The sequence below is a fragment of the Hominimerdicola alba genome (assembly GCF_900109655.1).
Lineage (GTDB): Bacteria > Bacillota > Clostridia > Oscillospirales > Ruminococcaceae > Hominimerdicola > Hominimerdicola alba_B.
This window is the reverse complement of record NZ_FOAT01000008.1, coordinates 1-57,671: the sequence shown is the minus strand read 5'-3', so window position 1 is coordinate 57,671 and position 57,671 is coordinate 1. Positions and strand designations below refer to the sequence as shown.

The following is a 57,671-nucleotide window of genomic DNA, read 5'->3' as shown; positions in this document are numbered from 1 at the left end:
GATGCCGATCTCTCCCCCGAAAGACGTTTGCAGGGCACAAAGGGTCAGGGGCTTGCAACATACAAGGAACTTATACGTAATATGTCCACCAAGACCCGCCCCGACGGCGGTGCGCTGACCCTTATCCTTGACAGATGGATAAGCGGTGTCCAGTCCGAAGCCGCCGCAGAAAGCGGACTTGATATAACCTCACCCGAATTTTCGGCTGTGGTGGAAAAGAAGATATTCGAGGTAATAAACGCCCTCAACGAGATGGTACACGGATTTGATTTTGCAAAGCTGCTGACCATATACTACCGCGCATCTGTATCTGGTGACGATGAACAGAAAGCAAAGGTAGTGAAGTGGTTCCGCGGTGAGTACGTCAACAAGACGGAAGCAAAAAGTGAACTTGGAGTAAACATCGTTATCACCGATGATGACTGGTACGAATACATCAAGCTTTTTGCCATGTTCCTGAAAAAGGCGGGTTACAGCGGTCTGCTTGTGCTGGTGGACGAGCTTGTAAACATCTACAAGATACCCAATGCCATCACCCGTCAGTACAATTACGAAAAAATACTCACCATGTACAACGATACTTTGCAGGGCAAGGCTAAGTATCTTGGTATAATAATGGGCGGTACGCCCCAGTGCATCGAGGATACCCGCCGCGGTGTTTACAGCTATGAAGCTTTGAGGTCAAGACTTGCCGAGGGACGTTTCGGGCGCGAGGGCATTCGGGATATGCTTGCACCGGTTATACATCTTGTTCCGCTGACATATGAGGAAATGCTTGTGCTGACTGAAAAACTTGCCGACATACACGCTCAGCTTTTCGGATATGAACAGAGGATAACTCAGGCGGATATGATAACTTTCATAAAAACGGAGTTCGGCAGGATAGGTGCTGACAGCCATATCACCCCCCGTGAGGTCATACGCGATTTTATCGAGTTGCTTGATATAGTATTCCAGAATCCTGCCCTTGATATACCGGATTTCATATCATCGGGCGGAATGGAATATTCAAGAACCGCAGCCGAAGATGAGACCGCTGAGACTGACTTTGCAGAGTTCGAGATATGATATCGCAAAGGTCGATAGTCATAGGCTGTCCGTGGTCGGTAAAAAGCGCGACGATATGCCGTGGACAGAAGAAAAACCGGATACCGAATTTGAAAGCTTCATAAAGGGACTTCGGGAAAATCAGCTCCCGGGAGGAAACTGACAGCTATCTGAATGATTTGAGAGGTACGAGATGACCAAGGGAAATATCCACAAGCACATGACCGAAGAAGACAGTTTCGACACAAAATACGCCTGCTGGTGCAATAATCACAACAAAGTCTGGTACAGGGAAAAAGTGCGCCAGCGCAGAAACTTCAGAAGAAAAATGAAAATACTTCTTTTGAAGGAAAGGACAGAGAATGAACGTTTTTGACCGCTATGCACCATTCGTGCAGGACTTTATTTACCGCAATAACTGGGAAAGCCTGAGAGCGATACAGGCTGCGGCGGGAGATATAATCTTCAATACCGATGATAATCTTCTGCTTACGGCTTCTACGGCTTCGGGCAAGACTGAGGCTGCCTTTTTCCCTATACTTACCCTGTTTTCCGAGGATATGCCAAGGTCTGTGGGAGCCATATATATCGGTCCGCTGAAAGCCCTGATAAACGATCAGTTTTCACGCCTTAATGACCTTTGCGAGGACGCAGGCATACCGGTCTGGCACTGGCACGGCGATGTTGCGCAGTCCCACAAGTCGCGCATGATGAAGAACCCTTCGGGAATATTACAGATAACTCCCGAATCTCTCGAAGCCATGTTGATACGCCGTCATTCGGCGATTACAAAGCTTTTCGGTGACCTTAGATTCATCGTTATAGATGAGCTTCACTCCTTAATGCGGGGTGACAGGGGCGGGCAGACCCTATGTCTTATCGAGCGTCTTTGCAGACAGGCTGGAGTAAATCCCCGCAGGATCGGACTTTCCGCCACCATAGGCGATCCGCAGGCAGCAGGGGAGTTCCTTTCCTATGGCACAGGCAGGCGCACAGCTGTTCCGAAGATAGAAGCAAAAGGCTCAAAATGGCGGCTTTCCATGGAGCATTTCTACATAAGCAACGATCAGGCTGCCGACGGAAAACCTGACCGGAAGGCGTTGCCGGTTCTTGAACAGGCGACGGACAAAGCTCCCGAAAATGCCGACCCCGGCATGGGTTATGTATTTGAACACACCCGCGGAAAGAAGTGCCTTGTTTTCGTAAATTCCCGCGAGGAATGCGAAGCAGTGACCACAACTCTCAGGTCATACTGCGAGGCAAATCACGAGCGCGACCGCTTTCTTATCCATCACGGAAACCTTTCCACAAGCTATCGCGAGACTGCCGAAACTGCCATGAAAGACGATGACGTTCAGATGACCACAGTCACCACCGCCACCCTTGAACTTGGCATAGATATCGGCAGACTTGAACGCGCATTCCAGATAGATGCGCCGTTTACGGTATCCTCTTTTTTGCAGAGAATGGGTCGCACAGGCAGACGCGATCTGCCACCTGAAATGTGGTTCGTTATCCGCGAGGATATGCCCGAACCAAGGACTATGCTGCCTTCCACAGTTCCGTGGAAGCTTCTGCAGGGCATAGCGCTGGTGCAGGTCTATCTCGAAGAGCGCTGGGTGGAGCCGCCTCGGCTTGACCGACTGCCTTTCAGCCTGCTTTATCACCAGACTATGAGCACTCTTGCATCGTGCGGTGAACTTACTCCCGCACAGCTGGCACAGCGGGTACTCACGCTGAAATATTTCCACCGTATATCCACCGAGGATTACAAGATACTTCTTCGCCACCTCATCGAGACCGATCATATCCAGCGTACTGATGAGGGCGGATTGATAGTTGGTCTGGCAGGGGAGCGGATAGTGAATAACTTCCGATTCTTCGCCGTATTTCAGGAGAACGAGGAGTACACTGTCAGGTGTGAATCACAGGAGCTTGGCACTCTTGTTATGCCTCCTCCTGTGGGTGAAAAGATAGCCATTGCAGGTCAGGTGTGGATAGTCACCGAACTTGACCGAAAGCGTCATCTGGTCTTCTGCGAACCTGTCAAAGGCAAAGTTCCTGCCTATTTCGGTGACTGTCCCGGTGATATAAACACAAAGATACTCGCGCGTATGAAGCAAGTACTATGCGAGGACAAGACCTATCCTTATCTTATGAAAAATGCCGCGGCACGGCTTTCGCAGGCAAGATTTTCAGCCAGAAATTCAGGTATCGTCTGCGAAAACCTCATCAATCTCGGCGGAGATATGTGGGCGCTTTTCCCGTGGCTTGGAACCTACTCATTCTTTGCGCTGGAGCGTTTTCTCAACGTAAGGTGCAGGGAAAAACTGCGTATGCGCGGGCTGGACAGCTGCCGCCCGTACTTTATACAGTTCACAATGGCGGCGGACGAATATACATTTTTCAGCACACTGCGCGAAGAAATCGCACGCCCCATCGACCCCATGGAACTTGTCTATCCCAAGGAAGTTCCTCTCTTTGAGAAGTATGATGAATATCTGCCTGCTGAACTTGTTCGCAAGGGATTTGCCTATGGCGTTCTTGATATCGACGGTATGCTTAGCGCAGTCAACAGCTGGTGCGACAGATTTTTCGGCGATAGCAAAAAGGAGTTGCCATGCTTATAGATTTTCAGACAAAGGACGGAAAACCTCTGTACGACTACATCTGGGACAGAGTTTATTCCGAACTGGGTTTCAAGCCCTCATACGATTATCATGGACATTCCATGAATGTGCCTCTGCCCTTTGCCATTAAGCAGAGGTATTCGGTTTATGCTATAGATGATATGACAGATGCGCAGATAGACATTCTTAACAAGAAAATTCCATCTGTACTGGAAGATATAACATCGGTCGGAGAATGCATCTACGCTCTTGACTGGCATCATTCCGCATTTCTTTTCGACCCGCGTGATGAGGATGATATGAAGTCAGTACCCTCTGTCGATGAAAAGACCGGGGAATGTCTGGGCATGAATTATTTTCCTGCATTTTGTCCTGACGGCGATTACTATTTCTTCATAGCCGAGGATTTTTCATTCGGCTATCTTGGTCATCCCTGGCGTCAGGAGATATGGGTGTTCGGAGATAAACTCATCGACCGTATCGAAAATGAATACAACAGCTTCGGCTGGAAAAAGATATATGATAAGGAGTAGTGAAAATGAAAACAGCAATAGTATATTATTCTCTGAACGGCAACACCGAGTTTGCAGCTAATAAGATAGCTGAAAATATCGGTGCTGACCTTATCCCTGTACGTCCTGTAAAGGCATACCCCGATAAGGGTTTTGCTAAATTGTTCTGGGGTGGAAAAAGCGTAGTTATGGGTGAAAAGCCAAAGCTCCAGCCCTATTCCTTCAACGCTGAAAATTATGATCTCATAATCTTTGGTTCGCCTGTCTGGGCTAACACTATCGCACCCCCTCTGCGTACTTTCATACAGGAAAATCTCATCTCTCTCAAAGGTAAGACCTTTGCTTTTATCAGCTGCTTTACAGCGGCGGGCGGCGACAAGGCACTCATCAAGCTGAAAGGTTATCTGGGTGTTGATGCTGTGGCGGCTGAACTTTACCTTGTTGACCCCAAGGATAAGCCCGACCCCGCTAACGAACAGAAAATATCCGAATTCTGTGAAAAGCTGAAAAGCTTAGGCTGACAAGTACGATCATGATATATAGAAAAGCAGTTCGCGAAGACATTGATGCTATATGCAAGATCATCACTTCAGCCATAGCCGAGATGGAGTTGCATAATATTTTCCAGTGGGACTCTGTCTATCCTGCAAAAGAAGATTTTCTCTCCGACATTGAGAATAATACTCTCTTCGTTGGAACCGCAGATGATGATATCGCCGTTGTCTACGCTGTAAGCAAGGAGTATGACGAACAGTATTCTAACGGAAACTGGCAATACCCTGACAGCGATTTTCGAGTGATACATCGTCTGTGCGTAGCACCGAAATATCAGCACAAAGGCATAGCGGGGCAAACCCTTGCCCACATAGAGAACGAACTCCGCAAGAGCAGGATAGATTCGGTAAGACTTGATGTCTTCACCGAAAACCCCTTTGCTCTCTCACTCTATCGAACCCATGGATACACCGAAGTCGGCAATGCCAATTGGCGCAAAGGCAGATTTTTACTTATGGAAAAACACTTATAGCAAAAAAACGCACACGCTTGAAAACGTGTGCGTTTTTCATATTCATTATTTAAGGAATCCGTTGATAATCTGTTCCTCAGCCTCAGCCTCGGTAAGACCAAGTGTCATCAGCTTGATAAGCTGTTCGCCTGCTATCTTTCCGATGGCAGCCTCGTGAACCAGCGCCGCATCTATGCAGTTAGCTTCAAGTGAGGGAACAGCAAGTATCCTGCCGTTATCCATTATGATGGAATCACATTCGGTGTGACCTGTGCAGACAGCGTTGCCGTTCACACAAAGGTCAAGCTTCTGATAAGAGCTGTCTCTTGCGACAGACCTTGATACCACATCGGCAGCCGAACCGTCACCGTTAAGGGATACCTGATAAGTGCTGAACGCCTGCTGCTCGCCGTGGGTCATAAGTCTTTCACGGACATTCAGCTTTGCACCTGCTTTCAGCTCGGCGATTGTCTTTCTGTCGGTGGAATCAACGCCCTTTATCTGCACCATTTCCATATCAACAGTGCTGTTCTCTTCCATATATACTTCGGTCACGGGATTGAGCACTCTCTTGCCTGTGCCGTCGCCCGAACCGTAGTGCTTTTCAACGTATCTTACCTTTGAATTCTTGCCAACAAAGAATCTGTGAACACCGTCATGCTCGGAATCCTGAGTTCCGCAGTTGTCGATACCGCAGCCTGCAACTATCAGAACATCGCAGTCCTCGCCAACATAGAAATCATTGTATACAGTCTCTTTCAGACCGCTCTCGCTGAGCACAACAGGTATGTGTACGCTCTCATTCTTTGTGCCTGATTTTATCTTGATATCGATACCGCTTACATCTGTCTTGCTCACGATCTCGATATTAGCAGTTGAATTTCTTCCCACAGATTCACCGTTGGCGCGGAGATTGTAAGCACCCTCTGGTATGTCGTGAAGTTCTGCGACTTCTTCTAAAAGCTGTTTCTGTACAGCATCCATTTTCAGCATCTCCATCGCCTCCTTATTCTTCTATCTTAGGACAGATAGTCTGTGCATAATTGCTCTGCATGATCTCAGGAAGTACCTCATCAGCAGAACCTCTTCTTACAAGCTTGCCGTCTGCAAGAACGATTATCTCGTCTGCTATTTTCAAAAGTCTCTCCTGATGTGAGATAACAACAACAGTTCTGTTCTTGTCGGACTTGCGCATATTTTCAAATATCCTGATAAGATTATTGAAGCTCCAAAGGTCGATACCTGCCTCGGGCTCATCGAAAACAGCAAGCTTTACATCTCTTGCCATAACAGTGGCTATCTCAATTCTTTTGAGCTCACCGCCCGAAAGAGAGGCGTTTACTTCACGCTTGATATAATCCTTTGCGCAAAGACCAACTTCTGAAAGGTAAGAACAGGCATCTGATACCGAAAGATTCTTTCCCGCAGAGATACGCAGCAGGTCAAGTACAGTCAGACCCTTGAAGCGTACAGGCTGCTGAAAAGCAAAGCCTATGCCTGCCTTTGCCCTGTCGGTTATGCTCATATCAGTGATATCGGTATCATTGAATACAAGTCTGCCGTCCGAGGGCTGAACTATGCCCGCGATTATCTTGGCTAGAGTGGATTTTCCTCCGCCGTTGGGGCCTGTTATAACAACGAATTTATTATCGGGGATCTCAAGATCTATCCCGCGTATGATGTCGGAAGTTTTTCCGCCGTCAACGGCGCTGAAAGAGATATTATTAAGCTTCAGCATTATTATGTGTCCTTTCATCATTGATTTTCGATTTATGTTTCATAAAACTCACTTTGCCATTATATCACATTTTTCTTCATTTTACAATAGATTTTTTATTAATGACCTTAATTTCACTTTGTGTTAATTTATTAATATATTTTAGCGGATTTTTTGTAATAATTTTTTATGAAATCCTCTGAAAACTCTTGAAATCATTTGCAAAATATGGTATAATGTTATATATTTATTGCGAATATCGGAAATTGTCAAACAATATCCGGACCATTATGATAATTTATGAAAGGGTGTGGTCTCAATGCTGACTGACATAGTAGAGGCTTTTCAGTATTTCATAAAGCGAATGTCTGAGCTCAAAAACCCTCTTGAGACTGAATCCATAGCTGATGCGATAAAGGATATATGCAGATTATCCAATGTAGGCTTAATGAAAGTTGATGTCTATTCAAGCGTCACACTGGTAGGTACTGATGACAAAAAGACCCATATCCTGTGTAACAGCGGCGAGACCGATGACGATTTCATCAGAATAAAGAAGATAACCGGCGGCTACGGGGCGCTGATATATACGATCCACCATAAAAAAGGCACTGAGCCCTGGACTGACAGGGTACATAACAGACTTGATCTGATGGTATCCATACTGTATATGTTTACCAGCAGTTTCGTCGTAAATCAGGTGGCAAAGAAATATGCTTTCAATGATGAAGACGGTTACCATAACCTCAGGTATTTCGGTACACAGCTTATAAAGCTCGCTGTCGAGAACCAGCTGAAAGGTCTTGCTGCCGCTCAGTTCAACCTGAAACATTTTCAGGGTGTAAATCATCAGGTTGGAAGAGAAAACGGCGATGCTGTCATGCGCGGTTTCATTGACGGGCTTGAAAAGATAAAGGATCACCCCTTACCTGTCTGCAGAATGGGCGGAGATAATTTCATCATGCTTATGTCTGCCAAAAAGGTGGATGATGTTATCGGATATCTCAAAGGTACGATAATATCTTTCGGCAATGGTTTCAGCGAGCGTATCAATGTCAGTGCCACCGCAGGCATCTTCGTTTTTGATGATGATTTTGACCTGAGATCACTCGATGATGTTATGGACAAGGTCATGCCTGCATCAAGTCTGGCAAAGACCGCAGGCCGTGACGATGTTATTTTCTACGATTCCGAGCTTATGAAGATCAGACAGCGGATAGCTTCAATACAGCATCTTCTGCCCATCTCCATCGAAAAGGAAGAATTCAAGGTCTACTACCAGCCAAAGGTCTCCATAACCGACGGCACTATCGTAGGTGCGGAAGCACTTTGCCGCTGGGCAAGGGATGACGGACTTATACATCCGATTGAATTTATACCTATACTTGAACAGTCCATGGATATATGCAAGCTGGACTTCTATATGATCGAGCACGTATGCCGTGATATCAGGCGCTGGTTAGACGAGGGCAAAAACGTTGTGCGCATCTCCGTGAACCTTTCCCGAAAGCATATGCTGGATGTTGACCTTGTACAGCATCTGCTGGATTTCGTAGATAAGTACGATGTTCCCCACGACCTTTTCGAGATAGAACTGACCGAGACCACTACAGACGTTGAGTTCAAAGACCTTAAACGAGTTGTAAGCGGTCTTCAGAAGCAGGGTATATCGACTTCCGTTGACGATTTCGGCATCGGATATTCGTCACTGAAACTCATTAAAGAGATACCATGGAACGTGCTGAAGATCGACAAGAGTATAGTTCCTGCGGATGAAGATGACGAACACAGCCCCACAAGCGTCATGTTCAAGTACGTTGTTGCTATGGCGCGTGAGATGGGTCTGGCAATAATCGCTGAGGGCGTTGAGACCGTAAATCAGGTCGAAGTACTGAGAAAGAACGGCTGTGACATCGCCCAAGGCTTCTACTACGATAAACCTCTTCCGGTGGAAGTATTTGAAAAACGACTTGAAACAGGCGTGATAATCAAATAAAGATATTTGCAGCATCTCTGTAAAGGGGTGCTGTTTTTTACTCTCAAAAGATCTAAAAAAATCTTTGTGGGGACAGCAGGTCATTATCCCGGACAAACTGCCATATAATCAAACAAAGAAGGAGGACTTGCTATGGGAAATATCAAAAAAATCTTTATACTGTTCGTGTGCCTGACAATGCTTTGTTTACTTGTGCCGAAAAATACATCCGCCGAGACAGTTTCCATTGAAGATATGCTAGAAGCCATGCCTGCAGAGGAGATAATCGCAGTTGAGTGTTCAACAGGTCAGATGCTGATGGAGAAAAACTCTGCTGAGGTTCGTGAGGTATCTCACCTTGCAAAGCTGATGCTCGCTCTGCTTGCGGCAGAAAAGATAGAAAAAGGTGAGCTTTCTCTGACAGATACGGTGACTGTATCTGCGAAAGCCAACTCAATGCCAGCACCTCAGATATGGCTTGATAAAAATGAAAAAATAACTGCAGAGGAACTTATCAAAGCAATCACAATTAGCAACGCAAACGATGCGGCTGTCGCACTTGCGGAGTATATTTTTGGCTCGACAGATGAAGCTGTGGATGATATGAACACTAAAGCAAAATCACTTGACATGATATCTACGACCTACGCCGATGTATGCGGACTTGACGAAAGAACTCTCTCAAATGCCGCAGATACGGCGATCTTAGCATCGGAATTTGTCAAGCATGATATACTTACACCGTATTTTACATCATGGATAGACCATGTACGAGACGGAAAAGCAGAGCTTGTGAACCTCAACCGACTTGTCAGGACATATAAAGGTATAACAGGATTAAAAGCCTGTTCATCATCTTCGGCAGGGGAGTGTACTGTTGTCACGGCAAAGCGTGGAAAAATGGAGATAGCGGTGGTTGTCCTCGGCTGTACCGACCGTACCCTCTGCGATGATATCGCAAAGAAACTGTTGGATATGTGCTTTGATATGTATTCGCTGTATATCCCCGAAATCACGGAAGATATGCTTGAAAATATACCTGTACTTCTTGGCGAGAAAAGCAAAGTTTCCGTTGGCTTTGACAAATTACCTGCGGTGGTCGTTCCGAAAGGATCGTCAGCAAGCTTTGATATCAGTTTTGATAAAGTAGAAGAACTTTCAGCCCCCGTTAAGAAAGGTCAGGTATGCGGAAAACTGGAATGCAGGTACGGAGATCAGGTCATTTATTCTGCTGATCTGGTAGCTGAATGGGGTGTAAAGCAGAAGACCTTTGCACATTGTATGAAAATATTGCTGAATTATCTTCTAAAAATTTAAAACATATTTTGTCTGAATTACACAAAAGTGACAAGTCTATCTGAAATGGCTTGCAAAGTCATAAAAAATATTGTATAATAAATTAAAGCAATTTATTTAGAAAGGCTGATTAAAATGTCACTTACATTAAGAACAAAATATCTTGAGGGTTTTGTTGCAGATCACGAGTTCGATGCTATCGCTCCTGCTGTAACTGCTGCTCACAACACGCTGGCTGCCAAGAACGGTCCCGGCAACGATTTCCTGGGCTGGGTGGAACTGCCTACCGATTATGACAAGGAGGAGTTCGCAAGGATCAAGGCTGCTGCTGAAAAGATAAAGGATACTGCTGATGTGCTTATCGTTATCGGTATCGGTGGTTCTTATCTCGGCGCGAGAGCTGCTATCGAACTGCTCAAGTCGCCGTTCTACAACAATCTCAAGAAGGATACTCCCGACATCTACTTTGTCGGCAACAATATAAGCGCTACATACCTCAACGAAGTACTGAGCATCTGCGAGGGCAAGGACGTAGCTGTTAACGTAATCTCCAAGTCTGGTACTACTACCGAGCCTGCACTTGCTTTCAGAGTATTCAAGAAGCTGCTGGAAGACAAGTACGGCAAGGACGGTGCTAAGGAGCGTATCTTCGCTACTACAGATAAGGCTAAGGGCACACTGAAGGAGCTCTCCGACGAGATGGGCTATGAGACTTTTGTAGTTCCCGATGATGTCGGAGGAAGATTCTCCGTTCTGACTGCTGTTGGTCTGCTGCCCATCGCTGTTGCAGGCTGCGATATCGACGCTCTGATGAAGGGCGCACAGAACGCTCAGAAGAAGTATGCTAATGATGACGGCAACGACTGCTACAAGTACGCTGCTGCAAGAAATATCCTTTACAGAAAGGGCAAGAGCGTTGAGATGCTGGTTTCCTACGATCCCGCTTTCACACTGATGGGTGAGTGGTACAAGCAGCTCTTCGGCGAGAGCGAAGGCAAGGACGGCAAGGGCATATTCCCCTCAGCTGCTACTTTCTCCACCGATCTGCACTCACTGGGTCAGTTCATCCAGGACGGTTCCAACCTCATGTTCGAGACCGTTGTGAACATCAAGACACCCAAGCAGGACTTCTTCATTGAAGAGGATGCTGAGAACAGAGACGGTCTGAACTTCCTTTCTAATCAGAATATGTCCGTTGTTAACCAGAAGGCTTTTGAGGGAACAATCCTCGCTCACACTGAGGGCGGCGTTCCCAATCTGGTCATCGACGTTGACAAGATCGACGAGGAGAACCTCGGCGAGCTGATCTATTTCTTTGAGAAGGCTTGCGCTATCTCCGGTTATATGCTGGGTGTAAATCCCTTCAACCAGCCCGGTGTTGAAAGCTACAAGAAGAATATGTTCGCTTTGCTTGGTAAGCCTGGCTACGAGGATCAGAAGGCTGCACTTGAGGCTAAGCTGGGTTAATTTAAAGAAAAAGAAATTATGCGGCAACGCCGCTTAAAATAAATGCTTTTAAAGCAGAATGGAGAGTTATTATGATTAATTTGATTCCGGGAAAAAAGGGTACAGGCAAGACTAAGATACTTGTTGACTCCATTGTTAAGGCTGCGGAAAATGCAACAGGCAACGTTGTATGCATCGAGAGAGGCATGAAGCTCACTTACGATATCCCCCACAGTGTAAGACTTGTTGATGCTGAGGATTACGGCATCACCAGCTTTGAGACTTTCTATGGTTTCATTGCAGGTCTGCTGGCTGGCAATCACGATATACAGGATATATTTGTTGACGGTATTCTGAAGATCGGCGGCAGAAACTATGACGAGCTGGGCGACCTCATCGAGAAGATCGCTGTTCTGGCAAAGGATATCAACATCGTGTTCACAGTATCTGCTGATGTTGAAGAACTGCCTGCACAGGTAAAGGCATTTATCAAGTAATTTGTTAAATTTTATTTGATTGCGCAAAAAAATCAAAAAAACTATTGACAAATCACTGACTTCGAGTTATAATGGAGTTTGTGATGTTTGAGGTGTACTATGAAAATACATCTGAAAGAGCTTTTCGATATCGTAGGTGAGGTCAAGGAGTTTGACTACATGATCTCTCCTGAAGAAGTCGGAGAGTATTCATCTTATGATTTTACAGCACCGATAGCAGTCAGGGGCATGGTAGAGAATCGCGCAGGCGTTGTAACGCTTAGCTTTAGCGTAGTATTTACTTTGTCACAGGTCTGCGACAGATGTCTTAAAGAGTTTGAGCGTGAGTACAGCTATGATCTCAGTCATATACTTGTCAGACAGCTCCACAGCGGACGCGATGACTATGATGAGTATGTTGTTTGTGAGGATAATGTTCTCGAGCTTGATGAACTGGTCATTTCCGACCTGCTGCTCCAGCTGCCCACCAAGATACTCTGTAAAGAGGATTGCAAGGGGTTATGCTTCAAATGCGGCAAGGATCTGAATGATGGCGATTGTGATTGCCCGAAAGATCCGTTTTGATCTGACGACTGGTGTTACTATTACCGAAGAGGAGGTGCCAAAATGGCAGTACCAAAGAGAAAAGTCTCCAAGGCTAGACGTGACAAAAGACGTTCAGCTGTTTGGAAGCTTGAAGCGCCTGCACTGAGCAGATGCTCCAACTGTGGCGAGTTGACTTCGCCTCACAGAGTGTGCAAGAACTGCGGTTATTACAAGGGCGTTGAGGTCATCAAGAAGGACGCATAAGCCTATTGGTACCTTACAGTCTTAAATAACAATGACTGAACAGGGCAGAGGAAATGAATTTTCCTCTGCCTTTTAGTTTGATGTTGATTTTTTCAGAAAGATATGTTATAATATATTAGATATGCGTTTTGTTATAAAGGAAGGGGAGGATATTAATGGTTCTGCCTGTTGTTGCAGTGGTCGGAAGACCAAACGTGGGCAAATCCACGCTTTTCAATAAACTTATAGGTCAGCGGCTTTCAATAGTCGAGGATACCCCCGGTGTCACAAGAGACCGTATCTACGGTAAATGTGAGTGGCTTGGAAGAGAATTCATGCTGGTTGATACCGGCGGTATCGAGCCTGAATCCAATGATATCATTCTTTCTCAGATGAGAAGACAGTCTGAGTTGGCTATTACCTCGGCTAATGTTATAATACTCGTTACCGATATCAAGAGCGGTGTTACTTCCACAGATATGGAAGTTGCTCAGATGCTTCTTAAATCAGGCAAGCCTGTTGTGCTTTGCGTAAATAAGGTGGATAACGTTGGCGAGCCCCCTATGGAGCTTTATGAGTTCTATAATCTGGGTCTTGGTGAGCCTTTCCCTGTATCGTCGGTGCATGGTCACGGCACAGGCGATATGCTTGACGAAGTGTTGAAATATCTGCCCGATGTAACCGAAGAGGAAGACGATGAAGAGACTGTTAAGGTCGCAGTCATCGGTAAGCCTAATGTGGGCAAATCCTCATTGATTAACCGTATCTGCGGTGAGGAGCGTGTTATCGTATCCGATATTGCAGGCACTACCCGCGATGCTACAGATACTGATATCGAAAATGAGTTCGGTAAATTCGTATTCATCGATACCGCGGGCATAAGACGTAAATCCAAGGTGCTGGAATCTGTGGAGAAGTATTCGGTACTGAGAGCTTATATGGCTGTTGATAGAGCCGACGTTGCAGTTATCGTCATTGATGCCACCGTAGGCTTTACCGAGCAGGACAGCAAGGTGGCAGGCTACGCTCATGAAAAGGGCAAGGCTTGCGTTGTTGCTGTGAATAAGTGGGATGCCCTAGAAAAAGACGGCAAGACCATGAACGAATTCCGCAAAAAGCTTGAGGACGATTTCAGCTTCATGAGCTATGTGCCTTTTGTATTCGTTTCTGCAAAGACAGGTCTGCGTATCGACAAGCTGTTTGAGATGATACGCTACGTCAAGGAGAAGAACTCCATACGTATCGCAACAGGTAAGCTTAACGAAGTTCTTGCCTATGCAACTCAGCGTGTTCAGCCCCCCTCTGATAAGGGCAGACGTCTGAAGATATACTACATGACACAGGTATCCACCAATCCGCCCTCCTTTGTGTTCTTCGTTAACAGGGCAGAGCTTTTCCATTTTTCCTATCAGCGTTACATTGAAAACCAGATCCGTGAGACTTTCTCTCTGGACGGCACGCCAATAGTTTTCAAGATAAGAGAACGTGACAGGGATGACGTTAAATGACCGACAGGAGCTATATTGACATATGAAAGATGTATTGGCTATATTATTTACAGTTGTATTCTCGTACCTGTTTGGCAGCCTGAATTCTGCCATAATCGTTTGCAGATTATGGAAAAAACAGGATATCCGCGATTACGGAAGCAAAAACGCAGGTCTGACCAATGTTCTGCGTGTTTACGGCAAAGGTCCCGCACTGGCTACACTTCTCTGCGATCTTGCCAAGGGTGTTATCGCTGTGGTCGTATGCCGCCTGCTTGTGCATAAGGCAATGGGCGTGGAATTTTTCGGCGATCCCCATTTCATCGGATATCTTGCAGGTCTGTTCGTAATGCTGGGACACTGCTTCCCTGTATTTTACGGATTCCACGGCGGAAAGGGTGTTCTGCTGGCGGCAACTACTCTTCTCGCCATTGACCCCCTGACTTGTCTGTGTGCCCTTGTGGTATTTGCGGCACTGCTGGCAGTAACAAAGTACGTATCGGTAGGTTCCATATTTGCTTCAATAGCTTACCCGACCTTCACTTTCATTCTACAGAATTTCGTCTACAAGGATAATTACGCAGTTATCCCAAATACTGTTATGGGCGTGCTGATATGCATTCTGATAATCTCACTTCACCATGCCAATATCAAGAGACTTCTTAACGGCACCGAAAACAAATTCGGTCAGAAAAAGAAAGCGGATAGCTGAGCAAAAATTCTTTTTATCAACACAGGATTTTCACTGATATGGGATATAATGGCTTCAACATGATCCCAATGATCTATAATTTCAGAATATTTTCACAAACGGGAGGTATGAATAATGGCAAATATCACAATACTCGGTTCAGGCGGATTTGGTCTTTCTCTTGCTATAATGTGCGATAATGCAGGACATGATGTAACTGTATGGAGCAAATTTCAGGACGAGATAGACACTATAAACAGGACAGGCGAGCTTAAAAGCAAGCTTCCCGGAGTACTTGTAAACAAGTCCATCAAGCTTACTACGGATATTTCTGCGGCAAAGGGAAAGGATATGGTCATTATCGGCATACCCTCAAACTTTGTAAGAAGTGTCTGTGAGGAAGCCGCGCCTTATATTGACAAGAATACTATAATCGTGAACACTGCGAAAGGTCTTGAAGCGGGAAGCCTTAAAACCATGACACAGGTGGAAAAGGAATGCTTCCCCGAGAATACCATAGCTGTTCTCACAGGTCCTTCCCACGCTGAGGAAGTTGCACGTGGCATACCCACCACAGTCTGCACCGCCTGCGAGGATACCGAAGCGGCATACTTCATTCAGCAGACCCTTTCAAACAATACCTTCCGCGTATACGTGAATGACGATGTTATCGGCTGCGAGATAGGCGGTTCGCTGAAAAACGTAATCGCGCTGGCTGCGGGTGTATGCGATGGCTTGGGCATGGGCGATAACACCAAGGCAGCTCTTATGACCAGAGGCATTCGTGAGATAGCAAGGCTTGGCTTAGCACTGGGTGCTAAGACTGAAACCTTCGCAGGACTCAGCGGTATAGGCGACCTTATCGTAACCTGCTGTTCAATGCACAGCCGTAACAGACGCGCAGGCATACTCATTGGTCAGGGCGTTGACCCTGCCGAAGCAGTAAGACAGGTAGGCACGGTAGAAGGTTATACCTGCACCAGGAACGCTTATGCTCTTGCCAAGAAAATGGGTATCGAGATGCCAATTACCGAAGAACTTGCAAAGGTCCTCTTTGAAGGCTCGCCCGTTGGAGACAGCATTAAGAAGCTCATGGGCAGACCTTCCAAAAACGAGACCGAGAGCCAGTTCCTTAACTGACGGAGGTGCATCATGCTCAAAAAGTATAATATCAAGACCGATAAAGAGGGACTTTACAATATAACCAGCTATGTAAGACAGACTCTGAACGAATCCGGAGTTGAAAGCGGTATCGCAGTGATATTCTGTCCCCATACCACTACGGCTATCACCATAAACGAGAATGCCGACCCCGATGTGCAGACAGATCTGCTGTTCGCACTGGATAAGACCTATCCCGACAGACCTCAGTTCAGGCACATGGAAGGCAATTCCGCGGCACATCTCAAATCAAGCTGTGTGGGCGCTTCCGAAACTGTTATAATCGAGGACGGCACACTGCTGCTGGGTACATGGCAGGGTATTTATTTCGCTGAATTTGACGGTCCTAGGACAAGAAGCTTTTATGTAAAGATCGTCAAGGGATAAAACTTGATAACTATTTGATAAATTGATGATACTTAACTGCGGAGAAACGCGAAATTTCTCCGCAGTTTTTTCTAATAAATTTGTGAAAACCCTTTACAAGAGACGAAAAATATAGTATAATTTTATTGTGAGTAATTACGCGCTTTGCGTAAATGTTTTTAAGGAGTGTTATTTATGGGTGCTAAATATAAGCGTATCCTCCTCAAGCTGAGCGGCGAGGCTCTTGCGGGAGATAAGAAGATAGGTCTTGATTATGATATAATCAATTCCTTTGGCAAGAGCATAAAAAAAGTCGTAGATGCAGGCGTTGAGGTCGGCATAGTTGTCGGCGGAGGAAATTTCTGGAGAGGACGTTCCAGCGGTGCTATGGACAGAACCAGAGCAGACCATATCGGTATGCTTGCCACTGCTATGAATGCCCTTGCAGTTGCGGACGGTCTTGAGAACTGCGGCATGGAAGTCAGAGTTCAGACCGCTATTTCTATGCCTCAGGTAGCTGAACCCTATATCAGGAACAAGGCTATGCGTCACTTTGAAAAGGGCAGAGTTTGCATCTTCGGCTGCGGAACAGGTAACCCCTTCTTCTCAACCGATACTGCTGCTGCACTGAGAGCTGCCGAGATAGAAGCTGATATATTCCTGAAGGCTACTATGGTTGACGGCGTTTATGATAAGGATCCCCATAAGTACAGCGATGCTGTCAAGTATGATTCACTGACATTCAGCGAGGTTCTGGAAAAGGGGCTTCAGGTAATGGATTCTACCGCTGCTGCACTTTGCAAGGATAATAACATTCCCGTACTGGTCTTTGATCTTGCAAGACCCGATAATATTTTTGATGCCGTTATGGGCGAAAATGTAGGCACACTGGTATCAGCTGAATAATAAAAGAAAGGAAGATATGTTATGCAGGAAATAAAAAATAAAGCTAAGGAAAAAATGGAGAAGTCGGTAAACGTTATGCTTTCCGATTTTGCTGCAATAAGAGCGGGCAGAGCTAATCCCGCAGTTCTCGATAAGGTTAAGGTTGACTACTATGGTTCTCCCACACCTGTAAACCAGATGGCTGCTGTATCTGTTGCTGAGGCAAGAATACTGGTCATCACTCCCTGGGATAAGAGCACTCTCAAGTCCATTGAAAAGGCTATACAGGCTTCCGATATCGGTATCAATCCCCAGAATGACGGTCAGACTATCAGACTGATATTCCCTCAGCTGACTGAGGACAGACGTAAGGAGATCGTTAAGGATGTCAAGAAGGGCGGCGAGGATACCAAGGTAGCTGTACGTTCCATCAGACGTGATGCTATCGAAAAGATCAAGGCTAAGAAGAAGAATAACGAGATCACCGAGGATGAGCAGAAGGACGGCGAGGAAGCTATCCAGAAGATCACCGATAAGTTCATCAAGGAGATCGACGGTCACGTAGCTGAGAAGGAAAAAGAGATCCTCTCTATTTAAGGTGACGAATGGCTAGGAAAATAAGCTGTCTTGGTGATAATATCATACCCCCCGCACACGTGGGCGTTATCATGGACGGTAACGGCAGATGGGCGAAAAAACGCGGTCTGCCCAGAAAGTTCGGACACCGCGAGGGTGCGAAGAATTTCCGTTCCATAACCAAGCACGCAAAAGCGGTGGGTATCGATTATATCACGTTCTATGCGTTCTCTACGGAGAACTGGAAGCGTCCCAAAGAAGAAGTGGACGCGATAATGGATCTTTTTGAAAAATACCTTGATGAAGTTGAAGACTTCATCGAGGAGAATATCCGTATAAGGTTCATAGGTGACAGGTCGCAGCTGAAGCCATCGCTTCAGGCTAAAATGCGCCACACTGAGGAGACTTCCAAGGATTTTGATGCCATGACCCTCGTGCTTGCCATAAATTACGGCGGCAGAGACGAGATATGTCACAGCGTAAAGACCCTTGCTGAGCAGGTAAAGCGCGGCGAACTGGAACCACAGGATATCACCGAGGATATGATCGAACGCAACCTTTATACCGAGGAGATCCCTCCGCTTGACCTTGTAATAAGACCCAGCGGTGAGCAGAGGCTGTCCAACTTTATGATATGGCAGGCAGCCTATGCCGAATTTTACTATACAAATATTCTCTGGCCTGATTTTCGCGTAAATGATTTTGACAAGGCTATCCTTGATTTTTGCGAAAGAAACAGAAGATTCGGAGGAATTTAACTAATATGTCCACACGAATAATCTCTGCTGCGGTGGCGCTGGTTGCGGCCATCGTCCTCGTAGCTCTGCATTCAACGATTTTGATAAACCTTGCGGTCGGTGCACTTTCTGTAATGGCTGTGTACGAAGTATTCAAGGCAGTAGGCTATGATAAATACAAGATTCAGAATATCGCCTGCATGGCTTTTGCAGGTATCGATGCTTTAGTTCCGTTTTTCATGTACAGGCTGAATACCCTTTATTTTTTCAGCTACAGGCTCTATCTTGGTATTTTTGTCCTGCTGATGTGCATACTGTATCTTAGGGATCATAAGACCCTCAAGTATACAGATTTCTTTGGAATGACAGGTATAACCGTACTGCTGAGCTATTCCTTCGGTACGCTGATAAAGCTGGCACAGGATAACAGTCTCGTTTATCAGGTAGCTGCTGATTCAAGGGGAAAGGCACAGGTCTACCTGATAGTAATATCTCTTGCGGCGGCATGGCTGGCTGACAGCGGCGCGTATTTCGTCGGAACTTTCTTCAACAAGACCGGCAGAGAAGTACATCACCCGTGGCCTGAGATCAGTCCTAACAAGACGCTTGAAGGTCTTGTTGGCGGTGTTGTTACCAACGGACTGATACTTGTTATCACAAGCCTGATCTTTGATCTGGTGAACCCTGCTTTCAAGGTACGCTATATCTTTGTTTTCTGTGCAGGAATGGCTGCTGCTCTTATCGGTTTGGTGGGCGACCTTACAGCTTCGATGATAAAGCGTCAGACAGGAATAAAGGACTACGGAAAGATAATGCCCGGTCACGGCGGTGTTATGGACAGGTTCGACAGCGCTCTGCTAGTAGTACCGTTCATATGCTATCTTGCATCACAGGGACTGCTTATCGTAGGTACAAATACATAACGCTCAAGGGGCAGGTCTGAATGGCTTACCCCTTTTGAACGTTTTTTACAGAGGTCTTTTTTATGAAAACTATCAGTATTTTAGGTTCGACAGGTTCCATAGGCACACAGGCATTAGAGGTTTGTGAGGAGCATAACATAAAGGTAAAAGCTCTGGCAGCACATTCAAATGCAAAACTTCTGGCTGAACAGGTGGTCAAGTTCGGTGCGGAGTATGCCTGCATTTTTGATGAGAACAAGCTTGATGAGCTGAAAAGCTGTCTTTCCAGCAGGAAAGTAACACTGCTGACAGGTATGGAGGGTCTTAAGTCCATTGCTTCACTTGACAGTGTGGATATCATGCTGAATTCAGTTGTTGGCATGGTGGGACTTGTACCTACCCTCACAGCGATAGAGCATGGCACAGATATCGCTCTTGCAAACAAGGAAACTCTAGTTGCGGGCGGCAAACTGGTCATAAACGCCGCAAAGGAGAAGGGCGTGAATATCTATCCCGTGGACAGCGAACATTCGGCGATTTTCCAGGCAACTCAGGGAAACAGCATGAACCGTGTCAAAGGGATAATACTTACTGCCTCGGGTGGACCTTTCTTCGGCAAGACCGTAGATGACCTCCGCAATGTTACCGTTGAACAGGCGCTGAATCACCCCAACTGGTCAATGGGCAGCAAAATAACTATTGATTCCGCTACCCTCATGAACAAGGGTCTTGAATTTATCGAGGCTATGTGGCTTTTCGATCTCAGCCCCGAGCAGATAGAGATCGTCGTTCACCGTGAGAGCGTTATACACTCCGCTGTTGAGTTTGAGGATAATTCCGTCATCGCACAGCTAGGTGTTCCCGATATGAAAATACCGATACAGTACGCTTTGCTTTATCCCAACAGGGTACACTGTGACGTAAAGCATCTGTCCTTGACGGATTACGGCAAGCTGACATTTTCAAAGCCCGATTACGATACATTCAAATGCCTTACCGCCTGCATAAAAGCAGTTACTGCCGGCGGGATACTTCCTGCGGCGGTGAATGGTGCTAATGAACAGGCAGTAGCCGCATTCCTGTCGGGCAAGATAAGCTTCCTGGGCATAGGCGAGCTTGTGGAAGAAGTGCTTACTAACACACAGAATAAAGAGATAAACAATGTGGATGATATCCTTGAAGCTGACAGGACTGCAAGGGAATACGTGGCAAAGAGAATACTAGAAAGGCGATTTTAATGAGTATAGTCATAGCAGTAATAATTTTCAGTCTTATTATAACTATCCATGAATTTGGACACTTCATCGCTGCTAAAGCAAACGGTGTAAAGGTGAATGAATTCGCTATAGGCATGGGACCGGCTATTTTCAAAAAGAAAAAAGGCGAGACCCTTTATGCCATTAGGATATTCCCCGTAGGCGGATATTGCGCCATGGAAGGTGAAAATACCGACAGTGCCGACGGCAGAGCTTTCTGCCAGAAAGCGGTATGGAGACGTATGATAATCGTTGTGGCAGGCGTTTTCATGAATATGATCCTTGGTCTTATACTGCTGATGGTTCAGACGGGTATAAGCGATGCCATCGTAACTACAACGATCTCCAAGTTTGAAGAAGGCGCTGTCAGCCAGAAGACAGGACTTAAAGAGGACGACAAGATAATCGCTATAAACGGCATGAGGATCTTCACCTCCACCGATATGTCCTACAAATTCAGCACCGACGATGACGGCGTATACGATATGGTGGTCGAAAGAAACGGCGAGCGTGTCAGCCTGAAAGATGTCCAGCTTGCCACCTCTGTGGACGAGGAAGGGAATATGAGTATCCACTACGATTTCTGGGTAAAGCCCCAGAAAGTCACCGCAGGTTCTGTGGTAACTCAGGCTTTTAAGCAGACAGCCACCGATGCAAGGCTGATATATATTTCCATAGCCGATCTTGTCAGAGGTAAGTTTTCCCTGAAAGATATGAGCGGTCCTGTTGGTATCGTTGATTCCATCGGCGATGTGATCGAGAGTGAGCGCGATGAGGAAACAGGCAAGATCGACTGGAAGAGCCTGACAGATACTATTCTCTATCTTTCCTCTTTCATAACGATAAATGTGGGCGTGTTCAATCTTTTGCCCCTGCCCGCACTTGACGGCGGACGTTTCATCTTCCTGATAGTTGAAGCTATCCGCAGAAAGCCTGTCCCCCCGGAAAAAGAGGGTCTGGTGCATACTATTGGTCTTGCGGCACTGCTTCTGCTGATGGTGGTAATAACTGTGAGTGATATTACAAAGCTGGTATGATATGAAAGATGTTAACAAGCTAAAAGGCGGGATCTACGGTCTGCTTGTGGGCGACGCTCTGGGTGTGCCTTATGAATTTCACCCCGCGGCTGATATCCCGCCTACTGACATGATAGATATGCAGCCTCCCGCGGGATTTTCAAGAGCCCATATGGGTGTACCGCCTGCCACATGGTCTGATGACGGTGCGCAGGCTTTGTGTCTGCTTCACAGCCTTGTTGAGGTAGGTCGTTTCGACCTGAAAAACTTCTCGGATAAAGTTCTCGCATGGTATGATTATGGTCTGTGGGCTGTTGATAACAATGTGTTTGATGTTGGCATACAGACAAGTATGGCACTTGATGCATACAGAAGCGGTATGGCTCCCGAAAAATGCGGTCTTATCCGACCGGACGGCAAGGGCAACGGCGCACTTATGAGAGTTCTCCCACTTGCGCTGTGGCACGAGGGCACCAACGAGGAGCTTGTTGAGGACGCTCACGCTCAGTGCCCTATAACTCACGGCAATATCACGAACCTTGTGTGCTGTGGGCTGTATGTGCTTATAGCAGGATATCTTCTTGATGGTCTTAGCTTCGATGATGCGCTTTCTTCTGCGGTTGCTGAACTACGCCGCATTTATTCGGATAAGCCTGATTTTATCGAAGAATTTGAATTCAGGCTATGTCCCGATGAACCCGATATATGGCGCGGCAACGGCGGCGGATACGTTGTGGATTCGCTGAGAAGTGCCGTTATGATAATGAAAAGAGCATCAAGCTATGAGGACGCCGTAAAACAGGCAATAGCTCTCGGTGATGATACCGATACAACTGCCTGTATCACAGGCGGTCTTGCGGGTATAGTTTTTGGCTATGAGGGTATTCCCGCAAAATGGCTTGAAGAACTCCGCGGCAGAAGTCAGGTAGACGAACTGCTGGCTAAATGGATAAAGTGAATAAAGGGGAATTTTATATGAGAAACGTTGATCCCGTCAAGGTCGGCGGACTTACGCTTGACGGCAAGCATATTTATATACAATCCATGCTGAATGTGCCTTCCACCGATATCGAAGGCTCTGTGGCACAGGCGGAAAGCCTTGAAAAAGCGGGCTGTGAGATAGTCCGTGCGGCAATACCAAACATGGATGCCGTAGCCCTTATCCCTGCGATAAAGGAGAAAATAAACATACCTCTGGTGGCTGATATACATTTCGACTATAAGCTCGCCCTTGCGGCGGCTGATGCGGGTATCGACAAGATACGAATAAATCCCGGCAATATCGGCGATATGGAAAAGGTCAGGGCAGTCGTGAAGAAATGCACCGAAAAGCATATCCCCATAAGGATAGGCGTTAACGGCGGTTCACTCGAAAAGGACATTCTTGCGAAATACGGTTCTCCCTGCGCTGATGCTCTTGTGGAAAGCGCAATGGGTCATGTGAAGATACTTGAACAGTGCGATTTCGGAGATATCGTTATCTCGCTGAAATCTTCTAACGTGAATATTATGATCGAAGCTTACAGAAAGCTTGCCGCACTTTGCAGTTATCCTCTGCATCTCGGTGTTACCGAGGCAGGTACTGAGCGCATGGGTATCATAAAGTCTTCCATCGGCATAGGTTCTCTGTTAGTTGACGGCATAGGCGAGACCATCAGGGTATCCCTGACGGATTCCCCCGAAAAGGAGATATATGCCGCTAAGGATATCCTCAAAGCCATCGGCAGAGGAAGCGGAGTTCAGATAGTTTCATGTCCCACCTGCGGAAGAACAAGGATCGACCTTATAGGTCTTGCCAAGCAGGTGGAAGAGCTTACACGAAATGTGGAAAAGGATATAAAAGTCGCAGTTATGGGCTGCGTTGTCAACGGCATAGGCGAAGCAGGAGAAGCTGATATAGGTATCGCGGGCGGTGACGGCAAGGCTGTCATCTTTGCCCACGGCGAAAAGCTGTATACAGTTTCCGAGGACAAGGCTTTGCAGGCGTTGATGGATGAGATAGAGAAGTTATAAGATAGGACGGTTTTCAAATGGCTACACATACGATCGGTGAATATTTTGATGAATATACAGATTCCATATCCCAGGACATAGCCGAGGGCAAGATACTCAGGCTGGTGTTTTCCGAAGATATGAATGATCTGGAATGCGTGGCATCATTTGAAAATACTGTCACCTTTGATTCAACATCACAGTTTGAACAGCGCATGAGAAATGCCCTGAACTGTGGTTTTTCACTGCGTCCCCGCTTTACACCCGATAAGCTGAGTGCTGAATATTTCGGTGAACTTTGCAAGTTCATGAAGAGCCGTTTCCCTTTTGTGAACGGCTTTCTTGACGATGCAGAGTCTACCTTTGACGGCAAGGTCTTCACCGTTACCTTAAAGCACGGCGGACTTGAGCTGATGAAAAAGGCAGGTATCTACACTGTATTTTCAAGGCTTGTTACCGAACTTTTCTCCACCTCAGCCGAGATTTCTTTCGAGGGCGTGCTGACTAATGATATGGAGCAGTACGAGCAGGCTCAGAGAGAGTTCTTTGAGTCCATGCCCATGCCCGATATCAAGGCATACGAAGAAAAAGCAGTTGCCGCCAAGAACAACAGCGGCGGTTCAGGTGATGCAGCTCCCGAGTTCAGAACTATCGATGTTGATTTCACCAGTCTTCATCTCCTTGGCGAGGGCGCTACCGTCCTTAAAGGCGGTCCTATCCAGTCCGAGAGCCGTGTTCACAGTATGGCAAGTCTGCCCAACGATGCGGCATCACTGGAGCATTTCAACGATGTTGTCACCGTATGGGGCGATATATTCCAGATTGAGACCAAAGAGACCAAAAACGGCAGCCTTATCGCTATGGTATATTTTACCGATTATTCCTCTTCCTGCATGATGAAGATGATAGGCTCGTCCAAAAAGGGCAAGTTTATAAAGCTTACAAAAGATACTCTTGAAGCCATGCTGGGCAAGATGAAAAAGGGTTCTACCATCATCGCCCGCGGCAGGATAGAAGAGGACGACTTCGACCATAACATCTATTTCATGGCTGATGATATTATGCTGGTGGGCAGAGAAAAGGAAAAGGACACCGCCGAGCAGAAGCGTGTCGAGCTCCACTGCCATACCAATATGTCCATGATGGACGCTCTTGCAGCGCCCGAAAAGCTTGTCGCTAAGGCGGCGGGATGGGGTCACAGAGCTCTTGCCATAACCGACCACGGCGTTGTTCAGGGATTCCCCGCGGCGGGCACAAAGTGCCTTGACATACGCAAGGGCGGTCAGGAATTCAAGATAATCTATGGTGTAGAGGCTTACGAGGTCAACAACGATGCAAGGGTGTTTGCAGGTGTTGACAGGCGAGAACTCACCGATGAGATAATCTGTTTCGACCTTGAAACCACAGGCACTAACCCCAAGGATGACAAGATAATCGAGATAGGCGCGGTAAAGATCAGAAATCTGGAGATAGTCGATAAGTTCGATATGCTTGTTGACCCCGAAATTCCCCTTACCGAGTTTATTTCAAACCTGACAAATATCACCGATGATATGCTGAAAGGTCAGGCTGATATAAGAACAGCTATCGAAGCTTTTATTGCTTTCTGCGGAGATTCACCCTGCCTAGTGGCACACAATGCGCCTTTCGATACAGGCTTTATCAGGAGCAACTGCGAAAAGCTAGGCATAGATTTCAAGTTTTCCAGCATCGATACAGTGCCTATGTCACAGCTGATGCTCCCTCAGCTTGAAAGACACAAGCTGAACTACGTTGCTGAACATTTCGGCTTCGGCGATTTTCAGCATCACCGCGGCTGTGATGATGCCGAAGTACTGGGTCATATATTAATCGAACTCAGCAAGATGCTGATGGCTCAGTATCCTCTTGTGCTGATAACTGTTGATATGCTCAACGGTCTTCTGGGCGAACTGGACAGCGTCACAGAAACCAAGGACGTTTTCCACCAGATAATACTTGTAAGGAACAATATCGGTCTTAAAAATCTTTATAAACTGATATCCGATTCCAACCTCAAATACTTCAAGCGCCGCCCTCGTATACCCAAAAGCGAGCTTACAAAGCTTCGTGAGGGACTTATAATCGGAAGTGCCTGCGAGAGGGGAGAGGTCATTCAGGCTTACCTTGAAAACAAGCCCTATGAATACATAAAGCAGATAGCAAGCTTTTACGACTATCTGGAGATACAGCCCGACGGCAACAATATGTTCATGCTGACGGCTGAAAAACCTCCCTATGACAGGATAAAAAACGTCGAGGACGTTAAGGATATAAATCGTTTCATCGTCCGCCTTGGCGAAGATCTTGGCATACCTGTATGCGCTACAGGCGACGTTCATTTTCTCAATAAAGAGGACGCTAAGTTCAGAGCCATAATACAGGCTTCCATGGGCTTTTCCGACTGCGACAATCAGGCACCCCTGTATCTGAAATCTACGACACAGATGCTTGATGAGCTTTCATATCTCGGCGAAGACAAGGCTTATGAAGTCGTTGTCACAAACACAAACAACGTGGCTGATATGATAGACCCCGACCTGAAGGCTTTCCCAAACGGCACATACACACCTTTCATTGAGGGTGCTGTGTATGAGCTCCAGATTATCTGCTGGCGAAAAGCCTGCGAGCTTTACGGCGACTGCGACCCCATGTCCATAGAAGTCCCCGAGGGCGAGGACGTTGACGTGTCTGCCTATTTCGAGGAGCACGTTCATCCGCTGGTCTTCAAGCGCCTTAAACGTGAGCTGGACTCCATCATAAAGCACGGATTCTCAGTGCTGTACATGATATCCCAGAAGCTGGTTGCTTATTCCAACGACTGCGGCTATCAGGTTGGTTCCCGTGGTTCCGTTGGTTCCTCATTCGTTGCTTCCATGTCGGGAATTTCCGAGGTCAATCCTCTTGAACCCCACTACATCTGCCGCAAGTGCCATTATTCCGAGTTCTTTGAAAACGGTGAATACGGCTCAGGCTTCGACCTGCCACCAAAGGACTGCCCCAACTGCGGTATCCCCATGCACCGTGACGGTCATAAGATACCCTTTGAAACATTCCTTGGTTTCGACGGCGATAAAGCCCCTGATATCGACCTTAACTTCTCGGGCGACTGTCAGGGCAAGGTACATAAGTATACCGAAGAACTTTTCGGTCAGGATCACGTGTTCAAGGCGGGTACTATCGGTACCGTAGCGGACAAGACTGCCTACGGCTACGTTAAAAAGTATCTGGACGAACGCGGAAAGACCGCCAATAATGCCGAGATACAGCGTCTTGTAAACGGCTGTGTAGATGTCAAGCGAACTACCTCACAGCATCCCGGAGGAATGGTTGTTATCCCCGGTGACTACGAGGTTTATGACTTCACACCTGTTCAGCACCCCGCTGATAAGGTGGATTCTGACATGGTCACCACCCACTTCGACTTCCATTCACTTCATGATACCATACTGAAGCTTGACGAACTCGGACACGATGTTCCTACCATGTATAAGTATCTTGAAGATTTTACCAATATGGATATCAACGAATGCCCCATGTCGGACCCCGCTGTATATTCTCTATTCACATCCCCTGATTCTCTGGGCGTTACCGCTGAGGATATCAAGTGCGAAACAGGCACCCTTGGTATACCCGAGATGGGTACGCCTTTCGTAAGAGGAATGCTGCTTGAATCCAAGCCTAAGAACTTCTCCGACCTTTTGCAGATATCCGGTCTTTCTCACGGTACGGACGTTTGGCTGGGCAACGCACAGGAGCTCATCAAAAACGGCACCTGCGATATATCCAACGTTATCGGTACACGTGACAGTATTATGGTTTACCTGCTGGAACACCATCTTGAACCGAAGCTTGCCTTCAAGATAATGGAGATCACCCGTAAGGGTAAAGCGCCAAAGCTCCTGACCGAAGAGATGAAGCAGGACATGAGAGCCCATGATGTCCCCGAGTGGTACATCGACAGCTGTCTCAAGATCAAGTATATGTTCCCGAAGGCTCACGCTGCGGCATATGTTACTGCTGCTATCAGACTTTGCTGGTTCAAGGTGCATGAACCCCTTGCATTCTATGCAACATACTTCACCGTCCGCGGCGAGGACTTTGATGCTGAGACCACACTCAAAGGCATATATATGGTGCGTGACAAGATCGACAGGCTCAGCAATATGTCAAAGGACGAACGTTCCGGCAAGGACAGCGGCGTGCTGGATATGCTTATGCTGACCAATGAGATGATGTCCCGCGGATACGAATTTCTGCCCATAGACATCAACAAATCTCATGCCTATATCTACCAGATAGAAGACGGCAAGATAAGACTGCCATTCGTTGCCATAAACGGTGTAGGTCTCAATGCGGCACTGGCTATATACGAAAAGGCTAAGAAGAATGACTTTATTTCAATAGAGGAATTCCAGATGAACAGCGGTATTTCCAAGACTGTAATCGAAGCACTTGAAAACATCGGCGCATTTGGCGATCTTCCCAAGTCCAGCCAGATATCGCTTTTCAATTTCTAAAGGTTACAGTTCTGCTCTCTGCTATGCATAGGGCAGACTTGCCATATATTAAGGACGCATCACCCCGCAAAAAAAGTCGGAATTTGCGTTCATACATAATTTACAAATTAATTTCTTGCATATTTGCACAAATCGGTTGACAAATCTTTGTCAGTATGCTAAAATATATCATGTTGATAATATGATACTATGTTAGCACTTTACTATAATAAATCGAACTAAAGAGTGACCGGAATGAAACGACAAATAATCTATATCCACGGCAAAGGCGGCACCGCCGATGAAGCTTTGCATTATGCGCCTCTTTTTGCAGGCGATGAAGTTACAGGCTTCGATTATAAGTCGCATACACCGTGGGAAGCTGAAAAAGAGTTTTCAGAATATTTTGACAAGCAGACCAAAGACTGCGGTGAAGTTATCCTGATAGCCAACAGCATTGGCGCTTATCTTTCGATGGCTTCGCTTCACGATAAAAAGATATCACAGGCATTTTTCATATCTCCCATAGTTGATATGGAAAAGCTCATAACCGATATGATGGCTTGGGAGAATATCACCGAGCAGGAACTTAATGACAGGAAAGAGATACCCACAAAATTCGGCGAGACACTTTCGTGGGAATACCTCTGCTATGTACGCGAACACACGATAAAATGGCATATCCCGACACATATCATATACGGCGATAAAGACAGCCTGACTTCATACGATACTGTAAAAGCTTTTGCGGAAAGGATATCCGCAGAAATCAGCGTTATGAAAGACGGCGAGCATTGGTTCCATACCGATGAACAGATGGCATTTATAGACGAAACTATTAAAAATCATTATAAAGGAAAGATAGTATGAAAAGATATGATCTTATAACCCCCGAGGGTACCAGAGACCTTTTGTTTGAAGACTGCCTTGCAAGGCGCAAGGTGGAGAAGACCCTTGCCGCTCTCTTTGAGGGCTTTGGCTACAGCGAAGTTGTTACTCCCGGCATCGAATTCTATGATGCTTTCAGCGGAAGCACCAGAAATTTCAGACAGGAGAGCCTTTACAAGCTTACAGATTCCAAGGGCAGACTTATAGTTATGCGCCCCGATTCCACTATACCGATAGCAAGACTTGCGGCTACAAGACTTAAAGATTCCGATTCTCCCCTGAGACTTTACTACAACCAGAGCGTATTCTCCAACAATGCTCTGCTGAAAGGACGTTCCGATGAAGTTGTTCAGGCTGGTATCGAGCTTATCGGAGGCGACAATGTAAAGCGTGCCGACCTTGAAGTTCTCTGCACCGCTGTTGAAGCACTTGCAAGCTTTGATAAGGATAATTTCCGCCTTGAGATAGGTCATATCGGCTATTTTAAAGAGCTGGTTACTCAGCTGAACGTTGATGACGACGTTATCGAGGAGATAAGGATGCTCATATCCTCCAAGAATTTCCCCGCCCTCAATGACCTGCTGGACGAGATAGGCGACAACGAGATAACTCGAGCACTGAAACAGCTCCCCAGCCTTTTCGGCGGTATCGAAGTTCTTGACAAGGCAAGCGATATCTACGCAAACGACAAGATAACAGGTATACTCTACAATCTGAGAAAGGTGTTCAACCGCCTTTCAAGCCTTGGTTACGAGGGCAAGATATCCGTTGACCTTGGTATCGTAAGCCATACCGATTACTACACAGGCATCGTCTTCAAGGGTTATCTCTCCGAGGTTGGACAGTCCGTACTCAAAGGTGGAAGATACGACAACCTTATCGGTTCTTTCGGTAAGGAGCTTCCCGCTGTTGGCTTTGGCGTGAATGTAGATTCCGTAGCTCTGCATCTGGAGCGCATCGGAGCAAATCCCGCAAGCAAGCCTGTTGACGCTGTTATCTTTGGTGAAAAGGGCTATGTAGTTGAAGCTATGGCTCATGCCCAGAAGCTGGTACGTGAGGGCTGCAAGCTTGAACATTCGCTGTTCAATTCTTACGAAGAGACAGTTGAGTATGCAAAGAGCAAGGGCATCAAGAAAGTTATCACCGTAGGTGAAGAGATCACCGAAAACAATATATAAGAGCATTTGAGAGGAGTTAGAAAAATGAATAAACCTTTGAGGATAGCTCTTACCAAGGGCAGACTTGAAAAGGATACTGTTGGACTGCTGGAGAAGATAGGCTATGACTGCACTTCCATCAGAGAAAAGGGCAGAAAGCTGATACTTCCCGTGCCTGACGGCAACCTTGAAGTTGTGCTAGCAAAAGCTAATGACGTAATTACATATGTTGAACACGGCGTCTGCGATATGGGCGTTGTGGGCAAGGATACCATACAGGAGATGGAAGGCAAGTTCTACGAGCTGGTAGACCTTGGCTTTGGCAGATGCCGTTTCGCACTTGCCACCAAAAAGGGACAGAGCTTCTACGGTGGATACAATGTGAAGACTCTGGCTACCAAGTACCCTAACATCACCCGCAAGCATTTTGAAAGCAAGGGCATGGACGTTGATATAATCAAGATAGAGGGTTCTGTAGAACTGGCACCCCTGCTTGAACTGGCTGACGGCATCGTTGATATCGTTGAGACAGGCACTACACTGAAAGAAAACGGTCTTGAGATAATCGAGGACAACATCTGCCCCATATCCGCAAGACTTATCGTTAATACAGTAAGCATGAAGATGCGCCAGAGCGAGATAGAGAACTTTGTTTCTCTGGTTGAGAAAAATCTGTGATGGCAGATTTTAAGGAGGGTATACAAATGTCACTTATAAAGAAGATATATGTAAACGGCAAGGACGAAGTCGAGTTTTTCAAGCAGCTTGAAGAAAGAAGCGGCGAGACCGACAAGAAAGTATCTGCCGTTGTAAATGAGATAATAGATACAGTAAGAAAGGGCGGCGACGCAGCTGTCAAGGCTTATACCGAGAAGTTTGACGGCAAGCTCCCCGAGTATTACGAAGTTCCCCGCGATGTTATAAACGATGCTATGACAGAAGCGGACCCCGATTTTGTAAATGCGCTTCTGAATTCCATCGAGAATATAACCGACTTCCACAACAGACAGAAGTCCCGCAGCTTTGTAAACACCAAGGCTGACGGCTGTATCCTTGGTCAGAAGGTTAGAGGTCTTGATAAGGTAGGTCTTTACGTACCCGGCGGCACGGCTGCTTATCCTTCATCTGTACTGATGAACGCTATCCCCGCAAAGATAGCAGGTGTTAAGGAAATAATCATGGTGACACCTCCCCTGAAGGACGGCACACCAAATAAGGATATACTTGTAGCAGCAGGTCTCTGCGGCGTTGACAGAGTATTCATGTCAGGCGGTGCACAGGCTATCGCGGCACTGGCTTACGGCACCGAGGAGATACCAAAGGTGGATAAGATAGTAGGCCCCGGAAACATCTACGTTGCAACTGCAAAGAAGCTGCTTTACGGCGTAGTTGATATCGACATGGTAGCAGGCCCCAGCGAGATACTGGTCATGGCTGACGAAACAGCTGACCCTAAGTTCGTAGCCGCAGACCTTATGTCACAGGCTGAGCACGACAAGCTTGCTTCTTCAATACTTGTTACTACCAGCGAAAAGCTTGCTGATGAAACCATCGCCGAGGTAGAGAGACAGATGGCCTATCTTGAAAGAAAAGACATCATAAAGTACTCTCTGGAGAACTACGGTGCAATTATCATCTGCAACACCAAGGACGAAGCTGTTGATATGGCTAACAGATGTGCTCCCGAGCACCTTGAAGTTCTCTTTGAGAATCCTCTGGAATACGTTGGCAGACTTGATAACGCAGGTTCTATCTTCCTGGGTCAGTACGCTTCCGAGCCTCTCGGTGACTACTATGCAGGCCCCAACCACGTTCTTCCTACCAGCGGCACAGCAAGATTCTTCTCGCCTCTGGGTGTAAACAGCTTTGAGAAGCGTTCCAGCTTCATTTACTACACTGAGGAAGCACTTCGTCAGGCTAAGGACGATATCGTTCTCGTGGCTGAAAAAGAGGGTCTGACCGCACACGCAAATGCAATCAAGGTAAGGTTTGAATAATGATAACCGCGATCCTTACTATTGATGATATCGCTTCAAAGAATACTCCCGCTATCGTAGACTATCTCTGCGATAACGGGATTAAAGCGGTTATGTTCGCTTGGGGCGAAATGGTAGAGCGTAATTACGATAACGCTGTCTATGCGCTGAAAAAGGGCATGATTGTGGGAAACCACAGCTATTCTCATCCTGCATTTTCTCAGCTGTCACTTGAAGAGTGTATCGCTGAGATAGAAAAGTGCGAGCAGATACTGGACAAGCTGTACAAAGACGCAGGTGTAGAGCGCAGGTTCAGACCTTTCCGTTTTCCCTACGGTGATAAGGGCGGTGCAAACAAAGAAGCTCTGCAAAAATATCTTACAGAGAAGAAATTCGATAAGCTCGATGACCGCAGTATAACTTATCCATGGTGGAAAGGACAGGGTCTTGATAAGGATATCGACACTTTCTGGACGTTTGATTTTGCCGAGTACAATATCCGCAAGGGAAGCGATTTTACCTCAGAAGATGTAATGAAGAGGATAAATGACACTGCTCCCGCAACAGGCGCACCTTTACTGGCTGACGGTGGAAGTCATATAATACTGCTTCATGCCCATGACGAGACCGAAGAACTTGTACCGCAGTATTACAAGACATATCTGGGCTATGTTTTAGATAATGGCGTTAAGTTTGCCGAACCCGGATTTATAGCAAGATAAAGCAGTATATCGCGGACAAAGAACGGAAGTGAGATAATGGGTCTTTTTGACAGATTCAAGCCAACGCAGTCTGATGAAATGAGAGTGTTTGAAAGGCTTGCGGGCAAAAATAAAAAAGGTATAATCAATAATAAAGATAACAGCATTTATTTTGAAGAATACAAGCTGAAAATATTCCTTTCGCATTGCGGCACAGAAAACATTGGCGACAGGTATTCGGCGACCCTGTTTTTCAGGATAGATAATGAGGATTTTGAAGAGCCGATCTATGAACCCTCTGTCGGACTCGGTACCTCAAAAGAAGAGGCTCTTGACAGAGCTTCGGATCAGTTTGTTTCCGTGATGCTGTCTGTCGTACTGTCATTTCAGTGCGATGATATGAGCACTATGAAAAACAGATTCGACGGCAGAGAACATATCTACAAATACCCATGCTCACTGCCTGTTACCTGTCAGGGAAACGGCAAGTCGCGCAGTAAAGCTCCCTTAGATATAGTTAAGGATGAACTTCAGATTTATCTGGGTGCCAGAAAGTATACATGGGTGAAGCTCTTTGTGGGTCGTACAGGCAGTGAAGTCAGCTGTGAGGCAAGAGTAAACGGGCTGATCGTCCCCGAGCTTTCGGATAAGCTGAAAGACTATGCGGAGCAGGACGAAGACAAGACCGTTATTCTTATGGAAAAGCAGTGTATTCTTTTCGTTCAGGATGATAAGACCTTCAGAAAGCTTAGATATAAGCCTGAAAAGGTCAAAGAATACGCTTTGCAGGCTATTCCGGTTATAGCTAATATACATGATGACAAAAGTTGGGATGAGGGCTTTAAAAAGATAAACTCTTTTACGCATGACTATCTGCTGACTCAGGAACTGATAAATTTTATTCCTGAGATAGTGGCACTGAGTTGTTTTTCGTATATAAAGCATACCTCCGACATTACACTGAACATTGACGATAATGAAACGATCTATCTAAAAAAGCATCAGCTGACGGCATGGTGTTCCTGTGAGGTAGCTGTTGAAGAGATGCTTTCAAGCGGGAAAGTTGATGATAAGTTTCTCGGGGCGGTCATGCATTATTGTTCCTCCTATTATAATCTGATGTGCGATCTTTTCAGCAAATACACAGTGGATCAGATAAAAGGCGGAAATATTTGCTTTCGCAGTTTGACCTGTTCGTTTCCGCTGGAATATAAGGATAAGATCTATTGATTGAGGTGAAAAAAATGAGAAAAGCTGAGATAAAAAGAAAGACCCGCGAGACCGACATCGAGGTTTTTGTAGACCTGGACGGCAGCGGAAAAGTTGAGATAGATACGGGCATAGGTTTTTTTGACCATATGTTAACTGCGTTTGGCGTACACAGCGGTATTGACCTTAAAGTAAAGTGCAAGGGCGACCTTTATGTGGACGCTCACCACTCGGTGGAAGATACGGGTATATGCATAGGCAAGGCTTTTGCCGAAGCGCTGGGTGATAAGGGCGGTATCGCGAGATACGGTACAGCTTATGTGCCTATGGACGAAGCTCTCAGCTTCTGTTCACTTGATATCAGCGGCAGACCTTTCCTTGTTTTCAAGGCAGAATTCCACGATGACCGCTGCGGACAGTATGATAACTGTCTTACCGAAGAGTTTTTCCGCGCTTTCGCTTTCAATGCGGGGATAACTCTCCACGTAAAAGAAGAATACGGCAATAACGACCACCATATTATCGAAGCCATGTTCAAGGCTGTGGCACACGCATTAAAAGATGCCATGGTAGAAACAGGCAAGGGTGTTCTTTCTACAAAAGGGGTGTTGTGATGATCGCTATAATCGATTACGGAGCAGGAAATATATTCTCCGTTAAAAACGCGCTTGACCATCTGGGGGTGGAAAGCAAGCTGACTGATAAAAAGGAAGACCTTATTGCGGCTGATGAGATAATCCTGCCCGGTGTGGGTGCTTTTCCATGGGCTATGAATATGCTGAAAAACAGCGGTCTGGTTGATACTATAAAGGAGCAGGCTAAGGTAAAGCCTTTTCTTGGTATATGTCTTGGTATGCAGCTGCTTTTTGAGAAGAGCTTTGAGTTTGAAGAGTGTGACGGTCTGGGACTTATTATGGGCCGCGTTGACAAGATAACTGACCCGGGTCTGGTAATACCTCACATGGGCTGGAACAAGCTTGAATATAATAAAGAGGTTCCTATTTTCAAGGGCCTCGGAAATGATGAGTATGTTTATTTCGTACACAGCTACAAGGCTTTCTGTGAGAGTGAGGATAATCTTTATGCTTACAGCGAATACGGTTCAAAAGTTCCCGCAGTGGTAGGCGACAACGGATTTGTTTACGGCTGTCAATTCCATCCCGAAAAGAGCGGTGAGACAGGACTTAAAATCCTCAGAAATTTTGCAGAACTTGTTTAAGATTTATATAATATAGTATTCGATTTTCAAGATGCAGCCCCTGTACAGTATGACACGTCCACGTTTGCCGATCTGGACCACCTTATCTCAGACTGCCTCTGCGGTCATTCGCGGTCAGCCTGCCATCGTGCGCACAGGTCTTTCTACTATCAGGGTTTTTTGAGAAAAAGTTGTACGTTTTTGTACAACTCTTGCAGAAATATGTCTGAGTTAAATAAAAAATCATATTTCTGCACGAAATCTCAGGTGAGTTTTGTTGCAGATCGACGACAGTTTTGAGGTGAGAACAATGGAGATAAGCAGAACAAATATAGATAACGGAAACAAGTTCGACTGGGGAAAGGCATCGCAGGATTACGCAAAGTACCGCGATATCTACCCCGAGGAATTTTATAAAAAGCTGGTGGAGCTTGGTATCGGCATCAAGGGGCAGAAGGTGCTGGATATTGGTACAGGCACAGGTGTTCTGCCAAGGAATATGTATTCCTACGGCGCTGAATGGACAGGTACGGATATCTCAGAAGAGCAGATAGCTCAGGCTAAGGCATTATCCGAAAACGGCGGTATGGATATCAGATATTTTGCCTGCCCTGCTGAAAAGCTTGGGGATATCAAAAACAGATTCGATGTTCTCACTGCCTGCCAGTGCTACTGGTATTTTGAGCATGAAAAGACAGCTCCGCAGTTCAGCGGATTGCTGAACGAGGGCGGAAAAGTTGCTTTTCTGATGATGAACTGGCTGCCTTTTGAGGACGAGATAGCAGGTAAGACAGAAGAACTCGTTCTGAAATACAACCCCGAATGGACAGGCGGCGGGGACAAGATGAAGCCCATGTTCGTTCCCGAGCCTTATCTTGAATATTTTGATGTTGAAGACAGCGGAGAATTCCTGCTGAACGTGCATTTTACCAGAGAAAGCTGGAACGGCAGGATAAGAGCCTGCCGCGGCATCGGAGCGTCTTCGCTTACCGAGGAACAGAAGTCCGAATGGGAAAAAGAACATCTGGCGATGCTGGCAGGATATCCGCAGGAGTTCGATATCAAGCACTATGCGGCGTATGTGGTGCTGAAGAAAAAGTGACGATACACATAATATTACCGATATGGAGGTAAAAATATGCTTGCTAAAAGAATAATACCATGTCTTGACGTGCGTGACGGCAAGGTAGTCAAGGGTGTAAATTTTGAGGGCATCAAGGAGGTAGGCGACCCTGTTGAGTGTGCCTGCGAGTACAACAAGCAGGGTGCTGATGAGATAGTATTCTATGATATAACTGCTTCCCACGAGGGCAGGGGAGTGATGCTTGACGTAGTACGTAACACTGCGAAAAAGGTGTTCGTTCCGCTGACAGTTGGCGGCGGTATCAAGACCGTTGATGATATCCGTGAAACTCTGCGTGCGGGTGCGGACAAGGTCTCCGTGAACTCACAGGCTGTGCAGAATCCTCAGCTGATAAAGGACGGTGCCGATATCTTCGGCAGTCAGTGCATTTGCGTTGGTGTGGATGCCAAGGCTATCGGGGAGAATAAATGGACAGTTTTCATAAACGGCGGACGTATCGATATGAAGATGGACTTGATCGACTGGGTCAAGAAATGCGAACAGCTTGGTGCAGGTGAGATATGTCTTAACTCCATAGATACCGACGGTGTGCGCGGCGGTTTTGATCTGCCTATGCTGAAAGCTGTTGTTGACGCTGTGAAGATACCTGTTATCGCATCGGGTGGTGCGGGAAAGCTGGGCGATTTTGCGGAGGCATTCCTTGAAACGGACTGTTCTGCGGCACTTGCAGCAAGTCTCTTCCATTTCCATGAGCTGACAGTAGGTCAGGTCAAGGAAGACTGCCGCAGCAAGGGCATCATCGTAAGGTGATATCATGAGCAAAAGCGTAAGCGTCTGCGGTATTGACTGCTTGGATTGTTACTGCTTTGAAAAAGGTATGTGTACGGGCTGCCACAGCAATAAGGGAAAAGTTTTCCACTGTCCACCCGATACGGAATGTGCCATATACAACTGCTGTGTGACCAAGAATGGTCATACCGATTGTTCGGAATGCGGAGACATCCCCTGTGATATCTGGAAAAGCACCCGCGACCCGAAATACACAGATGAAGAATTCGAGAAAAATATCGCTGACAGGATAGATATGCTGAAAAACGGCAGACTTTGTTTTTCTTCCGACTATGCAGACGTTAGTCTCTGGAAGAACAAAGTTCTTATCAAATGGAAAAAGGAAGCCAAGTTCGATAATTACCGCAAGCCTACCACGGCGGCGCTGGAACTTCTCAGAAAATACGGCTGTGACTTCGTAATCGATGCGAGAAACGGCTTTGAGGACGAGAAAGAAGATGTTGAGTGGGGCTTTTCATTTCTTCTGCCCGAGATGGCTAAGACTGGCTGTAAAACTGTCTGGTTCATAATGACCGAGGTCAATGAGGACGAGATTGGCGAAGAGATGGATATGTGGAGCGCCGAATTCCTGAAATATTTTAATGTCAGAAAAGTTGACAGCCCCATGAAGGTGGGTGTATAATGGTAGTATACAAAGATACCCATAGGTTCACAGCGAAACAGCTGGAAAGATTGTTTTTATCCGTGAAATGGGAATCGGGGAAGTATCCAGAAAAGCTTGTAAAGGCTATGCGCGGCTACCATACGGTTTTCAGCGCCTGGGAAAATGATGAGCTTGTGGGTCTGGTCTGTGCCATGGACGATGGCATCATGACGGCGTATGTGCATTTTCTTCTGGTAGACCCGCGCTGTCAAGGCATGGGTATAGGTCATGAGCTTATCAGTCGCATAAAGGAGCATTACAAGGATTATCTGAGCATAGTTATCATCGCCTACAAGGACAAAACAGGCTTTTACGGGAAGTGCGGTTTTGATCTTGACGATTCGGCTGTGCCTATGCATATCACAAAGCTTTGAAAGCGAGGAGAGATCGATGGGATACAGCGAGATGAAATGTCCGCACTGCGGCAAGATGAACAGAGAATCCTGCAACGCGTGGATGTACGGAAGTCCGATACGTACCTGCAAAAAGTGCGGCGACAAGTACCTCGACCGACGCTACCGCGAACCCGCTGTGCAGGGCTTTGATCAGAGGACTACCGATGCGAACCTGTACAAGACAGTCAGTATAATATGCGGTGCTGTACTGGTGTTGGTGTACTTCTGGTACAGATTCACCACTCAAAACTATGGGTACTACACCAATTATCAGGTAGCTTTCCTGATAATGCTGCCCCTTGCGCTGGTGGGCTGCCTGATACAGTTTTTCCGCATAAAAAGCGGAGCTATGGATAAGGCTAATGCGAAATATCTTGCTGAAAGCGAAGAGCGTATGAAAGACAGGCAGTATGTTGCCGATCTCATCGCCAACGGGTACAAAGTGCCTGAAAAATATCTTGATAACGGAGGAAACGATGGCTGAAAATAATTACATCAAAATAGACATGAATGACCTTGACAAATACTTTCTCAAAAGTGAGCTTATCCCTGCGATATGTTATGAAGTCAACACAAAGACCGTGCTTATGCTGGCATATATGAACAAGGAGAGCCTAAAAAAGACTCTGGAAACAGGCTATACATGGTTCTGGAGCAGATCAAGGCAGGAATACTGGAACAAGGGCGCTACCAGCGGTCATCTGCAAAAGGTAGTATCTATCTACGGTGACTGCGATGACGATACACTGCTGGTGAATGTTGAGCAGACAGGCGTAGCCTGCCATACAGGTTCATACAGCTGCTTCTTTAAGGAAATGTACAATGAAAATGAGGAGGAAAAATAATGACAGTATATCAGGAGATATTTGAGGTATTAAAGGCAAGAAAAGAGCAGTTCGACAAGGGTGAAGCACCCGAGAAGAGCTACACCTGCTATCTGTATCAGCAGGGTGTTGACAAGATCTGCAAGAAGGTAGGCGAGGAAGCTGCCGAGACTATCATCGCGGCTAAGAACGGCGACAATGCCGAGCTTATGAATGAGATCAACGATCTGCTTTACCATGTTATGGTACTGGCAGTTAATCAGGGTCTTGACTGGGCAGATGTTGAGAAGGTACTTGACGAGAGAAACGAAAAGATCGGCAATCTCAAGCAGTTCAAGACAGTTGACAAGAATACCTGATATAAAGGATAAAAAATACTATCAAGGCGGCGGAAGTATTTCTGCCGCTTTTTTGCACACTTTCCGCATATCCCGAATATGATGTAGAGAAGCAAAAAACTTCATAATCTTATTCGGGAGGTATTCACATGAGCGAAACCATCAACAGACCCAACGGAAGCTTCAAGGAAGCCGTCTGCATCGATGCTATGCGGATATATGATTCATGCAGTGCCCAGGATTGTCTGGAGAATCTGGAATTCACTTTCTCTGATGAAGACCAGACAGCGCTGAACGATGCGGCATACATCAAAACACAGTCCATAGATGTGACGGACATCAATTTTGCCATAAGCCCCGTAGCCTTTAATCAGGGCTTTTATTCGGTGGACGTTACCTACAATTTCCGTGCGCAGATAGAGGTCTTCGACGGCGATAACACACCGCCTGTGGTGATATACGGCACTGCGCTTTTCACCAAAAAGGTGATACTCTACGGCAGTGACGGCGGCACCCAGCGATTTGTTTCGGATGCGGGTCTTGTTACGACACAGGAAACGCCTACCAGCGGATGCGCTTGCTGCAGGTCGCTGTGTACACTTCCCACCGCATCCGTCAGCTTAGTTGAACCCATGTGCCTTGATACAACACTTACCGCCCCGGACCCCGAAACAGGGGAGCGAAACGTGCTTATAACAGTCGGACTGTTTGCTATAATATCCCTTGCCCGCGCAGTGCCGCTGATGGTACCTGTTTACGATTACTGTGTTCCGGGCAGGGAGTGTACCTCAACAAGCGGTACTCCATGCGAGATGTTTGAGCAGATAGATTTCCCCACCAATGAGTTTTTCCCACGAGGAATAGATTCTTCCTGCTGCATGAGAAATACGGAGGCTGCTCAGAAAAACGAAAGCTGATTACAACTGTAAAAACGCTTCTGCCGTGCCTCGGCGGGAGCGTTTTTGCTGTGATGAATATTTGATAATTGTTATAAACGTTTAAGCTACTGGAAATAATTAACCAGCTGTTGTATAAATTGCATAATTATGTTGAAAATATTGTAGTAAAATGAGTATAGCAATTTTAACTAAAACATGGTATAATAATAAAGTCAAATAAGACAAACCATATAAAAAAGGAGAGTAAAAATCATGTGGGCTTATGAAAGCGTTTTTTATCAGATCTATCCTCTGGGTTTCTGCGGTGCGCCCTTTGAGAATGACGGCGTTCAGGAAAGCCGTATATTAAAGGTCATCGACTGGATACCTCACATCAGCAAACTCGGCGCTAATGCTATCTATTTTTCGCCTGTGTTCGATTCCGATACCCATGGCTACAACACCCGTGATTACCGCAAGATAGACTGCCGTCTTGGTACTAACGAAGACTTTGCAAATGTCGTTAAGGAACTCCATGAGGCTGGCATCAAGGTTGTTATCGACGGTGTTTTCAATCATGTGGGCAGAGGTTTCTGGGCTTTTCAGGACGTTCTGCAAAACCGCGAAAATTCGCCTTACAAAGATTGGTTCCATATAAACTTCGGCGGAAACAGCAACTACAATGACGGTCTGTGGTATGAGGGCTGGGAGGGTCATTTTGACCTTGTTAAGCTGAATCTCAGAAATCCCGCAGTTGTAGATCATATCCTCGAGTGTGTTACTCAGTGGGTGAAGGAATTCGATATCGACGGTCTGCGTCTTGACGTTGCTTACTGCCTTGATTTTGATTTTCTTAAAAGACTTCGTCAGCACGCAAACTGGGTCAAGGAAGATTTTGTGCTGATAGGTGAACTGCTTCACGGTGACTATGCGCGCTGGGTCAACGATGAGATGCTTCACAGCTGTACGAACTACGAGTGCTACAAGGGTCTGTATTCAAGCTTCAACAGCATGAATATGTTTGAGATATGCCACTCGCTGAAGAACCAGTTCGGCAGTGAGGGTTGGTGCAGATACCGCGGAAAGCATCTGCTGGCTTTCGTTGATAACCACGATGTTACCCGTGTGGCAAGCATACTTTCCAACGAGAATCATCTGCCCCTTATTTACGGACTTCTCTTCGGTATGCCAGGTATGCCATGCGTATACTATGGTTCTGAATGGGGCACTAAGGCTGACAAAAAGGACGGCGACCCCGCCCTCAGAGTATCCTTTGACAAGCCTGAGTGGAATGAGCTCACCGACCTTATCGCTAAGCTGGCTCATATCCGCATAGAGTACAAGTGCCTAAGCTACGGCAGTATAAACATTCCTGTGCTGACCAACAGACAGTGCATCATCGAGCGTGAATTTGAGGGCGAGCGTATCCTCATAGCCATCAATGCTGATGACCAGCCTTATACCGCTCATTTCGATGCGAGATGTGGTCAGGCTGAGGAACTTATCACAGGTACTGTCCACGATTTTGGTGGCGGCAGCGAGCTTAAGCCTTATTCCGTTGAAGTCTGGAAGATGGAAAGATAAGTTTTTCGAAAGAATAATTTGATATCATATACAAAAATGCTGTACAGTTGATTTGCTGTACAGCATTTGTTTTATTCAGAATGTTGCTATGGGTTCTTTGGGTGGGTCACATTCGTAAAGGTCGGTGATTTTCAGAATGGGTACATCTAAATTCTGCTTTTCATAGTTCTGAACCATAACATCAGCCGTTACCGATACCCATTTTTCGCCCTGCAAAGGGTAGTACCTGTTATACAGTGACAGCAGCCAGCAGAACTCCATATCGGCTTCACAGCAGGTCATGATGTATCGCCCGATGGCAAATACATTCTTCGGGAGTTCCTGCCTTGCAGTTATCAGCGCTTTGAATCTGACAGACTTTCCATGATACTTGGCGGCTTCGTTCATGATATCGTTGTACCATATGGCGTAGTCCTCATCTTTTATAATGATAGTCTCTGCATTGATATCAAAGGGGAGTGGGTCTTCCGTTTCATCGGGGTTCATCACTCCGCTGTCATCGCAGTAGAAGATCTTGCATCGCCTGTTGATTGTCCTGACTATGCGGTGCAGGTCATTTGTATCTGCATTATTCTCGTAGCGGTTGAAGATCACGGTGTCGCTGACGTTAAGTTTGTCGATGATGATGCTTTTGAAATTCTGAAAATACATTTCAAAAACCGAAGCATCAGCCAGGAAAACACTTTCATATACGCCCCAGTTTTCGGGCATATTCGCAAGCAGAGTGTTCATGTGCCACATACCGTTGTACTCAATCACGATTATGTCAGCATTATTCGATTCGGCAAGTTCATCGAGTGTTTTTGCGTCAAGTTCGGTGTCTTCTTCGATAACATGAACCGTAACATTTTTGCCTGTGAACTTTGAAAGGTCATATTCGGTCTCGCCTTCCTCGCACACAAGGATAAGTACGTTTTTGCCCAAGCCGAACTTGTCGTTTGAAACTATCTTCGAGGTAAAAGTAGTCTTTCCGCTTTCAAGGGGACCCAGAAAAAGATAGACAGGTAAGTTCTTTTTGCTCATCGTTCAGCCGTTGTTCAGGCAGTTGCAAGGCAGGCATTCAGCTTGGAAAGGATATCAGCTTTTTTGTAGCCCTTGCCGATGAACACCAGCTGATTGATGCGGTCGCCATAGGTGTCGTCCCAATCGTCTTTGATGTCGGGATATGCTTCCATGATAGCATCTATCTCCTCCTTGGGGCAGGAAGCCAGCCACTCGTTGAGCTCGGTCACGCTTGCGTTGCGTCCTGCCTGCTCAAAAAGCTGGATATGCACATCATCGTCGGCGAACCATACATAGCCCTTGGTGCGTATGAGTTCGGTGGGATAACGGTCAACAAAATCCATGAACTTCTCACGGTCAAATGGGCGTGTCTCCTCATAGACAAATGAGGTTATACCGTATTCGTCCTTGCAGGCTTCTTTTGCGGTGGGCTCGTTTGTGTTGAGAGCACGCTGTATAGAAGACGAAGCAAGTACGGAATGGTAATCAAATTCTCTTCCGTGAAGTATCTTGTCGGTATCCACATCGCTGTTTATGCAGGGGATTATCTCAGCTTCGGACTGGATATCGCGGATAGCTTTTTTAACTTCTTCGATCTCATTAGGGCAGAGAAGATCGGTCTTGTTGAGTATAACAAGGTCACAGAATTCGATCTGGTCGATGATAAGATTGATGATATCGCCCTCGTCGGTGTCGTTCTCCATGTTAAGCTCGCGTAAGAATTCGCGGTAGATCCTGTCAGCATCAACAACGGATACTACTGAGCTCAGATAAACGTTAGTATCGGGATTATCCTCAGTGTAGATAACGAATGAAGCAGCTATATTTGAAGGTTCGCTGATGCCCGATGCTTCAACGAAAACAGCCTCGATATCGGGAAGCTTTGATATACGCTCGATCTCGGCGATAAATTCATCGCGCAGAGAACAGCAGATACAGCCGTCTTGCAACTCAACCATTTCAACGGAAGAAACTCGCTCGCGGTTTTTATTGAGTATAGCCGCATCTATATTGACACTACCCATATCGTTTACGATAAGAGCAATATTGCGTTTTTCCTGCTTAAGAAGATTCTGCATAAGTGTGGTCTTTCCTGAACCGAGATAGCCTGTTATAAGTATTACGGGTATTTTTTTGTTATCCATATCGCACCTCTGAATAGTGATTTTACGAACATTATCGTTACGGTTTATAATTATATTCTAAAGCAGATGGTTTGTCAATGATTTCACGATAGATTCTGCGTTTTCTACAAAATGAGAGATACTCTCAAATTGATAGTGTCTATTTTCACTATTAGAAAGCGGCGAAAATCTTTTGCAGATGGAATAGAGAAGTCACAAAAAACGTCCCCGAGCGCCTTGCAACGTTCGGGGGCGTGGTATTTATTTGATATGTTTTACATATACCCGCGATATATCACCATAAATGGTTTCCATATCCTTTATGTACTCAAATCCGTATTTTTCGTAAAGACCAATATGGTCTGTTGAAATATACACATCAGGTATATTCTGTTTCTTTGCCAGATCTTCTATCTTCTCAAACAGCAGACCCATATATCTGTGACCGCGGTATTTTGGGAAAGTGTATACGAATCCTATCCACGGAGAATATTCGTTTGAAGCTACCTCGTCTCTTTCAGCGTATGTGCAGAACGATACAAGATGATCACCGTCAGTCAGCAGAAGAAGTTCTGAGCCTTCCCCTGTAAGATCATGAAAACTACCTTTGGAAAGTATCTCGTGAAGATATTGCCCCGCACGCCAGTCGCTTTTTCCTATCTCTTCCAGCCAGTGTTGCTGCCTGTCATTTTTATAAAAGCTGATTATTTCCATAATTTGACCCTCATTTATCTCAACAGAAAAGCCATAGTATTTATTTAAATACTATGGCTCAATTTTTTATCTTGTTGCTGACTTTTGTCGGCACAGAATCATTTACGAAATACCAAGAAATTCCAGATACTGCTTCTTAGGCATTACAGTTACTGAAGTCTTTTTCAGTTCGGATTCGGGCGCAAGTCTGTAAAGAACTACAAGTGTACCGTCTTCGTCCTTAGTCCAGCCAACATCGGGAACAGTACCTCTGATACCCTTGTTGGATATGGTCTTCTTAACACCCTTCTGCTTAAGTGTAAAGAATCTCAGTGTAACGTCCTCGCCGTTAGGAACAACGCAGATATTTACGCCGCCCTTGTCGCTGTTCTGTACATCGTACAGTATGATCCTGTACTTGCCGTCGGGGGAAAGTACATTGTCATCGCGGGTAACATCGCATATCCTTGTGAATTGGCTCTTGTAGACTGTATAAACATCGCTGCTGCGGTCAAGATTAGCATTGAGCTCCGTAAGAGTAGATGTACCGCCGAACAGAAGCTTGAATACGAAGAAAGCTACAAGTCCCAGTACATAGATCAGCAGATATATAGTACCCATAACGACTTTTACAGTTTCGTGAGTACCCGCCACAAAGAACATTATTATTCCCATGACCAGAGGCGGGATAACAAGTATCCAGTCATACATATTGAACAGCAGTAAAAGGAATACTACAAAAGGAAGTATGACGCTTATTATCTTAGTGACCATTACTTCACGCGAGTATATCATCAGCAGCAGGAAAATCACGCTTGCAGCAACATACACAGTAAAGAAGGACTGTTCCTGTCCCTCAGTAAATTCCAGGTCGTAAAGAAATGTAGCAAAAGTCAGCAATCCAATTACGGCAAAATATACCAGATTGAATACGCCGACCGCTCTCTTGACCCAGATATTTGATAAAAACTCTTTCATCTTACCAAATGCCTCCCAGCCATCGTTTTGCAGTCTGAATAAGTGCCTCTGTTTTACCGATCCTAATGCCGAATACACGCATACTTTCAAGGGTAAATCCTATAGCAGTATTTGCTCTTTGATCGGATATTTATCTCGACACCACACTATATTATTTTACACCAATTCTTTAAAAAAATCAAGGGATTTATGAAAATTCGTAACTTTGCATAAGCTTAAACTAATTAAGCGCATTGTGAACTTCTTTCAGTTCATAATGATCTGTTCATCGCCGCTGAGTCCCGATACTATTTCCACATCACCGTTGTCTTCGATGCCAAGTTCAACGTCCTGTTCGACTTTCACGCCATCTATCAAAAGATTGACGTAAGTCCTGCCGCTGAGCTCTTTTACAGCCTTTTTCGGGATAACAACGCTGTCGAGCCGAGAGTAGATATCAAACACCACATTGATGTCACCGAAATCCAGCAGTTCATCAGCATTATCAGGGGAGATAACGTAGGTGTACTTAGAGTAATCTCCGCTGTCCTTGAAAACAATATCCGTGACCGTGCCTGTAGAAGTCGTCGCTCCCTGTTCAAGTTTAACGGTCGTACCGAAATTAACGTTAGAAAGCTTGCTGTCGAAAACTTCAACACAAAGATACTTCTCGTTCTTGTCCGTTGCGTAGCCGAAAACAGCGCCCTCATTTACAACACTGTTGACATTGTAAGAGTTCCAGCCCTGCTGTTCTATGGAAAAATCGCCGTCACAGGGCGCATATACGTTGTAATCATCAAGACTAGCCACCATTTTGTCATAGCGCATCTGTTCGATCTGAACGTCGTACTGTGCCATAGTTATCTGATCGGCATCGGCATTATTCTCATAGAGGGTATCCACCGTTGACTTGACCTGATCGAGCCTGATCTTTTCCTTTTCGATCTCTTCTTCAAGGTCATCGGTGTACAGTGTACACAGCAGCTGCCCATTTTTGACTTCGCATGGCGCTTCAACGTCGATGGACTTTATCTGCCCCGAAACAGGGAATCTTACTTTTTGGGAGTAAGGATAGCCGTATACACCCGGCTGTTCGTATTTCTGCGAGATATCACGTATCTCCGCATTTACAGTCTTGTAGGTGACAGATTTCGTTTCAAGGATAGGTACGGAGATCTCGTCCTGCTGCTTTTTCTTGCCGCAGCCCGAAAACAGCGCAGTTAATGCACATATCGTCAGTATTAAAAAGCGTTTTGAATTATCCATATATTACCTTTCATACAGAGAAAACAAACATCTTAACTTAATAATTATAGCATTATTAACCGTGATTTACAACTGCTAAGCAGAAATTCATCACACTGCACAACGCTGATATGGAATTTTTGTTGATTTATCCTGTGACAGCGTCTATAAACTGAGCGATTATCCCGTTTGAAAGCAGAAATCCTTGGGGAGTAAGACTGACGTTTTCGGCGTTGATCTTGACAAGTCCGTGGTTGGAAAACTCCTGTGCCAAAGCTGAAAAACGATTTGCAGCAGTTTCTCCGAAATATATTCTAATCTTGTCAAGTGATATCCCTTTGCAGAGCCTTAACCCCAACAGAATGTATTCTTCACCCCTGTTGACAGATCCTTCGGTTACTTCCCGAGGTTGTACCGGTGCATTGATAAAAGCTTCGGTATCGGGAGGGCAGCAGTATCTTACGCCCTCATAGAACGAGTGAGCAGCTGCACCGAATCCAAGATAATCTTCACCTGTCCAGTACTTGTTGTTGTGGCGGGACTCATAACCCTCAAGGCAGAAATTTGATATCTCATACTGCTTCAAGCCATGCATATCCAGACGTTCCACAGCCGTTAGGTATAGGTCGCTCATAAGATCATCATCTGCCGTCAAGTTTCTTATCTTGTCGTTATCGAAAGCAGTGCCTTCTTCGATCTTCAGCATATACGCGGAGATATGCTTGACAGGCAAACTGCAAAGGGTATCTATGGTATTTTTCAGGCTTTCGCAAGTCTCGCCTGCGGCGCCAAGCATTATATCGGCGGATATGTTCTCAAATCCGACAGCATTGGCAGTTTCAACGGCTTTTACTGCTGTTTTGAAGTCGTGCAGACGACCAAGAAAACCCAGTCTTTTATCATCTGCGGATTGAACTCCGAAGGATATTCTGTTTACTCCTGCGGCACGGTAGCCACGAAGTTTTTCTTCATCCACGGAACAGGGATTGGCTTCGAGTGTGATCTCAGCGCTGTCAAGTGAAAACACTTTCTTACACTCGTCTATGATACTGCCTATCTGTTCTGCATTCAGCAGAGAGGGCGTACCACCGCCAAAATAGAGCGTGTCAGAATCTATACCTTTACAGTTGTGTGCGGCTATATTTCTGCATACAGCATCCACGTAGCGTGAAGCTGTATCTGAATCATAGGGCTTTGAATAGAAACTGCAATAGGGGCATTTTCTCAGGCAGAAAGGCACATGGACGTATATTCCCGTCACTATTTGTCCTCCTCGTCGTTAAAGGCGTTTTCGATGTATGAACCTGCCATTTCGCGGTTGCTTTTAAATTTCTCCATTACTTTGCGAAGTGCAAATCTTATCACCCACAGCAGGTACATTCCCAAGAACATGAAAAAACAAGTCGCTACGAACAGCAGTTTTTCTTTCAGCCCAAGCTGGAAGTATACAGACCTGCTGATAAGCAGTTTCATGGCGGAGGGGTGTATCGCCAGTGCGAATATGAACCCGAATACACCGCTGTATGCGATGGTGCAGGTTATTCCGATAAGGGCTTCTTTAAATGTAAGCCCCGATAACTTGATACCTGCGAAAAACACCCAGCATATCACGAAAAACAGACCGACTGTTGTTGATATGTTGGCGTATATCTCATATAGTATCGGCAGTATGACCGCCCCTATAAGTCCGAAGACTATTGAAAGTTTCATTGATCTTCTCAGATCCGGCATATTATCCCTCTTTTGTTCTTAATATTTATATCTGTCAATATATTTTACTTTATAATTAAAACAGTCGATTTACAGCATACTTATCAGATTAAAGATGAGTAATACTGCCGAAACAGCACTTATCACTATGCCGACAATTGAACTTGCCCGCGCATTTCCGTCAAAGACTTTTCTGCGCTTTTCGTCCAGCAGAAGCCGGCACTCACGACCCTCGTAATACAGCTGTTTTTTCATAACGATCTCACAGGGAAATACATTTTCGTACTTCTCGCCGTCGATATCATAAACAGGCACGCTGAACCCGTGTTTCGGGCTTTGGGTAACTTCGGAAAGCTTTCCGATGCATTTTCTGCATTTAGACATTCTTATTATGCAGTAGGCAAAAAACAGCACGAGCGCTACCATCATAATGCACAGCAGCCCCAGAAATCCCACGATAAGCATTTCTGCGGAAACGCCCAGTATCACTAGCAGAACTGTGACTACCACTAATACGATGAGCATTTCCATAGTGCCGTTCCTCCTTTAGTCGTCCAGCTTCAGTACGCTCATGAAAGCTTCCTGCGGCACTGATACCGTACCCAGCTGACGCATTCTCTTCTTACCCTCTTTCTGCTTTTCAAGCAGTTTTTTCTTACGTGTGATATCGCCGCCGTAGCACTTTGCAAGAACGTCCTTACGCAGGGCTTTTATGGTCTCGCGGGCGATTATCTTTCCGCCGATGGCAGCCTGAACAGGAACTTCAAACAGCTGACGCGGTATATTCTCTTTAAGCTTTTCGGTGAGTCTTCTTCCACGGGCATAAGCCTTTTCTTCATGCACGATGAAGGACAGCGCATCGACTATCTCGCCGTTAAGCAGAACATCCAGCTTAACAAGCTTTGAGGGCGCATAGCCCTTGAGCTCGTAATCGAAAGAAGCATAGCCCCTTGTTCTGGATTTCAGTGCATCGAAGAAGTCATAGACGATCTCATTCAGGGGGAGAACGTAGTGCAGGTCAACACGGTTCTCGTCGATATACTGCATATCAACAAAGGTTCCGCGCCTGTCCTGACAAAGCTCCATTATATTGCCGACGAACTCCGATGGAGTATAGATGTGGGCATTGACTACAGGCTCCTCAGCAGAAGATATGGTGCCCGGGTCGGGAAAATTGGTGGGGTTATCGATATACTTTGTCTCACCGTTGGTCATGGTGACTTTATAGATAACCGATGGCGCAGTCGTGATGAGGTCGAGATTGTACTCGCGTTCAAGACGCTCCTGGATAATCTCCATGTGGAGAAGACCTAGGAAACCGCAGCGGAAACCGAAGCCCAGAGCGATGGAAGTCTCCGGCTCAAAGGACAGGGAAGCATCGTTGAGCATGAGCTTTTCAAGGGCATCACGGAGGTCGCCGTACTTAGCGCCGTCAGCGGGATAGATACCGCTGAATACCATGGGATTGACTTTCTTATATCCCGGAAGGGATTCGGCGCAGGGATTTTCCGCATTTGTAACGGTATCACCCACACGGGTATCGCCGATATCCTTGATGGAAGCTGTGATGTAGCCAACTTCGCCTGCGTGGAGCTCGCCTACGGGAACTAAGTCCTTAGCGCCCATATAGCCCACTTCAACGGTCTGGAATTCAGCCTTTGCAGCCATAAGACGGATAGTATCACCCGCTTTGATATGACCCTCCATAACGCGGACATATATGATAACGCCCTTGTAGGAATCATAGTAGCTGTCGAATATAAGGGCTTTAAGGGGTGCATCATCATCGCCCTTGGGTGAGGGGATATCTGTTACGATTCGCTCCAGCACCTCTTTGATATTTGTGCCCATTTTCGCAGAAATACGAGGCGCGTCCATTGCTGGTATGCCGATGACGTTCTCTACCTCGTTGCAGGCGCGGTCAGGGTCAGCCGAGGGAAGGTCTATCTTATTGATGACGGGCAGGACTTCAAGGTCGTGCTCGATAGCCAGATAAGTGTTGGCAAGTGTCTGAGCTTCGATACCCTGAGAAGCGTCCACGATGAGCACAGCACCCTCGCAGGCAGCAAGAGAACGGCTGACTTCGTAGTTGAAGTCAACGTGACCGGGGGTATCGATGAGGTTGAAGTAATAATCCTCGCCGTCATCAGCGTGATAAGTCAGGCGGACAGCTCTCGCTTTGATGGTGATGCCGCGCTCGCGCTCGATATCCATATTATCAAGCAGCTGATCTTCCATCTCACGAAGTTCAACTGTTTCGGTGAGTTCGAGAATACGGTCAGCCAGAGTGGACTTACCGTGGTCAATATGTGCAATTATACAGAAATTTCGTATTTTATCCTTTGGGGTCATAGGTACATTCCTTTCTTTGGGCATATATATCCATTCTGAAATATTGTATCATATTTGGTGATGTATGTCAAGTATTAGTGCCTGAAGCAGTTTTGGAAAATTAACTGTTTTAGTCGAAGCTTACAAACGCAAAATAATGACCGATGGTCATGGCTGAGACCGTGGCTGATTTTTATACCAAAGTTTGGAGTTTACTCTGTTTTTGTCTTTAGGGGGTAACAGTATGCAAAAACACGGAAAACACGGCGTTTCAGCTGATTCCGCTTGTTGTGGAAAATAGTGTGCAAATTCACATGACGAATGGTCAATTTATATGGTTTTTCGATAATATTTAACCGTTCGTATTTTTGTACACAACATGAAAGCTATCCTAAAAAACACCCCAAAGCTCGTAAAATGGCGCTTTTTGACAAACGGTAATTGGTCATTTTTCTTTGTGTGAATCATACATATATCAGGATATTAACATAAAAGCGTAGTGAACAATGACCATTGAAATGAGGACGAAAAAATGGTATAATTTATATAACGGATAATATGTTCTGTTGTTTTAGATAAATGTAAAAGAAGGCTATATAATGGATAAAATAAAAATGTCAGCTGTCGCCTGTACTCTTGCTCTGTTGCTTACAGGCTGCGGCAGTTTTGACGAAAGGGATGCGGTCAATGGTTCCTCGGTTCAGGCTAAGGACGAGACTAAAGTTCCTCTAATAGTAGTAGAGACCCGCGTGCAGGAGACCGAAGATATGGGCGGGGACGTTCCTAAAGAGGAAGTTGTTCCCAGCCAGACCGAAGCTCCTGTGCTTGATTCTCCCATGACGGAGAGTGAGAGTTCAAACGGCGGTACTATCGTTCTGGGCGGTGAATCTCCCAGATCGGGTCAGACACTTACTCAGATGAATATTCAGGAAGAAACTCCATATTCAAACAATCAGCCCGTGGGCAACGATGTTCTGCCACAGAGTGTGGACAATGTCACGAATGAGTCTCAGTACACTCAGGAACCAGCTGACACTGAGAATACCCAGACCAACGAAAACGGCGAGCAGGTAAGCGCTAACGGTTATAAGATCGAGAATATCAACGGCGTTACTTATGTGGGCGGTATACTTATCGCTAATAAGTCCTATAACCTGCCCCAGAATTACGGCTCAGGTATAAATCCTGACGCTCAGATGGCGTTCAATGAGATGCAGGCGGCTGCATGGAATGACGGCATCAATCTTTTTATCGTTTCGGGCTACAGAAGCTACTGGTACCAGGATCAGCTTTACTGGGGCTACGTAAGTACCCGCGGAAGTCAGGATGAGGTAGACAGATTCTCTGCAAGGGCAGGATTCTCAGAACATCAGACAGGTCTTGCCATGGATCTTAACAGCGCAAGCAGATCATTTGAGGGCACTGCCGAAGCGCAGTGGATAGAACAGCATTGTGCTGATTACGGTTTCATTATCAGATATCCCAACGGTAAGGAGGATATCACAGGATTTATGTACGAGCCCTGGCACGTAAGGTATCTGGGCAAAGACCTTGCCCGTCAGGTGACTGATTCGGGTCTGTGCCTTGAAGAATTTCTGGGTATAAACTCATATTATCAACAGTAAATAGCTTTACAGACATCTCTGTCATCATGGCAGAGGTGTTTCTTTGTTGATAGGAAAGAACTGTAAAATGCTTGTTCACTAATTAATCTCACGTTAACAAAATTTATGACGATTTTTTATATAAAATGTCAATATACTTTAGCAAGATAATTGGGTATAATATATAGTATATTAATGCAGTTTTTGTAACTATCTGTGGGGTGAGTTCTTGGTAAGAGAGATAACAGATGCTGATTTTGAGGGTCTGATGACGCTTTATATGCAGCTTCATGATAATCCTTTCCCTGAAAAAGATCAGCGTGTGACCGCTATATGGGAGCGTATACTTGCCGATCCCGATCATCATATAATCGTTTGCGAGGAAGACGGAAAGATCGTATCCTCCTGTGTATGCGTGATAATACCAAATCTTACCCACAGACAGCGGCCGTATGCCTTCGTAGAGAATGTCATCACCGATGAAAATTACCGCGGCAGAGGTCTTGCCACGGCTTGCCTTGATTTTGCGCGGGATATAGCTATCCGCGAAAACTGCTACAAAATGATGCTCCTCACAGGATCAAAAAAGGACAGCACACTGAGATTTTATGAGAGAGCAGGTTATAATAAAAACGACAAAACAGCCTTTATAAGCTGGCTGTAAATAATACTTTACTAATGTCACTGTTTGTGGGGGCGCTTTACGTCCCCAATAAAAATAGAATAGTTCGGGCAAATTTACTTTGGTTATTTACCGTATCGCGATTTTCTTAAAGGTATCATGCACGGTCAGGTGCCGTGCTTTATAGTAAATGACATTGAAATTGTTGCTTTGCCAAATTCTCAAAGTTCGATTTCTGATCTCATTTACTATATTAGATGTTCAAATATTGGCTTGAAACGATAGGAGGACTAAGTTATGATTCTTGAGATCGAGTACTACAAGGCAGATACCCAGCTTGTCGGAAAGACAAGACATTTTTCAGAAGTAAAAGAACAGCTTGCAAGGGCTGAGGATCTCCATGACAGGGAGAACGATAATTTTATCGAGCTGCTGTGCAGAATGTTCGGCTGGACAGAATCAAAGACTTTTGTAAGACCCGACATGATCTACGACAGGGACATAATGAAGCTTTCGGGAAATATGAATAAGTAATAACAAAGGGGCGAATATCAATGCTTGAGACTATCGAACAACGAAAGACCGGAAAAGCCGAGGCGATGAATGAGCTTAATGCCATGAGGAATGAGCTCATCGACCTTGCAAATGCAGTAAAAGCTGCCAAGATACCTGTTATCATAACTATCGACGGCTGGTCGGCTGCCGGAAAAGGTTCTCAGATAGCCAAGCTTATAAAGTATATGGATCCCCGTTTCTATGATGTTGAATCCATACGCACGCCGAATGAGGTGGAACTTCGCAAGCCCTGGCTGCACCGTTTCTGGCAGAGACTACCGAAGAAAGGTGAATTTCTGATACTGGACGGCAGCTGGTACAGGGATACTGTCAACGCTTATATGTTTGACGAGATATCGAAATCACAGTACAAGGACAGGATAGAGGATATCAATACCTTTGAACGTCAGCTTACGGACGACGGCTATCTTATCATCAAATTCTTTTTGCATATTACTAAGGACGAGCAGTCAAAGCGCCTGCATAAGCTTGCAAGCTCAGAGATAACCCGCTGGCGTGTCAATCCACAGGATATCATCAACAATGAGAACTATGAGAAGTTTTTCAAGCGTTATGACAAGACCCTGATGCGTACCAATACCGAATTTGCACCCTGGCATATCATTGCGGCGAATGACAAGGTGACGGCTCAGTTTTCTATAATGATGACTGTTACAAATGCTATCAAGGGTGCCTGTGCTGCTGCGGAGAGCGGTGAGAAGTTCATTGATAAGCCTGAATTCCCTGTGATAGATTACAAGAAGCCCGAATTCAAGATGCCTAAGAGCAAGAAACTTTCAGAGGTTGATATGACAAAGTCTCTTACCGTTGAGGAGTATTCTGCCAAGCTGGAGAAGTATCAGACACGGCTGTTTGAGCTTCAGAACCGATGCTACCAGAAAAAGATACCTGTTATCATCGCTTACGAGGGTTGGGATGCTGGCGGAAAGGGTGGTAACATCAAGCGTGTGGCTTCAGCACTTGATCCCAGAGGATACGAGGTCAAGCCCATAGCCGCACCTGAGCCTTCCGAGCTGGCAAGGCATTATCTGTGGCGTTTCTGGACAAGGCTTGAAAAGGACGGTCATTTTACCATATTCGATCGCACATGGTACGGCAGAGTAATGGTGGAGCCCATCGAGAAGATCACACCTCAGGAACGTGCCGATATGGCTTATCAGGAGATAAACGAGTTTGAACATCAGCTGACCGAATGGGGTGCTGTTGTTATAAAATTCTGGATAAACATTGACAAAGACGAACAGTACCGCCGTTTTAAGGAGCGTGAGGAAACGCCCTCAAAACAGTGGAAGATAACCGAGGAGGACTGGCGTAACCGCGAAAAGTGGGACGAGTACGAAAAGGCTGTTGACCGCATGGTCCAGCTGACCTCCACAAATTTTGCCCCCTGGACGATCATCGAGGGCAACGATAAAAAGTATGCCCGTATCAAGGCACTGAAGACAATATGCAAGCGCCTTGAGGACAGACTTCTTGAATTGGATCACTAATAATTCTGGCGGAAAAATATTTTCCGCCATTTTTTTGTAACGAATCGCGTAGATAGTTGTCTAACAGACAGAAGGGAGGTGAGAGCGTGAAGGAATTCGATGAGATATACGATAAATATGCAAGGCAGGTATACCTGTTTTTGCTAAGATTATGCGGTAATGAGACAACAGCGGAGGATATTTTACAGGATACGTTTCTGAAAGCCATAGAGAATTCCGATAAATTCGAGAACAGGTGCGAGGTAACGACATGGCTTTGCAGTATTGCGAAAAACGAGTACCTGAACTATTTGAAAAGGAGAGATAACAAAAATCTGTCCATAGAGGACAGGGAGATACCCTATGACGGAGACCTTATCATTCAGCTGGAGGACAAGGAGAATAGTATCGCAGTACATAAGGCGCTTCACGCTCTTTCCGAACCTTACCGAGAGGTATTCACACTGCGTGTTATGGGAGAACTTAGTTTCAGGCAGATTGGTGATATCTTCGGGAAGAATGAAAACTGGGCGCGTGTGACTTTCTTCCGTGCCAAGGCAAAGCTTATAGAGAAACTAAAGGAGGACAGCTATGAAATGTAACGTTGTAAGAGATCTTCTGGCAAGCTATAACGATGATCTGCTTGAAGAGGAGACCAGAAAAGAGGTCGAGGAACATCTCACGGAATGTGAAGAGTGCAGAAAACTAAATGAGACTTATTCTGCGGAATTTACAGCAAAAAGCGATGAGCCAACCGAAACAGCGGGGATAAATCCTTTTAAAAAGATCAAACGCAAGATGAAGAAAATAAAGGTCAGAGCCGTGATAGCCGTTTTGGCGGCTTCGATGATGGCTGTGGGTGCGGGAATCCTTACTGTGGGACAGGTTATAAAGAATCATATCCCAAGTTGGGAGTCCGTCTTTCAGACTATTGAAGTCAGAAAAGCGGTAAAAAATCTTATTAGCGGCGATATAGAGGGATTTTACAAATATTTGTATAAAGACCTGCCTATCGACTACGATTTTAAATTAGCTTTTCGTCCTGACGGTATGTCAGAGAATAGCTTTCCTATGGTGATGTATGACAGTGAAAAGACTGTAGATAATTATATAATTGATGAGCTTAAAGAATCCTATGAAAAAGATGTCAGGGGTCATGATATAAGGATACAAGGAATAGATACAGGATATATATCTGTTGGAGAGGTTACTCAGCTTCTGACAGTAGTGTATATTGAGTTAGATGATGATCTTATTGAATTGGATTTCTATGATAAGGGCAGTTCTAAATATGATTTTATTGCCAGTATATCAACCGGAGTAGAAGATGATGCGCATATTGCAGATGTTTATGAAATGAATGACTTTGAAAAGGATTGTTGTTTTATCGAGTGGCTGATCGATGACAGTGATGCTGATACGGTTTTTAGTCAAGCTTTTATGACATATTCCAAGTATGAGCTGACATTTCCGGATGATGATAAGTATGCTTCTGATCCAAATGAACATCCGATCAGTTATAAGTCCAGGTATATTGATATGCTGAATGCTATTAAAGATAAAGGTGTTGAATATGGTCAGTGTGAGAATGGTATAGTCTGGTACGACCCTGATAGTCAGCGCTTTGCAAAATCGTGGCTTGTTGAACTGAAATATAGGGATAAAAAAGCTATAATAAGGTTCAGCGCAGAATATACCCCTGACGGAAATTTCGTTTTGACCGATACGATAGATACAATTAATGATGGTATTCCCGATGATATTCTCAATGATTTTTACAGCGCACTTAACTACATCGGAAAATAAAACTGCCGAAAGAAAATCGCATTTATTTTTACAATCATCAGCGTATCCAACTCAAAACAAAACTGACTCCGCTAGAATTACGAAGTCAGTTCGTTGTTTAATTTAATATGCCATAGGGGGCTTTTTTGTGCTGTACGTACAAAATGGTTCAGTTCAGATCTCGTAAGCCGTTTATATTATTGCAGAATGATTCTGCAAAAACGAGTCAATCCCAAATTCTGTGTAAACGAAAAATAGTGCAATAAAAGAGTGTATGATGAGACCGATTGTGAAAGCAGTCGGTCTTATCTGCATATTAGCACATGATTATTTGATTGTCAAGATAAAA

Annotated in this window: 60 protein-coding genes (1 of these 60 running past the window's edge); 49 read left to right on the top strand and 11 right to left on the bottom strand. The window is 45.6% G+C overall.

Annotation, left to right across the window (positions count from 1 at the left end; genetic code table 11):
* The 7 genes in view from BMY75_RS10125 to BMY75_RS10100 are tightly spaced (at most 30 nt apart) and all read left to right on the top strand, a layout consistent with a single transcriptional unit that may run on beyond the window.
* A protein-coding gene (locus tag BMY75_RS10125; RefSeq protein WP_074833399.1) for an ATP-binding protein crosses the window boundary here: on the top strand, nt 1-1,068 show its 3' portion. It extends 249 nt beyond the left edge of the window; the window shows 1,068 of its 1,317 coding nt (coding positions 250-1,317); the start codon falls outside the window, past its left edge; it ends in the stop codon at nt 1,066-1,068.
* Nucleotides 1,028-1,210: a hypothetical protein gene (locus BMY75_RS18245; protein WP_139199781.1), complete on the top strand. Its 183-nt coding sequence runs from the start codon at nt 1,028-1,030 to the stop codon at nt 1,208-1,210. The genes BMY75_RS10125 and BMY75_RS18245 overlap by 41 nt, the downstream gene beginning before the upstream one ends.
* A 30-nt stretch (nt 1,211-1,240) precedes the next feature.
* Nucleotides 1,241-1,423: a hypothetical protein gene (locus BMY75_RS10120; protein WP_074833397.1), complete on the top strand. Its 183-nt coding sequence runs from the start codon at nt 1,241-1,243 to the stop codon at nt 1,421-1,423.
* Nucleotides 1,410-3,677 carry a DEAD/DEAH box helicase gene (locus BMY75_RS10115; protein ID WP_074833395.1) on the top strand — a complete coding sequence of 756 codons (2,268 nt, stop codon included), beginning with the start codon at nt 1,410-1,412 and terminating at the stop codon, nt 3,675-3,677. The genes BMY75_RS10120 and BMY75_RS10115 overlap by 14 nt, the downstream gene beginning before the upstream one ends.
* Entirely contained in the window at nt 3,668-4,210 is a 543-nt protein-coding gene (locus BMY75_RS10110; RefSeq protein WP_074833393.1) for a DUF2716 domain-containing protein, read from the top strand. Before BMY75_RS10115 ends, BMY75_RS10110 begins: the two co-directional genes overlap by 10 nt.
* Nucleotides 4,211-4,215: 5 nt before the next feature.
* Nucleotides 4,216-4,710, top strand: coding sequence for a flavodoxin family protein (locus BMY75_RS10105; RefSeq protein ID WP_074833392.1), 495 nt, complete (start codon nt 4,216-4,218; stop codon nt 4,708-4,710).
* Between the two features lie 11 nt (nt 4,711-4,721).
* The gene (locus BMY75_RS10100) at nt 4,722-5,216 is read left to right on the top strand and encodes a GNAT family N-acetyltransferase (RefSeq protein ID WP_074833390.1); all 495 of its coding nucleotides are present in this window, start codon (nt 4,722-4,724) and stop codon (nt 5,214-5,216) included.
* Between the two features lie 45 nt (nt 5,217-5,261).
* On the opposite strand, the gene BMY75_RS10095 is transcribed toward BMY75_RS10100, so the two are convergent.
* Together BMY75_RS10095 and BMY75_RS10090 are read right to left on the bottom strand one after the other, a co-directional pair.
* The gene (locus tag BMY75_RS10095) at nt 5,262-6,188 is read right to left on the bottom strand and encodes a SufB/SufD family protein (RefSeq protein ID WP_074833388.1); all 927 of its coding nucleotides are present in this window, start codon (nt 6,186-6,188) and stop codon (nt 5,262-5,264) included.
* A 13-nt stretch (nt 6,189-6,201) separates the two neighbouring features.
* Nucleotides 6,202-6,933: an ABC transporter ATP-binding protein gene (locus BMY75_RS10090; protein WP_074833386.1), complete on the bottom strand. Its 732-nt coding sequence runs from the start codon at nt 6,931-6,933 to the stop codon at nt 6,202-6,204.
* A gap of 298 nt (nt 6,934-7,231) precedes the next feature.
* On the opposite strand from BMY75_RS10090, the gene BMY75_RS10085 reads away from it, so the two are divergent.
* The 36 genes from BMY75_RS10085 to BMY75_RS09910 all read left to right on the top strand — a co-directional run bounded on the left by BMY75_RS10085 (nt 7,232) and on the right by BMY75_RS09910 (nt 42,204).
* Nucleotides 7,232-8,908, top strand: coding sequence for an EAL domain-containing protein (locus BMY75_RS10085; RefSeq protein ID WP_074833384.1), 1,677 nt, complete (start codon nt 7,232-7,234; stop codon nt 8,906-8,908).
* Between the two features lie 132 nt (nt 8,909-9,040).
* On the top strand, nt 9,041-10,204 hold the full coding sequence (locus BMY75_RS10080) for a D-alanyl-D-alanine carboxypeptidase family protein (RefSeq protein ID WP_074833381.1): 1,164 nt from the start codon (nt 9,041-9,043) through the stop codon (nt 10,202-10,204).
* A gap of 114 nt (nt 10,205-10,318) precedes the next feature.
* On the top strand, nt 10,319-11,650 hold the full coding sequence (locus tag BMY75_RS10075) for a glucose-6-phosphate isomerase (protein ID WP_074833379.1): 1,332 nt from the start codon (nt 10,319-10,321) through the stop codon (nt 11,648-11,650).
* A 71-nt stretch (nt 11,651-11,721) separates the two neighbouring features.
* Complete coding sequence (locus BMY75_RS10070; protein ID WP_074833376.1) at nt 11,722-12,126, top strand: hypothetical protein; 405 nt, start codon at nt 11,722-11,724, stop codon at nt 12,124-12,126.
* Between the two features lie 99 nt (nt 12,127-12,225).
* On the top strand, nt 12,226-12,690 hold the full coding sequence (locus BMY75_RS10065) for a YceD family protein (protein WP_074833374.1): 465 nt from the start codon (nt 12,226-12,228) through the stop codon (nt 12,688-12,690).
* A gap of 42 nt (nt 12,691-12,732) precedes the next feature.
* Entirely contained in the window at nt 12,733-12,915 is a 183-nt protein-coding gene (rpmF, locus tag BMY75_RS10060) for a 50S ribosomal protein L32 (RefSeq protein ID WP_024856397.1), read from the top strand.
* Between the two features lie 155 nt (nt 12,916-13,070).
* Nucleotides 13,071-14,402: a ribosome biogenesis GTPase Der gene (gene der, locus BMY75_RS10055; protein WP_074833371.1), complete on the top strand. Its 1,332-nt coding sequence runs from the start codon at nt 13,071-13,073 to the stop codon at nt 14,400-14,402.
* A 22-nt stretch (nt 14,403-14,424) separates the two neighbouring features.
* Nucleotides 14,425-15,093: a glycerol-3-phosphate 1-O-acyltransferase PlsY gene (gene plsY / locus BMY75_RS10050; RefSeq protein ID WP_074833369.1), complete on the top strand. Its 669-nt coding sequence runs from the start codon at nt 14,425-14,427 to the stop codon at nt 15,091-15,093.
* 114 nt (nt 15,094-15,207) lie between these two features.
* On the top strand, nt 15,208-16,212 hold the full coding sequence (locus tag BMY75_RS10045) for an NAD(P)H-dependent glycerol-3-phosphate dehydrogenase (protein ID WP_074833366.1): 1,005 nt from the start codon (nt 15,208-15,210) through the stop codon (nt 16,210-16,212).
* Between the two features lie 12 nt (nt 16,213-16,224).
* Nucleotides 16,225-16,620: a secondary thiamine-phosphate synthase enzyme YjbQ gene (locus BMY75_RS10040; protein WP_074833363.1), complete on the top strand. Its 396-nt coding sequence runs from the start codon at nt 16,225-16,227 to the stop codon at nt 16,618-16,620.
* Between the two features lie 174 nt (nt 16,621-16,794).
* The gene (gene pyrH, locus BMY75_RS10035; RefSeq protein WP_074833361.1) at nt 16,795-17,505 is read left to right on the top strand and encodes a UMP kinase; all 711 of its coding nucleotides are present in this window, start codon (nt 16,795-16,797) and stop codon (nt 17,503-17,505) included.
* 21 nt (nt 17,506-17,526) lie between these two features.
* Complete coding sequence (gene frr, locus BMY75_RS10030; RefSeq protein WP_013498773.1) at nt 17,527-18,081, top strand: ribosome recycling factor; 555 nt, start codon at nt 17,527-17,529, stop codon at nt 18,079-18,081.
* 8 nt (nt 18,082-18,089) lie between these two features.
* The gene (locus BMY75_RS10025; protein ID WP_074833358.1) at nt 18,090-18,818 is read left to right on the top strand and encodes an isoprenyl transferase; all 729 of its coding nucleotides are present in this window, start codon (nt 18,090-18,092) and stop codon (nt 18,816-18,818) included.
* A 5-nt stretch (nt 18,819-18,823) separates the two neighbouring features.
* Nucleotides 18,824-19,720 (top strand): phosphatidate cytidylyltransferase, encoded by an 897-nt coding sequence (locus BMY75_RS10020; protein ID WP_074833355.1) that lies wholly within the window; start codon nt 18,824-18,826, stop codon nt 19,718-19,720.
* Between the two features lie 62 nt (nt 19,721-19,782).
* Complete coding sequence (gene dxr, locus BMY75_RS10015; RefSeq protein ID WP_074833352.1) at nt 19,783-20,937, top strand: 1-deoxy-D-xylulose-5-phosphate reductoisomerase; 1,155 nt, start codon at nt 19,783-19,785, stop codon at nt 20,935-20,937.
* A complete protein-coding gene (locus BMY75_RS10010) occupies nt 20,937-21,992 on the top strand; it encodes a M50 family metallopeptidase (protein ID WP_074833349.1) in 1,056 nt (351 codons plus the stop codon). Before dxr ends, BMY75_RS10010 begins: the two co-directional genes overlap by 1 nt.
* Nucleotide 21,993: 1 nt before the next feature.
* Entirely contained in the window at nt 21,994-22,929 is a 936-nt protein-coding gene (locus tag BMY75_RS10005; protein ID WP_074833346.1) for an ADP-ribosylglycohydrolase family protein, read from the top strand.
* Between the two features lie 17 nt (nt 22,930-22,946).
* Nucleotides 22,947-23,984 carry a flavodoxin-dependent (E)-4-hydroxy-3-methylbut-2-enyl-diphosphate synthase gene (gene ispG / locus BMY75_RS10000; protein ID WP_074833344.1) on the top strand — a complete coding sequence of 346 codons (1,038 nt, stop codon included), beginning with the start codon at nt 22,947-22,949 and terminating at the stop codon, nt 23,982-23,984.
* Nucleotides 23,985-24,001: 17 nt separating this feature from the next.
* A complete protein-coding gene (locus BMY75_RS09995; RefSeq protein WP_074833342.1) occupies nt 24,002-28,501 on the top strand; it encodes a PolC-type DNA polymerase III in 4,500 nt (1,499 codons plus the stop codon).
* A gap of 234 nt (nt 28,502-28,735) precedes the next feature.
* Nucleotides 28,736-29,350 carry an alpha/beta hydrolase gene (locus BMY75_RS09990; RefSeq protein WP_074833339.1) on the top strand — a complete coding sequence of 205 codons (615 nt, stop codon included), beginning with the start codon at nt 28,736-28,738 and terminating at the stop codon, nt 29,348-29,350.
* The gene (gene hisZ, locus BMY75_RS09985; protein ID WP_074833337.1) at nt 29,347-30,546 is read left to right on the top strand and encodes an ATP phosphoribosyltransferase regulatory subunit; all 1,200 of its coding nucleotides are present in this window, start codon (nt 29,347-29,349) and stop codon (nt 30,544-30,546) included. The genes BMY75_RS09990 and hisZ overlap by 4 nt, the downstream gene beginning before the upstream one ends.
* Nucleotides 30,547-30,570: 24 nt before the next feature.
* Nucleotides 30,571-31,203, top strand: coding sequence for an ATP phosphoribosyltransferase (gene hisG, locus BMY75_RS09980; protein WP_037290249.1), 633 nt, complete (start codon nt 30,571-30,573; stop codon nt 31,201-31,203).
* 26 nt (nt 31,204-31,229) lie between these two features.
* Nucleotides 31,230-32,522 carry a histidinol dehydrogenase gene (hisD, locus tag BMY75_RS09975; RefSeq protein WP_074833335.1) on the top strand — a complete coding sequence of 431 codons (1,293 nt, stop codon included), beginning with the start codon at nt 31,230-31,232 and terminating at the stop codon, nt 32,520-32,522.
* A complete protein-coding gene (locus BMY75_RS09970) occupies nt 32,522-33,223 on the top strand; it encodes a polysaccharide deacetylase family protein (protein ID WP_074833332.1) in 702 nt (233 codons plus the stop codon). The genes hisD and BMY75_RS09970 overlap by 1 nt, the downstream gene beginning before the upstream one ends.
* A 36-nt stretch (nt 33,224-33,259) precedes the next feature.
* Complete coding sequence (locus BMY75_RS09965; protein WP_074833330.1) at nt 33,260-34,432, top strand: DUF6348 family protein; 1,173 nt, start codon at nt 33,260-33,262, stop codon at nt 34,430-34,432.
* A 14-nt stretch (nt 34,433-34,446) separates the two neighbouring features.
* On the top strand, nt 34,447-35,025 hold the full coding sequence (hisB, locus tag BMY75_RS09960; protein WP_074833605.1) for an imidazoleglycerol-phosphate dehydratase HisB: 579 nt from the start codon (nt 34,447-34,449) through the stop codon (nt 35,023-35,025).
* Nucleotides 35,025-35,630 carry an imidazole glycerol phosphate synthase subunit HisH gene (hisH, locus tag BMY75_RS09955; RefSeq protein WP_074833327.1) on the top strand — a complete coding sequence of 202 codons (606 nt, stop codon included), beginning with the start codon at nt 35,025-35,027 and terminating at the stop codon, nt 35,628-35,630. Before hisB ends, hisH begins: the two co-directional genes overlap by 1 nt.
* Before the next feature lie 289 nt (nt 35,631-35,919).
* Nucleotides 35,920-36,711, top strand: a complete 792-nt coding sequence (locus BMY75_RS09950; RefSeq protein WP_074833603.1) for a class I SAM-dependent methyltransferase — start codon at nt 35,920-35,922, stop codon at nt 36,709-36,711.
* 36 nt (nt 36,712-36,747) lie between these two features.
* A complete protein-coding gene (gene hisF / locus BMY75_RS09945) occupies nt 36,748-37,503 on the top strand; it encodes an imidazole glycerol phosphate synthase subunit HisF (protein ID WP_074833325.1) in 756 nt (251 codons plus the stop codon).
* Between the two features lie 4 nt (nt 37,504-37,507).
* Nucleotides 37,508-38,164, top strand: coding sequence for a DUF3795 domain-containing protein (locus BMY75_RS18730; RefSeq protein ID WP_347499933.1), 657 nt, complete (start codon nt 37,508-37,510; stop codon nt 38,162-38,164).
* Entirely contained in the window at nt 38,164-38,559 is a 396-nt protein-coding gene (locus BMY75_RS09935) for a GNAT family N-acetyltransferase (RefSeq protein WP_074833322.1), read from the top strand. The genes BMY75_RS18730 and BMY75_RS09935 overlap by 1 nt, the downstream gene beginning before the upstream one ends.
* Before the next feature lie 16 nt (nt 38,560-38,575).
* A complete protein-coding gene (locus BMY75_RS09930) occupies nt 38,576-39,064 on the top strand; it encodes a hypothetical protein (RefSeq protein WP_074833319.1) in 489 nt (162 codons plus the stop codon).
* On the top strand, nt 39,057-39,425 hold the full coding sequence (hisI, locus tag BMY75_RS09925; RefSeq protein ID WP_074833317.1) for a phosphoribosyl-AMP cyclohydrolase: 369 nt from the start codon (nt 39,057-39,059) through the stop codon (nt 39,423-39,425). The genes BMY75_RS09930 and hisI overlap by 8 nt, the downstream gene beginning before the upstream one ends.
* Nucleotides 39,425-39,763 (top strand): phosphoribosyl-ATP diphosphatase, encoded by a 339-nt coding sequence (hisE, locus tag BMY75_RS09920; protein WP_013498752.1) that lies wholly within the window; start codon nt 39,425-39,427, stop codon nt 39,761-39,763. Before hisI ends, hisE begins: the two co-directional genes overlap by 1 nt.
* Nucleotides 39,764-39,891: 128 nt before the next feature.
* Nucleotides 39,892-40,659: a hypothetical protein gene (locus tag BMY75_RS09915; RefSeq protein WP_074833314.1), complete on the top strand. Its 768-nt coding sequence runs from the start codon at nt 39,892-39,894 to the stop codon at nt 40,657-40,659.
* 234 nt (nt 40,660-40,893) lie between these two features.
* Nucleotides 40,894-42,204, top strand: coding sequence for an alpha-amylase family glycosyl hydrolase (locus BMY75_RS09910; protein ID WP_074833312.1), 1,311 nt, complete (start codon nt 40,894-40,896; stop codon nt 42,202-42,204).
* Between the two features lie 75 nt (nt 42,205-42,279).
* Here BMY75_RS09910 and BMY75_RS09905 read toward each other — a convergent pair whose 3' ends face one another.
* The 9 genes from BMY75_RS09905 to lepA form a co-directional block, all read right to left on the bottom strand.
* Entirely contained in the window at nt 42,280-43,227 is a 948-nt protein-coding gene (locus BMY75_RS09905) for a TIGR03943 family putative permease subunit (protein WP_074833310.1), read from the bottom strand.
* 14 nt (nt 43,228-43,241) lie between these two features.
* Nucleotides 43,242-44,351, bottom strand: coding sequence for a CobW family GTP-binding protein (locus BMY75_RS09900; RefSeq protein ID WP_074833308.1), 1,110 nt, complete (start codon nt 44,349-44,351; stop codon nt 43,242-43,244).
* Nucleotides 44,352-44,591: 240 nt separating this feature from the next.
* On the bottom strand, nt 44,592-45,044 hold the full coding sequence (locus BMY75_RS09895; RefSeq protein ID WP_074833306.1) for a GNAT family N-acetyltransferase: 453 nt from the start codon (nt 45,042-45,044) through the stop codon (nt 44,592-44,594).
* Nucleotides 45,045-45,146: 102 nt separating this feature from the next.
* Nucleotides 45,147-46,001 carry a hypothetical protein gene (locus BMY75_RS09890; protein WP_074833303.1) on the bottom strand — a complete coding sequence of 285 codons (855 nt, stop codon included), beginning with the start codon at nt 45,999-46,001 and terminating at the stop codon, nt 45,147-45,149.
* 246 nt (nt 46,002-46,247) lie between these two features.
* Entirely contained in the window at nt 46,248-47,246 is a 999-nt protein-coding gene (locus BMY75_RS09885; RefSeq protein WP_074833301.1) for an efflux RND transporter periplasmic adaptor subunit, read from the bottom strand.
* 127 nt (nt 47,247-47,373) lie between these two features.
* Entirely contained in the window at nt 47,374-48,486 is a 1,113-nt protein-coding gene (gene hemW / locus BMY75_RS09880; protein WP_074833298.1) for a radical SAM family heme chaperone HemW, read from the bottom strand.
* Complete coding sequence (locus BMY75_RS09875) at nt 48,486-48,935, bottom strand: hypothetical protein (protein ID WP_242940219.1); 450 nt, start codon at nt 48,933-48,935, stop codon at nt 48,486-48,488. Before BMY75_RS09875 ends, hemW begins: the two co-directional genes overlap by 1 nt.
* Before the next feature lie 90 nt (nt 48,936-49,025).
* Nucleotides 49,026-49,466 carry a hypothetical protein gene (locus BMY75_RS09870; protein ID WP_074833294.1) on the bottom strand — a complete coding sequence of 147 codons (441 nt, stop codon included), beginning with the start codon at nt 49,464-49,466 and terminating at the stop codon, nt 49,026-49,028.
* A gap of 15 nt (nt 49,467-49,481) precedes the next feature.
* Complete coding sequence (gene lepA, locus BMY75_RS09865; RefSeq protein WP_074833290.1) at nt 49,482-51,287, bottom strand: translation elongation factor 4; 1,806 nt, start codon at nt 51,285-51,287, stop codon at nt 49,482-49,484.
* A gap of 578 nt (nt 51,288-51,865) precedes the next feature.
* Between lepA and BMY75_RS17495 the strand changes: the two genes are divergently transcribed.
* The 6 genes from BMY75_RS17495 (at nt 51,866) to BMY75_RS09835 (ending at nt 57,343) form a co-directional block, all read left to right on the top strand.
* The gene (locus tag BMY75_RS17495; protein ID WP_081350509.1) at nt 51,866-52,891 is read left to right on the top strand and encodes a M15 family metallopeptidase; all 1,026 of its coding nucleotides are present in this window, start codon (nt 51,866-51,868) and stop codon (nt 52,889-52,891) included.
* 208 nt (nt 52,892-53,099) lie between these two features.
* Complete coding sequence (locus BMY75_RS09855; RefSeq protein ID WP_074833287.1) at nt 53,100-53,534, top strand: GNAT family N-acetyltransferase; 435 nt, start codon at nt 53,100-53,102, stop codon at nt 53,532-53,534.
* Nucleotides 53,535-53,789: 255 nt separating this feature from the next.
* Complete coding sequence (locus BMY75_RS09850; protein ID WP_074833285.1) at nt 53,790-54,026, top strand: hypothetical protein; 237 nt, start codon at nt 53,790-53,792, stop codon at nt 54,024-54,026.
* A 20-nt stretch (nt 54,027-54,046) separates the two neighbouring features.
* The gene (pap, locus tag BMY75_RS09845) at nt 54,047-55,558 is read left to right on the top strand and encodes a polyphosphate:AMP phosphotransferase (protein ID WP_074833282.1); all 1,512 of its coding nucleotides are present in this window, start codon (nt 54,047-54,049) and stop codon (nt 55,556-55,558) included.
* 86 nt (nt 55,559-55,644) lie between these two features.
* Complete coding sequence (locus BMY75_RS09840; RefSeq protein WP_074833280.1) at nt 55,645-56,139, top strand: RNA polymerase sigma factor; 495 nt, start codon at nt 55,645-55,647, stop codon at nt 56,137-56,139.
* A complete protein-coding gene (locus BMY75_RS09835; RefSeq protein ID WP_074833278.1) occupies nt 56,129-57,343 on the top strand; it encodes a zf-HC2 domain-containing protein in 1,215 nt (404 codons plus the stop codon). The genes BMY75_RS09840 and BMY75_RS09835 overlap by 11 nt, the downstream gene beginning before the upstream one ends.
* Nucleotides 57,344-57,671 lie beyond the last annotated feature (328 nt).

What these genes read in the sequence shown, in the direction of transcription:
- BMY75_RS18245 (WP_139199781.1), top strand. Translation starts at nt 1,028, where the DNA reads ATGAGACCGCTGAGACTGACTTTGCAGAGTTCGAGATATGATATCGCA.
- BMY75_RS10120 (WP_074833397.1), top strand. Translation starts at nt 1,241, where the DNA reads ATGACCAAGGGAAATATCCACAAGCACATGACCGAAGAAGACAGTTTC.
- BMY75_RS10115 (WP_074833395.1), top strand. Translation starts at nt 1,410, where the DNA reads ATGAACGTTTTTGACCGCTATGCACCATTCGTGCAGGACTTTATTTAC.
- BMY75_RS10110 (WP_074833393.1), top strand. Translation starts at nt 3,668, where the DNA reads ATGCTTATAGATTTTCAGACAAAGGACGGAAAACCTCTGTACGACTAC.
- BMY75_RS10105 (WP_074833392.1), top strand. Translation starts at nt 4,216, where the DNA reads ATGAAAACAGCAATAGTATATTATTCTCTGAACGGCAACACCGAGTTT.
- BMY75_RS10100 (WP_074833390.1), top strand. Translation starts at nt 4,722, where the DNA reads ATGATATATAGAAAAGCAGTTCGCGAAGACATTGATGCTATATGCAAG.
- BMY75_RS10095 (WP_074833388.1), bottom strand. Translation starts at nt 6,188, where the DNA reads ATGCTGAAAATGGATGCTGTACAGAAACAGCTTTTAGAAGAAGTCGCA.
- BMY75_RS10090 (WP_074833386.1), bottom strand. Translation starts at nt 6,933, where the DNA reads ATGCTGAAGCTTAATAATATCTCTTTCAGCGCCGTTGACGGCGGAAAA.
- BMY75_RS10085 (WP_074833384.1), top strand. Translation starts at nt 7,232, where the DNA reads ATGCTGACTGACATAGTAGAGGCTTTTCAGTATTTCATAAAGCGAATG.
- BMY75_RS10080 (WP_074833381.1), top strand. Translation starts at nt 9,041, where the DNA reads ATGGGAAATATCAAAAAAATCTTTATACTGTTCGTGTGCCTGACAATG.
- BMY75_RS10075 (WP_074833379.1), top strand. Translation starts at nt 10,319, where the DNA reads ATGTCACTTACATTAAGAACAAAATATCTTGAGGGTTTTGTTGCAGAT.
- BMY75_RS10070 (WP_074833376.1), top strand. Translation starts at nt 11,722, where the DNA reads ATGATTAATTTGATTCCGGGAAAAAAGGGTACAGGCAAGACTAAGATA.
- BMY75_RS10065 (WP_074833374.1), top strand. Translation starts at nt 12,226, where the DNA reads ATGAAAATACATCTGAAAGAGCTTTTCGATATCGTAGGTGAGGTCAAG.
- rpmF (WP_024856397.1), top strand. Translation starts at nt 12,733, where the DNA reads ATGGCAGTACCAAAGAGAAAAGTCTCCAAGGCTAGACGTGACAAAAGA.
- der (WP_074833371.1), top strand. Translation starts at nt 13,071, where the DNA reads ATGGTTCTGCCTGTTGTTGCAGTGGTCGGAAGACCAAACGTGGGCAAA.
- plsY (WP_074833369.1), top strand. Translation starts at nt 14,425, where the DNA reads ATGAAAGATGTATTGGCTATATTATTTACAGTTGTATTCTCGTACCTG.
- BMY75_RS10045 (WP_074833366.1), top strand. Translation starts at nt 15,208, where the DNA reads ATGGCAAATATCACAATACTCGGTTCAGGCGGATTTGGTCTTTCTCTT.
- BMY75_RS10040 (WP_074833363.1), top strand. Translation starts at nt 16,225, where the DNA reads ATGCTCAAAAAGTATAATATCAAGACCGATAAAGAGGGACTTTACAAT.
- pyrH (WP_074833361.1), top strand. Translation starts at nt 16,795, where the DNA reads ATGGGTGCTAAATATAAGCGTATCCTCCTCAAGCTGAGCGGCGAGGCT.
- frr (WP_013498773.1), top strand. Translation starts at nt 17,527, where the DNA reads ATGCAGGAAATAAAAAATAAAGCTAAGGAAAAAATGGAGAAGTCGGTA.
- BMY75_RS10025 (WP_074833358.1), top strand. Translation starts at nt 18,090, where the DNA reads ATGGCTAGGAAAATAAGCTGTCTTGGTGATAATATCATACCCCCCGCA.
- BMY75_RS10020 (WP_074833355.1), top strand. Translation starts at nt 18,824, where the DNA reads ATGTCCACACGAATAATCTCTGCTGCGGTGGCGCTGGTTGCGGCCATC.
- dxr (WP_074833352.1), top strand. Translation starts at nt 19,783, where the DNA reads ATGAAAACTATCAGTATTTTAGGTTCGACAGGTTCCATAGGCACACAG.
- BMY75_RS10010 (WP_074833349.1), top strand. Translation starts at nt 20,937, where the DNA reads ATGAGTATAGTCATAGCAGTAATAATTTTCAGTCTTATTATAACTATC.
- BMY75_RS10005 (WP_074833346.1), top strand. Translation starts at nt 21,994, where the DNA reads ATGAAAGATGTTAACAAGCTAAAAGGCGGGATCTACGGTCTGCTTGTG.
- ispG (WP_074833344.1), top strand. Translation starts at nt 22,947, where the DNA reads ATGAGAAACGTTGATCCCGTCAAGGTCGGCGGACTTACGCTTGACGGC.
- BMY75_RS09995 (WP_074833342.1), top strand. Translation starts at nt 24,002, where the DNA reads ATGGCTACACATACGATCGGTGAATATTTTGATGAATATACAGATTCC.
- BMY75_RS09990 (WP_074833339.1), top strand. Translation starts at nt 28,736, where the DNA reads ATGAAACGACAAATAATCTATATCCACGGCAAAGGCGGCACCGCCGAT.
- hisZ (WP_074833337.1), top strand. Translation starts at nt 29,347, where the DNA reads ATGAAAAGATATGATCTTATAACCCCCGAGGGTACCAGAGACCTTTTG.
- hisG (WP_037290249.1), top strand. Translation starts at nt 30,571, where the DNA reads ATGAATAAACCTTTGAGGATAGCTCTTACCAAGGGCAGACTTGAAAAG.
- hisD (WP_074833335.1), top strand. Translation starts at nt 31,230, where the DNA reads ATGTCACTTATAAAGAAGATATATGTAAACGGCAAGGACGAAGTCGAG.
- BMY75_RS09970 (WP_074833332.1), top strand. Translation starts at nt 32,522, where the DNA reads ATGATAACCGCGATCCTTACTATTGATGATATCGCTTCAAAGAATACT.
- BMY75_RS09965 (WP_074833330.1), top strand. Translation starts at nt 33,260, where the DNA reads ATGGGTCTTTTTGACAGATTCAAGCCAACGCAGTCTGATGAAATGAGA.
- hisB (WP_074833605.1), top strand. Translation starts at nt 34,447, where the DNA reads ATGAGAAAAGCTGAGATAAAAAGAAAGACCCGCGAGACCGACATCGAG.
- hisH (WP_074833327.1), top strand. Translation starts at nt 35,025, where the DNA reads ATGATCGCTATAATCGATTACGGAGCAGGAAATATATTCTCCGTTAAA.
- BMY75_RS09950 (WP_074833603.1), top strand. Translation starts at nt 35,920, where the DNA reads ATGGAGATAAGCAGAACAAATATAGATAACGGAAACAAGTTCGACTGG.
- hisF (WP_074833325.1), top strand. Translation starts at nt 36,748, where the DNA reads ATGCTTGCTAAAAGAATAATACCATGTCTTGACGTGCGTGACGGCAAG.
- BMY75_RS18730 (WP_347499933.1), top strand. Translation starts at nt 37,508, where the DNA reads ATGAGCAAAAGCGTAAGCGTCTGCGGTATTGACTGCTTGGATTGTTAC.
- BMY75_RS09935 (WP_074833322.1), top strand. Translation starts at nt 38,164, where the DNA reads ATGGTAGTATACAAAGATACCCATAGGTTCACAGCGAAACAGCTGGAA.
- BMY75_RS09930 (WP_074833319.1), top strand. Translation starts at nt 38,576, where the DNA reads ATGGGATACAGCGAGATGAAATGTCCGCACTGCGGCAAGATGAACAGA.
- hisI (WP_074833317.1), top strand. Translation starts at nt 39,057, where the DNA reads ATGGCTGAAAATAATTACATCAAAATAGACATGAATGACCTTGACAAA.
- hisE (WP_013498752.1), top strand. Translation starts at nt 39,425, where the DNA reads ATGACAGTATATCAGGAGATATTTGAGGTATTAAAGGCAAGAAAAGAG.
- BMY75_RS09915 (WP_074833314.1), top strand. Translation starts at nt 39,892, where the DNA reads ATGAGCGAAACCATCAACAGACCCAACGGAAGCTTCAAGGAAGCCGTC.
- BMY75_RS09910 (WP_074833312.1), top strand. Translation starts at nt 40,894, where the DNA reads ATGTGGGCTTATGAAAGCGTTTTTTATCAGATCTATCCTCTGGGTTTC.
- BMY75_RS09905 (WP_074833310.1), bottom strand. Translation starts at nt 43,227, where the DNA reads ATGAGCAAAAAGAACTTACCTGTCTATCTTTTTCTGGGTCCCCTTGAA.
- BMY75_RS09900 (WP_074833308.1), bottom strand. Translation starts at nt 44,351, where the DNA reads ATGGATAACAAAAAAATACCCGTAATACTTATAACAGGCTATCTCGGT.
- BMY75_RS09895 (WP_074833306.1), bottom strand. Translation starts at nt 45,044, where the DNA reads ATGGAAATAATCAGCTTTTATAAAAATGACAGGCAGCAACACTGGCTG.
- BMY75_RS09890 (WP_074833303.1), bottom strand. Translation starts at nt 46,001, where the DNA reads ATGAAAGAGTTTTTATCAAATATCTGGGTCAAGAGAGCGGTCGGCGTA.
- BMY75_RS09885 (WP_074833301.1), bottom strand. Translation starts at nt 47,246, where the DNA reads ATGGATAATTCAAAACGCTTTTTAATACTGACGATATGTGCATTAACT.
- BMY75_RS09875 (WP_242940219.1), bottom strand. Translation starts at nt 48,935, where the DNA reads ATGAAACTTTCAATAGTCTTCGGACTTATAGGGGCGGTCATACTGCCG.
- BMY75_RS09870 (WP_074833294.1), bottom strand. Translation starts at nt 49,466, where the DNA reads ATGGAAATGCTCATCGTATTAGTGGTAGTCACAGTTCTGCTAGTGATA.
- lepA (WP_074833290.1), bottom strand. Translation starts at nt 51,287, where the DNA reads ATGACCCCAAAGGATAAAATACGAAATTTCTGTATAATTGCACATATT.
- BMY75_RS17495 (WP_081350509.1), top strand. Translation starts at nt 51,866, where the DNA reads ATGGATAAAATAAAAATGTCAGCTGTCGCCTGTACTCTTGCTCTGTTG.
- BMY75_RS09850 (WP_074833285.1), top strand. Translation starts at nt 53,790, where the DNA reads ATGATTCTTGAGATCGAGTACTACAAGGCAGATACCCAGCTTGTCGGA.
- pap (WP_074833282.1), top strand. Translation starts at nt 54,047, where the DNA reads ATGCTTGAGACTATCGAACAACGAAAGACCGGAAAAGCCGAGGCGATG.
- BMY75_RS09835 (WP_074833278.1), top strand. Translation starts at nt 56,129, where the DNA reads ATGAAATGTAACGTTGTAAGAGATCTTCTGGCAAGCTATAACGATGAT.